Raw genomic sequence first — 57,671 nt, forward strand, 5'->3', positions numbered from 1 at the left:
TGCGGGGTTCGGGCGGCAGGTCGGGGCTGTCGTCGCAGACGGCGACGCGCAGGGTGGTGGGCCGCAGGAAGACGAGGACGGACGGCGCCGGGGAGCCGGCGTGCTGCCAGGCGTTGATGTACAGCTCGTGGAAGGCGAGTTCGGCGTCGGCGATGACGTCGGGCGGCCAGCCGGCCGAGCGGAGGTTGGCGCGCAGTTCGGCGCGGAAGGTGGAGCAGTCGGGCGGATTGAGGGCACGCACGGGAGACCTCCATGGGGAGAGGCAGGGAGGGAGGGGAGGAGAGAAGGACGACGGATGCGTCGCCGTGAACGAGGCCAGCCCGGACCTGGCTGCTCTGCGGTGCGAAATGGGCAGCATGCGCCTACTGCCCCAGGGAACAGGCGTTACTGACGATCCGTCTGATCGCTGTGGCATCGACCATAGCGCACGGAAGTATCTAATTTTTACGCTCGCGGGATATTCACCCTAGAGTGGTAACGGGGGCCGGAACGTCCCTCTCCGGTGGACCACCGCGTGGCCAGCGCGGCACACTTGGCCCGACCACGCCCTGGAAGGAAGCTATGCCTCCACGCCCGAACCCAACCATCCGCCAACGCAGGCTTGGAACGGAGCTGCGTCGGATGCGTGAGCAGGCAGGCCTTGGAGGATCCCAGCTCGGCCGTGCCGTCGGAATGAGTCCCGCCCAGGTGACTCAGATGGAGTCAGGGCGGATCGGTATCAGCGTCGAGCGCCTCCGCACCATCGCTGCGGCTTGCAACTGCGCCAATCGACCGTTGGTTGACGCGCTTGCCGATATCATCGGCGACCGGGGCAAGGGGTGGTGGGAGGCCTACCGGGAGGTCCTGACAACAGACTTCCTCGAAGTGGCCGAGGTTGAGTCACATGCGCAGGAAATCGCCATCTGCACCACGACGTACATCCCTGGGCTTCTGCAGACCGGTGCCTATGCGTCTGCGGTCTTCACTCGGCTCTACCCGCCACTGTCCCGAACCGAGATCGATGTCAGAACGGCCTTTCGTATCCAGCGGCAGCAGATCGTTCGCTCCGGCAGAACGTCTCTCCGCACGTACATCCATGAAGCGGCTCTTCGCATGCAGTTCGGAGGGCCGATAGTCCTCGCTCAGCAGCTTGAGGCGTTGATCGAGGACTCCACTCGGCCAGGAATCTCCGTAAGGGTGGTTCCGTTCGCGCTTGATACCTTCCCGGGCTCCGGCGAGAATCTAACCTTCGCCATGGGGATGGTTCCTGAGCTGGACACCGTGCAGATGGACGTCTCACAGGGCACCCTTTTCTTCGACTCTCCGGCAGATCTGGCCAAGCAACGGGTCATCTTCGATCGCCTGGACTCCACTGCGCTCTCCGAGGACGGATCGCGCGACTTCATCCGTTCCATCAAGAAGGAAATAGAGGCCAGTTATGCCTAAAGTCATATGGCAGAAGTCAAGCCACAGCGCGGCGAACAACGAGTGCGTCGAGGTGCGTGCAGGGGCCGGAGTGGTCGAAGTGCGTGAATCCGATGACCCCGCCACGATCCTCTGCACAACTCAGGCTGCCTTCGCCGACCTTCTCGTCAGCATCAAGGCCGGCGAACTCGACGATCGGGTCTGACCCGGGTGGCCCTCGCTCGACCGGAGCGAGGGCCACCCCGCACAGTGGCTGGTGGGGTGGCGGGGTTCGAGCAGGTTTCGAAGCCCGTCACCGGCAACGGAGCGGGAAGTCGGTTGACCCGACTTCCCGCTCCGTTGCGTGGGGGTCAGTTGTGGGCGTGGAGGTCGGCGTTGAGGCCGCCCCAGGAGCCGGTGCGGGCGATGACCTCGACGGCGCCGGTCTGGGAGTTGCGGCGGAAGAGGAGGTTGTCCTGGCCGGACAGCTCGACGGCCTTGGCCACGGTGCCGTCCGGGGTGGTGACCCGGGTGCCGGCGGTGACGTAGAGGCCGGCCTCGACGACGCAGTCGTTGCCGAGGGAGATGCCGATGCCCGCGTTGGCGCCGAGCAGGCAGCGCTCGCCGACGGAGACGACCTGCTTGCCGCCGCCCGACAGGGTGCCCATGATCGAGGCGCCGCCGCCGATGTCGCTGTGGTCGCCGACCAGGACGCCCGCGCTGATCCGGCCCTCGACCATCGAGGTGCCGAGGGTGCCGGCGTTGAAGTTGACGAAGCCCTCGTGCATCACGGTGGTGCCCACGGCGAGGTGCGCGCCCAGGCGGACGCGGTCCGCGTGGGCGATGCGCACGCCGGACGGCGCGACGTAGTCGGTCATCCGCGGGAACTTGTCGATCCCGTAGACGGCGAGCTGCCCGCCCTGGGCGCGCACGGCCAGCCGGGCCTGCTCGACCTTGTCCACCGGAACCGGGCCGATGCTGGTCCACGCCACGTTGGCCAGCAGGCCGAAGATGCCGTCGAGGTTCAGGCCGTGCGGCCGCACCAGGCGGTGGCTGAGCAGGTGCAGACGCAGGTAGGCGTCGTGCGCGTCGAGCGGCTTCTCGTCCAGCGAGGCGATGGTGGTGCGCACGGCGACCACCTCGACGCCGCGGCGGGCGTCGGCGCGCAGCGCCTCGGCGGCGCCCGCGCCCAGCTCGGCCTCGGCCTGCTCGGCGGTCAGGAGGACGGTCCCGGCCGGGCCGGCCCCGGCGGTCAGTGCGGGGGCCGGGTACCAGGTGTCGAGGACGGTGCCGTCCGCGGCGATGGTGGCCAGACCTGCGGCAACGGCGCCGCTCACGGGGGTGGTGGATTCTGCAGTCACATCGTGCACGTTAACGAATCCGGGCCGCCGTTGCCGAACACGCTCACCGTCCGGACCGGCCCCGTCGGCCGCGGGCGGCGACAAAATGCGGTGCCGGTGGAGCCGCTCCTCGGCAATACTCCGACGGGTGTTCATGTCGATCTCCACCACAGGTACCGCCGAGAGCCCGGCCACTGACCTGGGCTTTCTGCTGCACAAGCACCCCGCCAGGGTCCAGCGGTTCTCCACGGCGCACGGCGAGGCGCACGTCTTCTACCCGGAGGCGGGCGACGAGGCCTGCACGGCCGCGCTGCTGCTCGACGTCGACCCGATCGCGCTGGTCCGCAAGGGCCGGGGCAAGGGACGCGCCGGCTCGCCGGACTTCGCGCTCGCCCAGTACGTCAACGACCGCCCGTACGCGGCCTCCTCGCTGCTCGCGGTGGCGCTGCGGACGGTGTTCCGGACGGCGATGCAGGGTGTCTGCGAGGCCCGCCCCGGGCTGGCCGACCGGCCGCGCCCGCTGCGGATCGTGCTGCCGGCCGTGCCGGTCGGCGGTGCCGACAGCACGCGCGAGGGCTCCGCCGTGGCGATGGCGGTCCGCCTCTTCGAGCCGCTGGGCTGGCAGGTGGAGGCGTCGGCGATCCCGTTGGACGCGGCCTTCCCCGAGTGGGGCGACTCGCGCTACGTCCGGCTGGAGCTGTCGGCGGAGCGGGCCCGGCTGGCGGACGCGCTCCAGCAGCTGTACGTGCTGCTGCCGGCGATGGACGGTGCCAAGCACTACTGGGTCGCCCCGGACGAGGTCGACAAGCTGCTCGCGGCCGGGGAGGGCTGGCTGGCCGGTCACCCGGAGCGGGCCCTGATCACCCGACGCTACCTGTCGCGGCGCTGGTCGCTGACCCGGCAGGCGATGGAGCGCCTGGAGCTGGCCCGGCTGGCGGAGGCCGACGACCGCGAGGCCGAGGAGGTCGACAACGCGGTCGACGACGCTTCGGAGGAAGCCGAGCAGGAGCAGGAGCAGAACGAGCAGGAGCAGGAGCAGAACGAACCGCGCCCGCCCTCGCTGGCCGAGCAGCGCCGCACGGCGATCCTGGCCGCGCTGCGCGAGGTCGGCGCGGCCCGGGTGGCCGACCTCGGCTGCGGGCAGGGCGAGCTGATCGGCGCGCTGCTGAAGGACGCGAACTTCACCGAGGTGCTGGGCGTGGACGTGTCGGTGCGGGCGCTGTCCACGGCGGCCCGCCGGCTGCGGCTGGACCGGATGCCGGAGCGTCAGGCGAAGCGGGTGCGGCTGGTCCAGGGCGCGCTGACCTACACGGACGAGCGGCTCAAGGGCTTCGACGCGGCCGTGCTCTGCGAGGTGATCGAGCACCTGGACCTGCCGCGGCTGCCTGCTCTGGAGTACGCCGTGTTCGGCGCGGCCCGGCCGCCCGCGGTGGTCGTGACGACGCCGAACGCCGGGTACAACGTCCGGTGGGAGAGCCTGCCGGCCGGCCGTCTCCGGCACGCCGACCACCGCTTCGAGTGGGACCGCGCCGAGTTCCGCGCCTGGGCCGAACGGGTCGCCGCCGCGTACGGCTACACGGTCGACATCCGCCCGGTCGGCCCGCAGGACGACGAGGTGGGCGCCCCGACGCAGCTCGCCCTGTTCCGCCTCGGCGACACGACCGACCGCGGAGCGACGGCCACCCCGGCGACCACGAACAGCACGACGCCCGAAGGGGGCGAGACCCGATGACCGACGAGACCGACGCGACCCAGCCCGCCGACGCCGCAGCGGCCGCAGCGACCGAACCGGTCGCAGCGACCGAACCGACTGCACCGACCGAACCGACGGCACCGGCCACGCCGCCCGCCCCCCGCCGCCTGCCGGTGACGGACGTCTCCCTGGTCGTGCTGATCGGCACCAGCGGCGCCGGCAAGTCCAGCTTCGCCCGCAAGCACTTCCTGCCCACCCAGGTCGTCTCCTCGGACTTCTGCCGCGGCCTGGTGGCCGACGACGAGAACGACCAGTCCGCCTCCGCCGAGGCCTTCGACGTGCTCCACTACATCGTCGGCAAGCGCCTCGCCGCCGGCCGGCTGACCGTCGTGGACGCCACCAACGTCCAGCCGGAGGCCCGTCGGCAGCTGGTCCGGATCGCCCGCGAGCACGACGTGCTGCCGATCGCCATCGTGCTGGACGTCCCGCCGGGCGTCTGCGCCGAGCGCAACCGCTCCCGCCCGGACCGTCAGCTGCCCGCCCATGTGGTGCCGCGCCAGCACCGCGAGCTGCGCCGCTCGCTGCGCGGCCTGGAGCGCGAGGGCTTCCGCAAGGTGCACATCCTGCGCGGCGCGGCCGAGGTCGAGAGCGCCGAGATCGTGCCGGAGAAGCGCTTCAACGACCTGCGCCACCTCACCGGCCCGTTCGACATCGTCGGCGACATCCACGGCTGCCGCGCGGAGCTGGAGACCCTGCTCACCCGCCTCGGCTGGACGCTGGTGCGCGACGACGCCGGACGCCCGGTGGACGCGGTGCACCCGGACGGGCGGACGGCCGTCTTCGTCGGCGACCTGGTGGACCGCGGGCCGGACACGCCGGGCGTGCTGCGCCTGGTGATGGGCATGGTGGCGGCCGGGCACGCGATCTGCGTGCCGGGCAACCACGAGAACAAGCTCGGCCGCGCGATGAGCGGGCGCAAGGTCACCGTCTCGCACGGCCTCCAGGAGTCGCTGGACCAGCTGGCGGGCGAGTCCGAGGAGTTCCGGGCCGAGGTCCGGGCGTTCATCCGCGACCTGGTCAGCCACTACCTGCTGGACGGCGGCGCCCTCGTGGTCTGCCACGCCGGCCTGCCGGAGAAGTACCACGGCCGGGCCTCCGGCCGGGTGCGCTCGCACGCCCTGTACGGGGACACCACCGGCGAGACCGACGAGTACGGTCTGCCGGTGCGCTACCCGTGGGCGGAGGAGTACCGGGGCCGGGCGCTGGTGGTCTACGGCCACACGCCGGTTCCGGCGGCGAGCTTCCTCAACAACACCATCTGCCTGGACACCGGCTGCGTCTTCGGCGGCAGCCTGACCGCGCTGCGCTACCCGGAGCGGGAGCTGGTCGGCGTCGAGGCCGAGCGTGAGTGGTACGCGCCGGTGCGGCCGATGCACACCGACGCGCCGGGCGCCCGCGAGGGCCGTCCGCTCGACCTCGCCGACGTGGCGGGCCGCCGGGTGGTGGAGACCTCGCTGCACGGCCGGGTCGCGGTCCGCGAGGAGAACGCGGCGGCGGCCCTGGAGGTGATGAGCCGGTTCGCGATCGACCCCCGGCTGCTCGCCTACCTGCCGCCGACCATGGCGCCGAGCGCGACCTCGGGCCGGCCCGGCTACCTGGAGCACCCCGACGAGGCCTTCGCCGCCTACCGGGCGGACGGCGTCGAGCGGGTGGTCTGCGAGGAGAAGCACATGGGCTCCCGCGCGGTGGTGCTGGTGGCGCGGGACGGCGCGGCGCTGGAGAAGCGGTTCGGGTCGGCCGTCCCGGGCGCGATCTGGACCCGCACCGGCCGGGCCTTCCTCGGGGACGAGGCGCTCACCGCCGCGGTGCTGGACCGGCTGCGGGCGGCGGCCGAGCGGTCCGGGCTGTTCGAGGAGCTGCGCACCGACTGGCTGCTTCTGGACGCCGAGCTGATGCCGTGGTCGCTGAAGGCCGTCGAGCTGCTGCGCCGCCAGTACGCGGCGGTCGGCGCCGCGGCGGGCGCGGCGCTGCCGGAGGTGCTGGCCGCGCTGGAGCGGGCGGGCGGGCGTGGGCTGGACGTGGCCGAGCTGACCGGGCGCCAGCGGCGGCGCGCCGCCGACGCGCAGGCGTTCACCGAGGCGTACCGGCGGTACTGCTGGCCGACCGAGGGGCTGGCCGGGATCCGGCTGGCACCGTTCCAGGTGCTGGCCGCCGAGGGGGTGAACCTCGCGGTGCGTCCGCACGACGAGCACCTCGCGTGGATCGACCGGCTGGTCGAGGCGGACGAGGCGCACGTGGCCGATGCCGCGAACACGGCGGAGACCGCGGAGGCGGCCGACGCGGCGAACACGGCGGACCGCCCGACCACCCCGCTGCTGCACCGCACCGGCCGCCTGGTGGTGGACACCGCCGACGAGGCGTCGCTCGCCGCCGGTGTCGCCTGGTGGGAGCAGCTGACCGCGGCGGGCGGCGAGGGCATGGTGGTCAAGCCGCTGGCCTCGCTCGTGCGCGGCAAGGCGGGGGAGGGCCGGCCGGGCGGGCTGGTCCAGCCCGGGGTCAAGGTGCGCGGGCGCGAGTACCTGCGGATCATCTACGGTCCGGACTACACCGAGCACCTGGACCGGCTGCGCCAGCGCTTCCTCGGGCACAAGCGCTCGCTGGCGCTGCGCGAGTACGCGCTCGGGCTGGAGGCGCTGGACCGGCTGGCGGCGGGTGAGCCGCTCTGGCGGGTGCACGAGCCGGTCTTCGCCGTGCTCGCCCTGGAGTCGGAGCCGGTGGATCCGCGGCTGTAGCGGCGTCGGCGGGCAGGGCGGGCAGGGCGGGCAGGGCGGACAGGGCGGACAGGGCGGGCGGGCGGAAGGAAGCGGAAGTCGTTCGATCGGCAGTCTTGCATAGAAATTCTGAGCATCGTATAGACTTGCTACTTCTTTCCGCCCGCCCGCCCGAGACCGTCACCGTCACTGTCACCGTCACACCCAGGAGCCCGGCATGGCCTTCAACCTCCGGAACAGGCACTTCCTCAAGGAGCTCGACTTCACGGCCCAGGAGTTCCGCTTCCTGGTGGACCTCGCCGCCTCGCTCAAGGCGGCGAAGTACGCGGGCACCGAGCAGCCCCGGCTGCGCGGCAGGAACATCGCGCTGATCTTCGAGAAGACCTCCACCCGGACGCGCTGCGCCTTCGAGGTCGCCGCCCACGACCAGGGTGCCTCCACCACCTACCTGGACCCGGCCGGCTCGCAGATCGGCCACAAGGAGTCCATCAAGGACACCGCCCGGGTGCTCGGCCGGATGTTCGACGGCATCGAGTACCGCGGGCACGGCCAGTCGGTGGTCGAGGAACTGGCCGCCTACGCCGGGGTACCGGTCTGGAACGGCCTCACCGACGAGTGGCACCCGACCCAGATGCTCGCCGACGTGCTCACCATGATCGAGCACACCACCAAGCCGCTCACCGAGGTGGCGCTCGCCTACCTCGGGGACGCCCGCTCCAACATGGGCAACTCGCTGCTGGTCACCGGCGCGCTGCTCGGCCTGGACATCCGGATCGTCGCCCCGCGCGCGCTGTGGCCGGACGAGGAGGTGCGCAAGGCCGCGCAGGCGCTCGCCGAGGCCAGCGGCGCCCGGATCACCCTCACCGAGGACGTCGCCGAGGGCGTGGCCGGGGCCGACTTCCTCTACACCGACGTCTGGGTCTCGATGGGCGAGCCCAAGGAGGTCTGGGCCGAGCGGATCGCGCTGCTCAAGCCGTACCAGGTGTCGATGGAGACGGTGCGCGCCACCGGCAACCCGCAGGTGAAGTTCCTGCACTGCCTGCCGGCCTTCCACGACCTGGGCACGGTGGTCGGCCGGCAGCTGTTCGAGGAGACCGGCATGGCCGAGCTGGAGTGCACCGACGAGCTGTTCGAGTCGGCGCACTCCGTGGTCTTCGACCAGGCCGAGAACCGGCTGCACACCATCAAGGCCGTCCTGGTCGCCACCCTCGGCGACTGACGGCGACTGACGGCGACTGACGGCGACCGACGGCGACCGACGGCGGCGGCCGGCGCGCTACTGCTCCCCGCGCAGGTTCACGCAGGCGACCCGGTCGGCCGCGCCGTGCGCCCCGGCCGGGTCGCCCGCGTGCAGCACCAGCGAGCGCGCCCCACCCGGCCGGGGCCGCCAGGCCACCGCGGCGGCGGCGGTGCCCCCGCCCCGCGCGTCGGTGCGCAGGGTGAGCCGCAGCTCGTTGCGGTCGTTGGCGTACGCGGGGTCGGTGGACGGGCTGACCGGGTCCACCGCGTCCTGGTAGTGCGGGCCGGACGCGGCCGGGTCGGCCCCGCACGCGGCGGTGTGCAGGTGCACCGGGAACACGTGGTCGGCGGCGACCCCGGTCACGCTCACGGTCAGGACCGTCCGCCCGGGCAGCGAGCGGTCCGTCACCACCCGGACGTGCGAGCCGTAGGGCACCAGGTCCGGCGCGTGGCTGATCGCGGTCGGCGGGACGAACGCGGTGGCCGGGTCGAAGTCGGCCTCGGTGACCGTGGCCGGCAGCGCGACCGGCGCCAGCAGGGCGAACGGGAGCAGCGCGGCTGCGAACGGGGCGGCGGCGAGCGGAGCGGGCATCGGCGAACCTCTTCGAGTGGGGCGGGAGGTTGGACGCCCGTTCAACGCCGCGCGCCGCCCCCCGGACACGGCCCGGCTACCCGTCCGCCCGCCGGATCCCCCGGATCTCGCAGCGCGGCCCGCTGGCCCGCATCAGCCGCAGGTCGGCCGTGACCAGCGGCGCCCCGAACCGCTCCGCCACCGCCACGTACGCGGCGTCGTCCGGGGTGAGGTTGTCCTTCAGCTCCCAGATCCGCCCGAGCAGCGGCTCGACCGGGACCTTCCGGATCGCCAGCCCCGGCAGTGCGGCGGCGAGCTCGCCGACCCGTTCGGCGGTGAGCTCGCGCGCCAGGTAGAGGCCGCGCAGCGACTGCATCACCTCGATGACGACGTGCTCGGGTGCCACCCACTCGCCGCCCGCGGCCAGCTCGGCCCGGGCCGCCTCCCCGCGCTCGCCCTCGTCGGCCAGCGCCAGCACCAGCGCGGACGCGTCCACCACGATCATCGGTCGGCCCCCGTATCCGTTCCCGGCCTCTCACTTGCGGCTCACCGTACCGGTGTCGGCACGCCGGTCGGGGCGGAGGGTGCGCCGGCCGGGGCGGAGGGGGTCCCGGGTCCCGGGTCCTCGTTGTAGTACGGCTGGACGGCCTGTTCGGCCTGCTGCGCCGCCGCGGGGGTGATCCACTCCTGGAAGCGGCCGTCCATCGCGATGGCCTTGACCTGGTCGAGGGTGAGCGGCAGCCCGCTGCGGATCTGCTCGGGGGTGTCCGCGCCGGCCACCATCGCCGTGTTGTTGACGTTGACCAGGACCTGGGTGCCGTCCGGGCGCAGCAGGTCGGCGGTGCGGAAGAGCCGCTCGCCCTGGGCCAGCTCGGTGATCAGCAGACGGCTGCCGTCCGGGAGCGCGGCGTCGGAGCAGTACTGGTACTGGTTGGTCGCGTTGGCCTTGGCGCAGGAGTAGCGGTTGTCGAAGAAGGTGGTGAGCAGGTCCTGGTCGGAGCCCGGCTGTGAGGTGGCGAGGGCACCGATGCTGCCGTTGTCGGAGTCCGGTTGGGAGGGGAGGACGCTGATGCGGCTCTTGTCGGAGTCCGGTTGGGGGGTGAGGCGGACGTGGAGGCTGCCGTAGCCGCCGACCATGGTGACGGTGACGGTGGCCGGGCCGTTCCCGTCGTCGTAGAGGACGGAGCCGCTGCTGTTGACGCTGGGCAGGTCCGGTCCGCTCAGGAACGCGTGGTCGGCGTAGCGGATCGTCGACGTGATGACCGCGGAGCGGCCGGAGTAGCCGGAGGTGGTGGCGCCGGGCGGCAGGATCTGCAGCAGGGCGTGGACGGTGGCGCGGCCGGTCATGGCGACCTTGTCGGCGTTGGCCCCGGTGCCGGGACGCTGCTGCTCGGGGCCCGACGTGGGCTTCGGCAGCGGGGCCGGGAACGCGCCGCCCGCCGCGGGCGCGACGCCGGGCCTGTCGCCGGAGTGCAGGCCGAGCGTGCCGCCGACCGTCAGCACGGCGACGGTGGCGACCGCGCCGGCCATGGTGGCCCGGCGGCGGCGCCGGATGCGGCGGCCGTGCTCGGTGGCGCCGGCGATCAGCGGTCCGAGTTCGGCGCCGACGCCGCCCATCGCCCTCTCGAAGGTGTCGGAGAGCCCCTGGGTGTCCCGGGGGCCGTTCGGTGTGTCCATTGCTGGTTCCTCGGTTTCGTCGGGATGAGTCGGATGAGCCGGATGAGCTGGATGAGCCGGACAGACGGGATGGGCCGGATGAGCCGGACGGACGGAATGATTCGGATGAATCGGGTGCGGTGGACGGTGCGGGGGCCTCAGGAGACGGTGAGCTGCTCGGCGGCCTGCGGCCCGAGCACGCCGCGCAGCCGCCCAAGGGCGCGCAGCGCCTGGCTGCGCACCGCCCCGGCGCTGACGCCGAGTTCGGCGGCGGTCTCCTCGACGCTGCGGTCCTCCCAGTAGCGCAGCACCAGGACGGCCCGGTCCCGGCGTGACAGTTCGCCGAGCGCGGCGAGCAGGGTGACCCGCAGCGCCGGGTCGCCGGCCGCGGGCGCCAGGCCGCCGGGCGGCTCCGGCAGGTCGCCGATGGCGGGCCGTTCGCCGCTGCGCCGCAGCCGCCGGTGCGAGAGGTGGGTGCGGACGAGCACGCCGCGGGCGTAGGCCTCCGGGCTCTCGGCGCGGCGCACCTTGGGCCAGGCGGCGTAGAGCTTGGCGAGGGTGGTCTGGGTGAGGTCCTCGGCGAGGTGCCAGTCCCCGCAGAGCAGTAGCGCGGTGCGGAAGAGGTGCTGTCCGCGAGCCTGGGCGAAGGCCTCGAACTCGGCGTTCTCCCCGGTCCGTCGTGTCCTGCCGATCACGCTGTCCCCTGCCCCTCGCGCCTCGTGGACGGCGGCCGCGCGTCCCCTGTGCCCGGATAGACGCGTGAGCCCGGCGGGCGCGTTACGGGAGGGTTCGGCGGGGGTTCGGGGAGGATGCACCCGGTGGGGGCAGGCTGGAGGTGGTGCCGACGTGGCGGACGCCGCAGCATGCACTATGGTTTATCTCGACATCGAGATAACTCAGGCTTACGATATATCTCGACATCAAGATACTTGCCGAGAGGCGCTCACCGGCGGTGCGGGGAGGGTCCACCCAAGTAAGGGTGACCTTACCAGCGTGGCGGCCGGATACCGCACGAAGCACCTAGAAGGAGTCAGTCGTGTCCGCGAACAGCTTCGACGCCCGCAGCTCGCTGCAGGTGGGCGACGAGTCGTACGAGATCTTCAAGCTCTCCGCCGTCGAGGGGTCCGAGCGGCTGCCCTACAGCCTCAAGGTGCTGCTGGAGAACCTGCTCCGCACCGAGGACGGCGCCAACATCACCGCCGACCACATCCGTGCCCTCGGCAACTGGGACGCCGACGCCCAGCCGAGCCAGGAGATCCAGTTCACGCCGGCCCGCGTGATCATGCAGGACTTCACCGGTGTGCCGTGCGTGGTCGACCTCGCCACCATGCGTGAGGCCGTCAAGGAGCTGGGCGGCGACCCGGCCAAGATCAACCCGCTGGCCCCGGCCGAGCTGGTCATCGACCACTCCGTCATCGCGGACAAGTTCGGCACCCCGGACGCCTTCGTCCAGAACGTCGAGATCGAGTACGGCCGCAACAAGGAGCGCTACCAGTTCCTGCGCTGGGGCCAGACCGCGTTCGACGAGTTCAAGGTCGTCCCGCCGGGCACCGGCATCGTCCACCAGGTGAACATCGAGCACCTGGCCCGCACCGTCATGGTCCGCGGCGGCCAGGCGTACCCGGACACCTGCGTCGGCACCGACTCGCACACCACCATGGTCAACGGCCTGGGCGTGCTGGGCTGGGGCGTCGGCGGCATCGAGGCCGAGGCGGCCATGCTCGGCCAGCCGGTCTCCATGCTGATCCCGCGCGTCGTCGGCTTCAAGCTGACCGGCGAGCTGCCGGCCGGCACCACCGCCACCGACCTGGTGCTCACCATCACCGAGATGCTGCGCAAGCACGGTGTGGTCGGCAAGTTCGTCGAGTTCTACGGCGACGGCATCGGCGCCATCCCGCTGGCCAACCGCGCCACCATCGGCAACATGTCGCCGGAGTTCGGCTCGACCTGTGCGATCTTCCCGATCGACGCCGAGACCATCAACTACCTGAAGCTCACCGGCCGCGACGAGCAGCAGCTCGCCCTGGTCGAGGCGTACGCCAAGGAGCAGGGCCTCTGGCACAACCCGGCGCACGAGCCGGTCTACTCCGAGTACCTGGAGCTGGACGTCTCGACCGTCGTCCCGTCGATCTCCGGCCCGAAGCGCCCGCAGGACCGCGTGATCCTGGCCGAGGCCTCCGAGCGCTTCGCCGAGGCGCTGCCGACCTACTCGGCCGAGGCCTCCAAGCCGACCGCGGTCAACGTGCCCGACGGCTCGACCTACCAGATCGACAACGGCGCGGTCGTGATCGCCTCGATCACCTCCTGCACCAACACCTCCAACCCCTCCGTCATGCTGGGCGCCGCCCTGCTGGCGAAGAAGGCCGTGGAGAAGGGCCTGACGGTCAAGCCCTGGGTCAAGACCACCCTGGCGCCCGGCTCCAAGGTCGTCATGGACTACTACGAGAAGGCCGGCCTGCTCCCGTACATGGAGAAGCTGGGCTTCAACCTGGTCGGCTACGGCTGCGTCACCTGCATCGGCAACTCGGGCCCGCTGCCCGAGGAGGTCTCGGCCGCGGTCAACGAGGCCGACCTGGCCGTCGTCTCGGTGCTCTCCGGCAACCGCAACTTCGAGGGCCGGATCAACCCGGACGTCAAGATGAACTACCTGGCCTCCCCGCCGCTGGTGGTCGCCTACGCCCTCGCCGGCAACATGAACGTCGACCTCACCAAGGACGCCCTGGGCCAGGACGCCGACGGCAACGACGTCTTCCTCGCCGACATCTGGCCGTCCGAGCAGGAGGTCGCGGACACCGTCGCCGCCTCCATCGACCAGGACATGTTCGACAAGGGCTACCAGGACGTCTTCGCCGGCGACCACCGCTGGCAGTCGCTCCCGGTCCCGACCGGCAACACCTTCGAGTGGGACGCCGAGTCCACCTACGTCCGCAAGCCCCCGTACTTCGAGGGCATGGCCAAGACCCCGAGCCCGGTGACCGACATCGCCGGCGCCCGCGTCCTGGCCAAGCTGGGCGACTCGGTCACCACCGACCACATCTCCCCGGCCGGCAACATCAAGCCGGGCACCCCGGCGGCGCAGTACCTGACCGCCAACGGCGTCGAGAAGCGCGACTTCAACTCCTACGGCTCGCGCCGTGGCAACCACGAGGTCATGATCCGCGGCACCTTCGCCAACATCCGCCTGCGCAACCAGATCGCGCCGGGCACCGAGGGCGGCTACACCCGCGACTTCACCCAGGCCGACGGCCCGGTGTCGTTCATCTACGACGCCTCGCAGAACTACCAGGCCGCCGGCACCCCGCTGGTCGTCCTGGCCGGCAAGGAGTACGGCTCCGGCTCGTCCCGCGACTGGGCCGCCAAGGGCACCGCGCTGCTCGGCGTCAAGGCCGTCATCGCCGAGTCCTACGAGCGCATCCACCGCTCGAACCTGATCGGCATGGGCGTCCTGCCGCTGCAGTTCCCGGAGGGCCAGAACGCCGACTCCCTCGGCCTGACCGGCGAGGAGACCTTCTCCATCACCGGCGTGACCGAGCTCAACGAGGGCAGCACCCCGGCGACCGTCAAGGTCGTCGCGGTCGGCGCCGACGGGACCGGCAGGGAGTTCGACGCGGTCGTGCGCATCGACACCCCCGGTGAGGCGGACTACTACCGCAACGGCGGCATCCTGCAGTACGTGCTGCGCAGCCTGATCAACGGCTGAGCACCGCGCTGAGCGCCGAGGAGGCCGGACCGCACCCGCGGTCCGGCCTCCTTCGCTTTGCCCGGGCGCCTCCTCGGCTTTGCCGGCCTTTTGCATAGTGCGCCGACCGTGCCGCGCCTCTTGTGCGGTGTGCCCGCGATGGACTAAACCTCTGTTCCAGCTTGGTCCAGACCAATTGACGCTGCTTCAGAGAATAGGTCCGGTATGCCCATTCGCCGCCCCGCCCTGCTCGCCGCCACCACCGTCGCCGCGCTGCTCGCCTCCACCGTCGCCACCGCCACGGCCCATGCCGCCGCCGGCGCCCAGGGCCCCAAGCTCAAGGGCCAGCGGGTCGGCTACTTCACCTCCTGGGGCGCCGACAGCTCCGCCAAGCGCGTCCAGGAGTCCGGCCAGGCCGGCCGGCTCACCGTGATCAACTACGCCTTCGGCAACGCCTCCGCCGAGGGCACCTGCTTCCAGAGCAACGAGCCCGGCCAGGGCGACGCCTACAACGACTACCAGCGCGCCTTCTCCGCCGCCGACTCGGTGGACGGCGTCGCCGACGCCCCGGGCCAGGCGCTCAAGGGCCACTTCAACCAGCTGCGCAAGCTCAAGGCGCAGAACCCGCAGCTCAAGGTCGTCATCTCGCTGGGCGGCTGGTCCTGGTCCAAGTACTTCTCGGACGCCGCCGCCACCGACGAGGCCCGCAAGAAGTTCGTCTCCTCCTGCGTCGACCTCTACCTGAAGGGCGACGTGCCGCAGCTGGCCGGCTCCCCGGAGGGCGGCGCCGGCGCCGCCGCGGGCGTCTTCGACGGCATCGACGTCGACTGGGAGTACCCGGGCGGCGGCGGTGACGAGGGCAACGTGGTCCGCCCCGAGGACGGCCGCAACTTCACCCTGCTGATGGCCGAGTTCCGCAAGCAGCTGGACGGCCTGGCCGCCGAGCGCGCCGCGGGCGCCAAGGGCAAGGCCAAGAAGCCCGAGCACTACCTGCTGACCGCCGCCGTCGCGGCCAACGAGACCGTCGCCGACCGGCTGGAGCTGCCCGAGCTGGCGAACTCCGTCGACTGGCTCAACCTGATGACCTACGACCTGCACGGCCCGTGGGAGGGCAAGGGCCCGGCCAACCACCAGGCCCCGCTCTACTCCGACCCCACCGACCCGGACGCCCGCCAGCGCAGCGCCGACAAGGCCGTCGACCACTACGCCCAGCGCGGCCTGCCCTCCCAGCAGACCGTGCTCGGCGCGCCGTTCTACGGCCACGGCTGGACCGGTGTGCCGGCCGGCAACCGGGGCGGCCTGTACCAGAAGGCCACCGGCACCGTGGCGGACCGCTCCTACAAGGAGATCAACGCGCTGCCCGGCACCACCTACGTGGACCGCGACCACGGCGCGTCCTGGAAGTACGACGGCACCACCTTCTACAGCTTCGACTCGGCCGAGGTGCTCACCGAGAAGGGCCGCTACGCCCGCTGGAACGACCTGGCCGGTGTGATGGTCTGGTCGTTGGACGGCGACGACGCGCAGGGCAGCGGGATCGCCGCCCTGGACAAGGGCCTGCGCGGCAAGTGAGCCGGCCCTGACCCGGACATGAGCCCGACCCGGACATGAGAACGGGAGGGCCCGCCGCGACGAGCGTCGCGGCGGGCCCTCCCGTCCGTCCGCTCAGGCGCGGTCGCAGGCCTGCGCCCGCAGCGCCCGCGCCAGGTCGTCCCGGCGCTCCAGCACCAGCCGGCGCAGCGCGGGCGCCGCGTCCGGGTGCCCGGTCAGCCAGGCGTCCGCCTCGGCCAGCGTGGCCTCGTCCACCTGCGCCTGCGGGAAGAAGCCGCCGACGATGCGCATCGCGATCTCGATGGTCCGCTCGGCCCAGACCCGCTCCAGCAGCTTGAAGTAGGGCGCGGCGTAGAGCGCCGTCAGGTCGCGGTGCGCGGGCACCGCGAAGCCGGCGATGTTGGCCTCGACCAGCGCGTTGGGCAGCTCGTCGGAGTCGATCACGGCCGACCAGGCGGCGGCCTTGGCCTCCGGGGTGGGCCGGGCGGCCAGGCACTGGGTGTGCTGGCGGCGTCCGCTCGCGGTGTTGTCGGCGGCGAGCTCCCCGGCCAGCTCCTCCTCGGTGGCCTGGCCGGCCGCGGCCAGCGCCAGCCACAGTGCCCAGCGCAGCTCCTGGTCGACCTCCAGGCCGTCGATCCGGGCGGTGCCGGCCAGCAGGCCGCGGACCAGGCCGAGGTGCTCCGAGCCGTTGGCGGTCTGCGCCAGGAAACGGGCCCAGGCCAGCTGGTGGTCGCTGCCGGGGGCGGCGGCGCGCAGCTCGTGCAGCGCGCCGTCGGCGAGCAGCCGGCCGCCCTCGCCGCGCCAGGCCGGGTCGGCGTACAGGTCGACGGCGCCCTTGGCCTGGGTGTGCAGCGACTGCAGGACGCCGATGTTGGCCTCCCGGCCGGCGAACCGCAGCACCAGCGCGACGTAGTCGCGGGCCGGCATCAGGGCGTCCCGGGTGAGGTTCCAGACGGCGGACCAGGCCAGCGCGCGGGCCAGGTCGTCCTTGATGTCGCCGAGGCCGGTGCGCAGGGTCTCCAGCGACTCCTCGTCGAAGCGGATCTTGCAGTACGTCAGGTCGTCGTCGTTGAGCAGGACGAGCGCGGGGCGCGGGCGGCCCACCGCCTCGGCGACGGTGGTGCGGGCGCCGGTGACGTCCAGTTCGAAGCGGCCGGTGCGCACCAGCGCGCCGTCGTCGTCCCGGTCGTAGAGGCCGACCGCGATCCGGTGCGGGCGCAGCACGCCGCCGTCCTGGAGGACGGCGAGCTCGGTGATCCGGCCCTCGGCGTCGGAGGTCAGCTGCGGGGTGAGGGTGTTGACGCCGGCGGTCTGCAGCCAGGCGGCGGCCCAGGACTTGAGGTCGCGGCCGCTGGTCTCCTCCAGGATGTCCAGCAGGTCGGCGAGTTCGGTGTTGCCGAAGGCGTGCCGCTGGAAGTAGCGGCGGGCGCCCTCGAAGAAGGCCTCCGCCCCGACGTAGGCCACCAGCTGCTTGAGCACCGAGGCGCCCTTGGCGTAGGTGATGCCGTCGAAGTTGAGCTTGGCGTCCTCCAGGTCCCGGATGTCCGCGGTGATCGGGTGGGTGGTGGGGAACTGGTCCTGCCGGTAGGCCCAGGCCTTGCGCTGGTTGGCGAAGGTGACCCAGGCGGAGCGGTAGCGGGTGCCGGCGCCGACCAGGCCGTAGGAGCCCATGAAGTCGGCGAAGGACTCCTTCAGCCACAGGTCGTCCCACCAGCGCATGGTGACCAGGTCGCCGAACCACATGTGCGCCATCTCGTGCAGGACGACGTTGGCGCGGGCCTCGTAGGCGGCGTCGGTGACCTTCGAGCGGAAGATGAACTCCTCGCGGAAGGTGACGCAGCCGGGGTTCTCCATGGCGCCGATGTTGTACTCGGGGACGAACGCCTGGTCGTACTTGCCGAAGGGGTACGGGTAGCCGAACCGCTCGTGGAAGAAGTCGAGTCCGAGCTTGGTGACGCCGAGGATCTCGTCGGCGTCGAAGTACGGGGCGAGCGACCTGCGGCACAGCGCGGAGAGCGGGATGTCCAGCACGGTGCCGTCGTCGAGGGTGCGGCTGTAGTGGTCGCGGGCGACGTGGTACGGGCCGGCGACGACGGCGGTGAGGTACGTGGAGATCGGCCTGGTCGGCGCGAACTCCCAGGTGCGGGCGCCGTCCTCGGCGGTGACGTTCCCGTGCGGGGCGTTGGACCACACGTCCCAGGCGGCCGGCGCGGTGACGGTGACGGTGAACGGGGCCTTCAGGTCGGGCTGTTCGAAGGTGGCGAAGACCCGGCGGGCGTCGGCCGGCTCGTAGTGGGTGTAGAGGTAGGTCTCGCCGTCGACCGGGTCGGTGAAGCGGTGCAGGCCCTCGCCGGTGCGGCTGTAGGCGCAGTCGGCCTCGACGGTGAGCACGTTCTCGGCGGCGAGGCCGTCGACGTGCACCCGGGCGCCGTCGTAGGCGGCGGCCGGGTCCAGGGCGCGGCCGTTGAGGGTGACGGCGCGTACGGCCGGGGCGAGCAGGTCGACGAAGGTCGACGCGCCCGGTTCGGCGCAGCGGAAGGCGATGGTCGTGGTGGAGCGGAAGGTGGCGGCCGCGGGGTCGGGGGCCGAGGTCACGTCCAGCCGGACGTGGTAGCCGTCCACGGTGAGGATGCTGGCCCGCTGCTGGGCTTCGTCGCGGCTCAGGTTCTTGCCCGGCACGGCGGTACTCCTTTGTCCGGCTCGCACGGTGGTGCGGTCTTCGCTGGTGCGGTGGTGCGGCGCGCTGTGGTGCTGCGGGGGCATCCTTTCACGCCCCCCGCGCCGGTACCATTGCACAACTCGGGCAGGCGGGCCGGAATCAGTGGCGGGGGCCGGGCGTTGGCGCTCTGGGGGCGCGGTCCGCCACGGCCGCACGGCCTCCGCCGCGCACTTCTCCGCTCTTCTTCCGGACGACTCTCGAAGGACGACAGCCGTGACGAACTCCGCTGGTGCCGCCGGCGCCGCCGAGCGCAAGACCGCCGACTTCTGGTTCGACCCGGCCTGTCCGTGGGCCTGGATGACGTCCCGCTGGCTGATCGAGGTCCAGCAGCTGCGCCCGGTGGACGTGAACTGGCACGTGATGAGCCTGTCGGTGCTGAACGAGGGCCGGGACCTCCCGCCGCAGTACCGGGACCTGCTGGACAACGCCTGGGGCGCGGTGCGGGTGTGCATCGCGGCCGCGAAGCAGCACGGCGATCAGGTGCTGGGCCGGCTGTACACCGAGCTGGGCACCCGTTTCCACAACCAGGGCCTGCCGCAGAACCGGGAGACGATCGAGGCGGCGCTGGCCGCGGCCGGGCTGCCGGTGGAGCTGGCCGAGGCGGCCGGCACCGACGCGTACGACGACGCGCTGCGCCTGTCGCACAAGGAGGGCATCACCCTGGTCGGCGAGGACGTCGGCACCCCGGTGATCGCGGTCGAGGGCGCGGACGGCGAGCGGGTCGCGTTCTTCGGCCCGGTGGTGACGCCGATCCCGCGCGGCGAGGCCGCGGCGCGGCTGTGGGACGGCACCCTGCTGGTCGCCTCCACGCCGGGCTTCTACGAGATCAAGCGGACCCGTACCGCGAGCCCGTCCTTCGAGTAGGTCGTCGAGCGGCCGCTCGCGCGGGAGGGGCCCGGTACCACGCGGTACCGGGCCCCTCCCGCGCGTCGCGCGCCCCGCGTCAGCCGCGGACGGCGTCCCGGCGCTGCTTGAGCAGTCCGGCGGCGGTGAGCAGCACGACCAGCACGCCGGCCGCGTACAGCTGCTGCCGGTTGCCCTCGGTGGTGGTCATCAGGGCGAGGATGCCGGCGACGGCGGCCATCGCGACCCAGGTCAGGTAGGGGAAGCCCCACATCCGCACGGTCAGCAGCTCGGGCGCCTCGCGCTCCAGCCGGCGGCGCATCCGCAGCTGGACGACGCAGATGAACAGCCAGACGACCAGGATCGCGACGCCGGTGGTGTTCATCAGCCAGGTGAACACGGTGGCGGGCCAGAACTTGGCGGCCAGGACGGCGGCGAAGCCGAACAGGCAGGAGGCCAGCACCGCCCGCCGGGGCACCCCGCCGCCGACCTTGGCGAGGGCGCGCGGGCCCTGGCCGCGGCCGACCAGTGAGTAGGCCATCCGGGAGGCGCCGTAGATGTTGGCGTTCATCGCGGACAGCAGCGCGATCAGCACCACGAACTGCATGATCGTCCCGGCGCCGGGCACCCCGAGGTGGCGCAGCACGGTGACGTAGGGGCCGTCGGCGACGACCGCCGGGTCCTTCCAGGAGACCAGCGTGACGACCAGCGCCATCGAGCCGATGTAGAAGATCGCGATCCGCCAGACGGCGGTGCGCACGGCCCGGGCGACGTTGCGCCGGGGGTCCTCGGACTCGGCGGCGGCGATGGTGACGGTCTCCAGGCCGCCGTAGGCGAAGACGGAGGCGAGCAGGCCGACGATCAGTCCGCTGACGCCGGTGGGCAGGAAGCCGCCCTGGCCGGTGAGGTTGGCGGTGCCGGGGGCGCCGGGGCCGAGCACGCCGGCGATGCCGAGCCCGCCCAGCACCAGGAAGGCGATGATCGCGGCGACCTTGACGGCGGCGAACCAGAACTCGAACTCGCCGAAGTTCTTCACCGCGGTGAGGTTGCTGGCGCAGAAGAACACCATGAACAGGGCGACCCAGACCCAGGCGGAGACGCCGGGGATCCAGCCGTTGACGATCTTGCCGGCGGCGGTGGCCTCGGCGGCGACGCCGCAGCAGAGCATCACCCAGTACATCCAGCCGGCGGTGATCCCGGCCCAGGGGCCGATCTCCTTCTCGGCGTGCACCGAGAAGGAGCCGGAGGCCGGGCGGGCCGCCGACATCTCGCCGAGCATCCGCATGATCAGCATGACCAGCAGGCCGGAGAGCACGAAGGCCAGGATGATGGCGGGCCCGGCCGCCGCGATGCCCGCGCCGGAGCCGACGAACAGGCCGGCGCCGATGACGCCGCCGAGCGCGATCATCGAGAGGTGGCGCTGCTTGAGGCCGTGCGCGAGCTGCCGGCCGTCGGCCGGGGGATCGGACTCGGTTGTGGTGGTCCCGGGCGCGGGGGGCGCGGAGGTGGGGGCCATGGGAGGTGGATCCAGACTGTTCGACATGCGGTGCGAGCTGTCCAATATCCGGTGACACGACTGGGCATGCCAAGAATGTCCGGTTCGGGACCAGCATGCGGACCCCATCGTGACATTCGGACCCCGGATGCTCACGCTCCGTCGCCCCGGTGGGTCGGGACCCGACAAGGAGTCCGGCCGGGGGTTTGTCCGGATCCCTGACGGTGTTCGGCGTGATCGCCGCGTAGGTTCAGAGTGATCACTCACTTGATCCGCTGATCCTTCGATCGTCCGGATCCCCACCGTGCCGAGGAGAAGCCCGATGGCCACCGCCAGCACCCCCGTTCCGAGCCGCGCCGTCCTCGCCGACCTGCTGCCCGCCGCCGGCAGCCGCCTCGGCGGCCAGGCCCGTGACCTCGCCCTGGTCGCCGGCGGCACCGCGCTCACCGGCCTGGCCGCCCAGCTGTCGGTGAACGTCCCCGGCTCCCCGGTGCCGGTCACCGGCCAGACCTTCGCCGCCCTGCTGGTCGGCACCGCGCTCGGCAGCCGCCGGGGCGTCGCCTCGCTCGGCCTCTACCTGCTCGCCGGCATGGCGGGCGTGCCGTGGTTCGCCGAGGGCGCCTCCGGCTGGTCGATGCCCTCCCTCGGCTACGCGATCGGCTTCGTGCTGGCCGCCGGCCTGGTCGGCGCGCTGGCCCGGCGCGGTGCCGACCGCTCGCCGGTGCGCACCGCCGCCGCGATGGTCCTCGGCAGCCTCGCCATCTACGCGGTCGGCGTGCCCTACCTGGCCTTCGCCCTCGACGTCCCGATGGCCCGCGCCGCCGAGCTCGGCCTCTACCCGTACCTGGTCGGCGACGCCCTGAAGGCCGCCCTCGCCGCCGGCGCCCTCCCGCTCGCCTGGAAGCTCCTCGGCCGCCGCTGAGGAAATGGCGCACGGCGCCGACCTGCCGAAGGCGGCGCCCCCTGCGGAGCCCGGGTCCACGCGCATGCCACACTCATGGGCATGCGCGTGTACCTGGGCTCCGACCATGCCGGATACGAACTGAAGAACCACCTCGTGGAGTGGCTCAAGGAGGCCGGCCACGAGCCGGTCGACTGCGGGCCGCACATCTACGACGCCCTCGACGACTATCCGCCGTTCTGCCTGCGGGCCGCCGAGCGCACCGCCTCCGACCCGCAGTCGCTGGGCATCGTGATCGGCGGTTCGGGCAACGGCGAGGCGATCGCCGCCAACAAGGTCAAGGGCGTCCGCGCCGCGCTGGCCTGGAGCGAGCAGACCGCCGCGCTCGGCCGCGAGCACAACAACGCCAACGTGATCTCCATCGGCGGCCGGATGCACACCGAGGAGGAGGCCACGAAGTTCGTGGAGGTCTTCCTCAACACCCCGTACAGCGGCGACGAGCGGCACACCCGCCGGATCGACATGCTCAGCGTGTACGAGACCACCGGCGAGCTCCCGCCGATCCCGGCCCACCACCCGCAGCAGGAGGGCTGACCCTCCCGCCCGTCCCGGCTCCTTCCGGCGGCCGGCCACGCCCCCGACGGCGCGGCCGGCCGCCGCGTTCCCCGGCCCGCGCGCGGGGTCCGGAACCGGCTGGACGGCGGCTGGGAGGCGGCTGGACGGCGGCTGTGCGGCCGCTGTGTGATCGGCCACAGCGCGCACCCCGGCGCACGCCGCGCCCGACCGCCCGCGCGACGGGGCGTGCGCCGTCCGGTCGGTTCGTACGCCCCGCGCCCGCACGCCTCCTGACACCCCGGACGCCGCCCGCCGCAATCGGCCGAAACCCGCTGACGCGCCCGCGCCACCGCACCACCGCTCGCACCCTGGCCGTCGACGCCGACCGCGACCGCTGGATATGGTCGGTCCCCATGGCTGGCAGAGCGCCGGGCACACCGCCCCAGACGACTGCGACGAGGCCCGGCGCCGCTCCGGCGTCCGACCCCGTGACGGCCCGGTTGCGCAAGAGGCTCCGCCGGGTCCGCCGAAGGCTGCGCACCGCCGCGGTCGACTGGTTCCGCGGCGGCGCCGCCGACTGGCCGGTGCTCTGCGCGCTCGCCCTGCTGGTCCCGCTGCTGATCCTGCTCAACGTCTGGTGGCCCGCCTGGGCCCCGCCGACCGCGCTGGTCCTGCCGATCCTGGCGGCGGCCCTGCTGCTGCGCCCCGGCTCGCTGGTGGTGCTCTACGCGCTGGCCGCGCTCGGCCTGTCCGCCGAGTCGGTCATCCACACCGGCCAGCGGGTGGCCAGCGACCACCCGGAGGCCTACACCTACGGGGTCACCCCGGGCGCCGCCCTGGTGGTCGGCGCCGCCGGGGTCGGCGGCCTGCTGCTGGCCCAGTTCCGCAGCCGGGTCGGCGTGCCCTGGTGGGGCGGCTCGACGATGCTCTTCGACCTGCGCGAGCGGCTGCGGGTGCAGAGCCGGGTGCCCCGGCTGCCGGACGGCTGGCACGCCGACATGGCGCTGCGCCCGGCCGGCGGGCAGTCCTTCTCGGGCGACTTCGTGGTCGCCGACCGCACCGGCCCCGGCCGCCGGGTGCTGGAGGTGGTCCTCGCGGACGTCTCCGGCAAGGGCATGGACGCCGGCTCTCGGGCGCTGCTGCTCTCCGGCGCGTTCGGCGGGCTGCTGGGCTCGCTGCCCGCGCACGACTTCCTGCCGGCCGCCAACGGCTACCTGCTGCGGCAGTCCTGGGAGGAGGGCTTCGCGACCGCCGTGCACCTGGTGCTCGACCTGGACACCGGCGAGTACGAGCTGCTCTCGGCCGGGCACCTGCCCGGCATGCAGCGGCTGGCGGGCGCCGGCCGCTGGGAGGTCAAGGAGGCGCTGGAGGGCCCGGCGCTCGGCATCTACGACGGCGCCAAGTTCGAGGGCGTGCGGGGGCGGCTGAACCGCGGCGACGTCCTGCTGCTGTGCACCGACGGCATGGTCGAGGCACCCGGCCGGGACCTCTCGGAGGGCATGGACCGGCTGATGGGCGAGGCGGACCGGCTGGTGCCGGGCGCCGGAGCCGGCGGCGGCGCGGCCTCCCGGCTGATCGAGACGGTCGCCCGGGACATCAACGACGACCGCGCGGTCCTGCTGTTCTGGCGCGACTGAGCCGTGCGCAACGGGCCCGGCGCGGTGCGGAACCGGCTGGTGGAGCCCCGCACGACGGGCCTTCCGCGACCCCTCGGCGGCGGCACGTGCCAGCGGCAGCCGCTGTCAAGCCCCGGAGCTGATCTTCAGCCAATTCCGGTGCCCCGGAAGCAGAGCGGACCTGCCGGTTCCGGTCCGGCCCGCCGAACGTTTCCCGGCCGCTCAGCGGCGCCCCGCCGAGGATTCGTCAGGAGGTCTCGGCTATCGTCTCGGTCGGCGGAAACTCGTCTCGCATCGCAGGATATCGGCGTTCGACCGACTGTCAGACCTTTACGCAATCGGCACGGTCGACCACACTGAGTCCGGGCGGGACTGTTCAGGATTCGGGGGATGGGGGGCGTCACATGCGGCACGACGAACACCGTGCGGCCGTCACGGGCGGCCACCCCTCCGGCCTCGACGTGCCGGACGATCTGCCGTTCCGCCTCGGGACCGTCGGACAGGCCGGGGTCCGGCTTCACAGGGGTCGTCAGCCGGTGGCGCCCCGCTATGAAACGAGGAAGTGAGTCCGGGTGGCACTCTCCGTCTCCGCGCTGGTCCTGTTCGGCATCATCTGCTTCATCTTCATCCGCCAGAAGCAGCTCAAGGTCGGGCACTTCATCCTGGCCGCCCTGTTCGGCTTCATGCTCAACCAGAGCACGGCCGCCAAGCCGATCCAGGACTTCCTGAGCCAGATCGCCAAGTCCATCTCGAACATCGCCAGCTGACCCCCGGACCGCCGGCCCTTCGCGGCCGGCGCCCCGTCACCGGTCGGCGCGCCTCGCCTGCCGCCACCGGGCGAACAGGCCCCGCGGGCGCGCCGCCGCCACGGCCGCCGGCCGGGCCGCCACGACCCCGCCGGCGCCGGCCGGTGCGGTCACCGGCGCGGACGCCTCCTCGCGCGCCGTCAGCAGGACGAACAGCCGGGCCCAGCACAGCCGCTCGCCGCGCGGCCAGTCCAGCGCGCGCAGCGCCGCCGACGCGGCCTCGTTCACCTCGCCGTCGACCCTGACCTCGGCCACGTCGTCCCCCGACCGCCCGCCGAGGAACAGCTTCACCCCGTGCGGCCGCCGCTCGCCCGCCCCGGTCAGCGCCGGCAGCAGCGCGGGCGCCAGCGCCGGCACCACCCGGTTCCCGGCCAGCCAGGCCGCCAGATGCTCGTTGCCGAACCCGAAGACCGCCGCCGGCCCCTGGACGGCGTGCCAGCCGGGCAGTTCGGGGTGGTCGGCGTGGTCGGCGTGCGCACCGCGGCGCTCGGCCGTCTCGACCAGCGCGGCCGCCGTGGTGGTCGCCCACATCCGCACCGCGTTGTCGAGCTTCTCCTCCTCGGTCTTGCCGAGGCCGGCCGCGCAGTCCCACACCACCGGCGCGTCCGCCCGGCCGAGCTCCAGCGCCCAGCCGAGGTCCACGTGCCCGGCGCCCTCGCCGCCGGGGTGCTCCCGGACGGCCACCGCGACCGTCCCCGGACCGCGCACCACCTCGCCGTCGACGGTGAACTCCTGCCCGAACCGCGCCATCTCCCGGACCACGCAGCGCTGAATGACGGCCAGTCGGTCCTGCGGGCGCACGGGGACTCCTCCGCTCACGGCTTCGAATCGTCTCGACGCCATCGGCCATCGAACTGCTCTCGAACTGCTCTCGAACGCCGCCGAGGCTATCGGCCCGGAGGCCCCCCGGGAAACCGTTCGGGCCGGGTGGGGCGGGCGTGGCGCTCCGGTCGCCGAAATGACGGGAATGCACCATTTTGGGTAGCGAACACCACCGTCGCCGCCTGGAGAACCCGTATGCCCCGCACCGCCCCGCCGCCCGCTGCGCCGACCGTCCCGGTGCCCGCCCTGCTGCTCACCCCGGACGCCTCCGGGCTGGTCACCGAGATCGAGGCGTACCTGGCCTCGCTGCCCGCGCCCGCGCGCACCCCGGCGCCCCACCCCGTCTGCCGCTACGGCTCGGCTCCGCAGCCCTGGCACGCCGGCCACCCACTGCCCCGGGCCACCCTGCTCGACCGGGCGCTGCGCCGCCCCGCCCGGCCCGCCCCGGTCACCGCCGCCGAGCACCTCGGCCTGGCCTCCCGTTACATCGCCGCGCACGGCTGGCTGCAGGGGGCGATGTGGGACGCGGCCGGCCGGGTCTGCCTGCTCGGCGCCCAGGCGGCGGTGCTCGCCCACGGGTTCGGCACCCCGGCCACCGTGCGCACCGCCCGGGTCCAGCTGATGGAGGTGCTGCACGCCACCGGCCGCCCGGTGCGCTCCCCGGACGAGTTCAACGACCGGCCCGCCACCCGGCAGGCCGACGTCCACCGGCTGCTGGAGCGGGCCGCGGCCCGGGCCGCCCGGCTGGGCCTGTGACCCGGGGTCTGTCCGACCCGCCGTCGGGAAAGCGAACGGCCCCGGGGATGCGGTGCATCCTCCGGGGCCGTTCGTCCTGCGGAGCGGGCGACGAGAATCGAACTCGCGTGACTAGTTTGGAAGACTAGGGCTCTACCATTGAGCTACGCCCGCGCGATCCCCCGGCCGTCACCGGACGGAAGGTCGGGAACAGCGTACCTGGTCCGGTCGGCTGCGTGCACACCCGTTCCCGGTGAGGGCCGCGGAATATCTCGCCGATCCGGCGGGGCCCGGCGTGTACGCTTCCTCTCGGCACCACGGGGTGTGGCGCAGTTTGGTAGCGCGTCCGCTTTGGGAGCGGAAGGCCGTCGGTTCGAATCCGGTCACCCCGACCGTGCGCAGGGTCTCGCCCAGGGCGGGGCCCTGTTGTCGTTTCCGGGGCCCTTCCGGCATGGTAGGTGGTTGATTTTTCACCGAACCTGGAGCCCCGATGAGTGCGACGAGCCCGGCGCGAGCACCGCGCCGGCCGCGGATGAACCCCAAGGCCGCGGTCGGCGTCGTCTTCGTCGCCGCGCTGTTCATGTCGATCATGGACACCACGATCGTCAATGTGGCGCTGCCCGCGATCGGCCGCGACTTCGGCACCGACCCCGCCGGGGTCGGCGTGATCAACGTCGGCTACCTGGTCAGCCTGGCGGTCTTCGTCCCGCTCTCCGGCTGGCTCGGCGACCGCCTCGGCACCCGCCGGGTGTTCCTGGCCTCGCTCGCCCTGTTCACCCTCGCCTCGCTGCTGTGCGGGGTGGCCGGCTCGCTGACCGGCCTCACCCTCGCCCGGATCCTCCAGGGCGCGGCCGGCGGTCTGCTCACCCCGGTCGGGATGACCATGCTCTTCCACGCCTTCCCGCAGGAGGAGCGGATGCGGGCGACCCGGGTGCTGATGCTGCCCACCGCGGTCGCCCCGGCCGCCGGGCCGGTGCTCGGCGGCTGGCTGGTGGACGGCTGGTCCTGGCACTGGGTCTTCATCGTCAACCTGCCGGTCGGCCTCGCCGCGCTGGTCTTCGGCCTGCTCTTCCTGCCGGACTACCGCGCCGAGCGCGCCGGGCGCTTCGACGCGGCCGGCTTCCTGCTCTCCGCGGCGGGTTTCGGTGCGGCGATGTACGCGCTCTCCGAGGGCGCGTCCGAGGGGTGGGGGAGCGCGCGGATCCTCGCCGCGGCGCTCGGCGGCGCGCTCGCCCTCGCCGCACTGGTCGCCGTCGAGCTGCGCCGCCCCGAGCCGATGCTCGACCTGCGGCTCTTCCGGGACCGGATCTTCCGCACCACCAATCTGCTCTCGCTCTTCTCCGGCGCGGCCTTCCTCGGCATGCTCTACCTGTTCCCGCTGCTGATGCAGGACGCCCTCGGCATGGACGCCCTGCACAGCGGTCTGATGATCTTCCCCGAGGCGCTCGGTGTGATGCTCGCCTCGCAGATCGCGGGCCGGCTCTACCCGAGGTTCGGCCCGCGCCGGCTGCTCGTCACGGGCGCCACCGTGGTGGCCGCCGGGCTGGCGGTGATGGCCACGATCGGGCCGGACAGCAACCTGTGGGCGGTGCGCGCGCTGCTCTTCGTCTGCGGGTTCGCGATGGCCCACGTCTTCATGCCGAGCCAGACCGCGGCCTTCGCGACGATCCCGGTGGCCTCCACCGGCGCCGCCTCCACCCTGTACAACGCCCAGCGCCAGCTCGGCTCGGCGCTCGGCGTGGCCGTGCTGGGCACCGTGCTGACCGCCGTCGGACCGTTCACCGCGGACGCCTCGGGTACGCCCGTGGCGAACCTCGCCGCCTACCGCGCCGCCTTCCTGACCGCGGCCGGGCTGGCCCTGCTCGCGGCCGTGATCGCGCTGCGGGTGCGGGACTCCGACGCCGCCGCGACCATGCGCCCGGCCCCGGTTTCCGGCGGCACCGGGCCCGGGGGCGGCACCGGTTCCGCGGCCGGGACGGAGGCCGGGCCGGAGGGCGCGGTGCCCTCCGGAGCCGCCGCCGCGGGCGTGTCCGGACCGGCCCGGAAGGCCGCCGGGAGGGCCTGAACGGGCCCGGACGGCGGCGTCCTGGCGTCCGCCTTTCGTGGTACCGGTAGGATGGGGCGCTGGCGGTAGTCCCTGTGGCGTCCACCCAGGTCAACCGCACGAGGGCGAGGAGTCACGCTCACCGTCCACCCCCCACGGGAGATGCAGCTCCAACCGCCCATCGCCCGTCTCGCCCGACCCGCTGGAAACCGGCCCCGGCCGGCGTCCGGGGAGGGCGCAGGCAACCTGACCGCAAGCCCATAGGAGACCTAACCGTGAAGAGCGCCGTCGAGACTCTGAACCCGACCCGGGTTCGACTCACCGTCGAGGTGCCCTTCGAGGAGCTCAAGCCCAGCCTCGACGCGGCGTACAAGAAGATCAACCAGCAGGTCTCGGTCCCGGGCTTCCGCAAGGGCAAGATCCCGAACCGGGTCATCGACCAGCGCTTCGGCCGTGGCGCCGTGCTGGAGGAGGCCGTCAACGACGCCCTGCCGCGCTTCTACACGCAGGCCGTCGACGAGGGCAAGATCGAGGTCCTCGGCCAGCCCGACATCACCAACATCGAGGGTGTCGAGAAGATCGCCGACGGCGGTGACCTGAAGTTCACCGCCGAGGTCGACGTCCGCCCGGAGATCACCCTGCCGGACTTCTCGACCATCGAGGTCACCGTCGACCCGATCGCGGTCTCCGACGAGGACATCGCCAAGTCCCTGGAGCAGCTGCGCGAGCGCTTCTCCTCGGTCAAGGACGTCGAGCGCGCCGCCGCCGCCGGCGACATCGTGGTCGTCGACCTCGAGGCCAAGGTCGACGGCGAGGTGCCGGAGGACGGCACCGCCGCCGGCGTCAGCTACGAGATCGGCTCGGGCCGTCTGATCGACGGCATCGACGAGGCCGTCGTCGGCCTGGAGGCCGGTGGCACCGCCACCTTCACCACCGAGCTCAAGGGTGGCACCCAGGCCGGCAAGTCCTCCGAGGTCACCGTCAAGGTCACCGCCGTCCAGGAGAAGGAGCTGCCCGAGCTGGACGACGAGTTCGCCCAGCTGGCCAGCGAGTTCGACACCCTGGAGGACCTGAAGGCCGACTCCCGCAAGCGCCTGGAGCGCATGAAGGAGTACGACCAGGCCACCCAGGCCCAGGAGAAGGTGCTGGACGCGCTGCTCGGCCTGGTCGAGATCGAGTTCCCGGAGAAGCTCCTCAAGGACGAGATCGAGACCCGCAAGCACAACCTCGAGCACCACCAGCTGGAGCCGATGGGCCTCAACCTGGCGAGCTACCTGGAGACCCAGGGCAAGTCGGAGGAGGAGTACCTCGCGGAGACCGAGGAGCAGGCGAAGAAGGGCATCAAGACCCAGTTCGTCCTGGACCAGATCGTCGCCGACGAGGAGCTCAACGTCTCCCAGGAGGAGCTGACCGAGCACCTCATCCGCCGTGCCGCCGGTTCGGGCCTGACCCCGGACCAGTTCGCCCAGCAGGTCGTCCAGGGTGGCCAGGTGCCGCTGCTGGTCGGCGAGGTCGCCCGCGGCAAGGCGCTGGCCACCGTGGTCGAGGCCGCCAAGGTCGTCGACACCGAGGGCAACGAGATCAACTTCGACGACGACGAGGCCGACGAGTCGGCCGAGACCGTCGAGGCCCCGGCCGCCGAGGCCGAGGCCGAGGAGAAGACCGAGGCCTGACCGCCGCGGTCGCCTCGCTCGCCCGAGGCGTGAGCGCGGGCCCGGACGCCGTACGGTGTCCGGGCCCGCGCCGTTCCCGGGGCCGGGCCCGCCGGGGCCGCGAACCCTGCGCTCACAGCGAACAGTTCTGCGTGAGGGATTCAGCGGCCGGGCCTGCGCGTTAGGGTCCATGGACAGCAACAATCACGACGTGATACCCGGAAGCTGTGCGACATCGTGACGGCCGTGGAGCGACCGTCCAAATCGACTGAGCAGGTGGCTAAGTGACGTACCCGCAGATGCAGATGCCCGGCCCGATGGCGCCGCACGCCGCCGCTGGTGACGTGCTGGGCGGCCTCGGCGACCAGGTCTACAACCGGCTGCTCAACGAGCGGATCATCTTCCTCGGCCAGCAGGTCGACGACGACATCGCGAACAAGATCACCGCCCAGCTGCTGCTGCTGGCCGCGGACCCGGACAAGGACATCTTCCTCTACATCAACTCCCCGGGCGGCTCGATCTCGGCCGGCATGGCGATCTACGACACCATGCAGTACATCAAGAACGACGTCGTCACGATCGCGATGGGCATGGCGGCCTCGATGGGCCAGTTCCTGCTGACCGCCGGCGCCAAGGGCAAGCGCTTCTCGCTCCCGAACGCCAACATCCTCATGCACCAGCCCTCCGCCGGCCTCGGCGGCTCGGCCACCGACATCCGCATCCAGGCCGAGCAGCTGCTGCGCACCAAGAAGCGGATGTCCGAGCTGATCGCGTTCCACAGCGGCCAGTCCTTCGAGCAGATCACCCAGGACTCCGACCGCGACCGCTGGTTCACGCCGGAGGAGGCCCTGGACTACGGCCTGATCGACGCGATCATGCACAGCGCCGCGGACGTCCCCGGCGGCGGCGGCACCGGCGCCTGAGCCCCGGCCCGGGCCCACGAGACCACAGCCACAACGCTCCGGAGGACCAGAACACCCATGAACATCCCCAGCCTGTCGGCCGCCAAGGCCCGCGTCGAGGACATGCGGGCCGATGGCCGCTACATCGTCCCGCGCTTCGTCGAGCGCACCTCGCAGGGCATCCGTGAGTACGACCCGTACGCCAAGCTGTTCGAGGAGCGCATCATCTTCCTCGGCTCGCAGGTGGACGACGTCTCCGCGAACGACATCATGGCGCAGCTGCTGTGCCTGGAGTCGATGGACCCGGACCGCGAGATCCAGATGTACATCAACTCGCCCGGCGGCTCGTTCACGGCCCTGACGGCCATCTACGACACCATGCAGTACGTCAAGCCGGACATCACCACGGTCTGCATGGGCCAGGCGGCCTCGGCGGCGGCCGTGCTGCTGGCGGCCGGCACCCCCGGCAAGCGGATGGCGCTGCCGAACGCCCGCATCCTGATCCACCAGCCGTACACCGAGACCGGCCGCGGCCAGGTCTCCGACCTGGAGATCCAGGCGAAGGAGATCTTCCGGATGCGCGAGCAGCTGGAGGAGATGCTGTCCAAGCACTCCAACAAGTCGGTCGAGCAGGTCCGCGACGACATCGAGCGCGACAAGATCCTCACGGCCGAGGAGGCCGTCGAGTACGGTCTGGTCGACCTGGTGATCTCGACCCGCAAGGCCTCGCTGACCTCCTGAGGTCGGCACTCCCTCCCGGCCCGTCCTCGTGGGCGGGAGGGATCCGGGGGCTGCTCCGACGGCATCTGTTCGGTATCAATTCGCCCAGGGCGTAGGGCAGACCCGGCGAAGAGGGCGGAATCGGCGGCTCGGCAGAGTACCGTCGGATAGCGAGACCGATCGCCGTCGGCGTCGACGGTCCACAGCACCAGGCCCCGGAACTCCCGCGGGGCCCCTGGCGAAGGGGAAGCACCTCGTGGCACGCATCGGAGACGGTGGCGACCTGCTCAAGTGCTCGTTCTGCGGCAAGTCGCAGAAGCAGGTGAAGAAGCTGATCGCCGGCCCAGGCGTGTACATCTGCGACGAGTGCATCGACCTGTGCAACGAGATCATCGAGGAGGAGCTCGCCGAGACCTCCGAGGTGCGCTTCGAGGAGCTCCCGAAGCCCCGCGAGATCTACGAGTTCCTGGACCAGTACGTGGTCGGGCAGGACCTCGCCAAGAAGGCCCTGTCGGTGGCCGTCTACAACCACTACAAGCGGGTCCAGGCCGGTGAGGCCGGCCGCAGCGGCGGCAACGGCCGCGAGGACGCCATCGAGCTGGCGAAGTCCAACATCCTGCTGCTGGGCCCGACCGGCTCCGGCAAGACGCTGCTGGCGCAGACCCTGGCCCGGATGCTGAACGTGCCGTTCGCGATCGCCGACGCCACCGCGCTCACCGAGGCCGGCTACGTCGGCGAGGACGTCGAGAACATCCTGCTCAAGCTGATCCAGGCGGCCGACTACGACGTCAAGAAGGCCGAGACCGGGATCATCTACATCGACGAGATCGACAAGGTCGCGCGCAAGAGCGAGAACCCGTCGATCACCCGGGACGTCTCCGGCGAGGGCGTGCAGCAGGCGCTGCTGAAGATCCTGGAGGGCACCACCGCCTCGGTGCCGCCGCAGGGCGGGCGCAAGCACCCGCACCAGGAGTTCATCCAGATCGACACCACCAACGTGCTGTTCATCGTGGGCGGCGCGTTCGCCGGCCTGGAGCGGATCATCGAGGGTCGGGCGGGTGCCAAGGGCATCGGCTTCGGCGCGAACATCCGTTCCAAGCGGGAGCTGGATGCCAGCGACCACTTCCGTCAGGTGATGCCGGAGGACCTGGTCAAGTTCGGCATGATCCCGGAGTTCATCGGCCGCCTCCCGGTGATCACCAGCGTGCACAACCTGGACCGCGAGGCGCTGCTGCAGATCCTCACCGAGCCGAAGAACGCGCTGGTCAAGCAGTACCGCAAGCTCTTCGAACTGGACGGCGTGGAGCTGGAGTTCTCCCGGGACGCGCTGGAGGCGATCGCGGACCAGGCGATCCTGCGCGGCACCGGCGCGCGGGGCCTGCGGGCCATCATGGAGGAGGTGCTGATGTCCGTGATGTACGAGGTGCCCTCGCGCCAGGACGTCGCCCGCGTGGTGGTGACCGGGGACGTCGTCTCCAAGCACGCCATCCCGACCCTGGTGCCGCGCGACATGATCAAGCGGGAGCGGCGCGAGAAGAGCGCCTGACGCCCGACGGGTCCCGCCCGGAAACGACGAGGGCCCCGGTACCGCCTCCACGGGCGGCGCCGGGGCCCTCGGGCGTGTGGGGGCCTACTTCGGGACCTCGGCGGCGGCGCGCAGGGCGCGGGTGTCCGCGGCGAGCTTGTCGAGGTCGGGGCGCCCGCCGTCCTCCGACGGCGGGGCCATCGCCAGGACCAGGCTGCTGGAGTCGGCCCAGGCGCAGACGCCCAGGTCGGTGCCGTCCTGGGAGGCCACGCCGCAGTCCATGCTGCCGCCCTTGGGGCCCGGGTCGACGGCGTGCCGGTCGTTGACCGTGGTGCCGTCCGACTGGAGGCCCTTGAACATGGCGTTGAGCTCGGTCTTCGGGGCGAGCACCTTGCCGTAGGCGCCGAGCACCACGAGCTTGGGGTCCCCGGCGGAGTCCTGGTAGACGGCGCTGACGCCGGTCGGGTTCCAGGAGCCGTCGCCCTTGCCGAGCTCGGTGGTGATGCCCTCCTCCATCTGCCGGGCGACCTCGTTGTTCTCGTCCTTGGTGAGGCCGTTGAAGCCGGCCGGCAGGACGATCTTCTGGGTGCCGGCGTTGGAGGTGATGTCGAAGACGAAGTACGCGACCGCGCCGCCGATGAGGGCCAGCACGAGCACGAAGACGCCGATGAGGATGCCGAGGGTGCGGCGGGAGCGGCGCGGCGGCGCCGGTGCGGGGAACGCGCCGTACGGGGCGTAGCCGGGCGGCAGCGGCTGGCCCGGCGCACCGGGCGGGCCGGACTGTGGCGGGACGGCGCCGTAGGGCGGCGGGGTCTGCGGCGGCGCGGGCGGGCCGGGGTAGGGCTGCCCGCCATAGGGCTGCCCGCCGTACGGGGGCTGGCCGCCGGGCGGCGGCGGGGCGCCGTAGGGGTTCTGCTCGGTCACGGAGGCCCTTCCTGGGACGGTGGTGCCGGGCTTGTACGAAGGCTCGGACGAATGTCCGGCACGTTATCGCACCGGTCCGTCACCCGGTCGGGGAATACCCCGGGGCCGTGCCGGCCGGCTCCGGTGCCGGGCTCCGGTGCCGGGCTCCGGTGTCCGGGGGGTGAAAGCCGTTCGTGACCCGGTTCCCGGGTTACGTAAACTGTCCGTCGTGACCGACACCACGAACCAGCGCCCCGTGAGCACGCACGCCGGGGACGACGCAGCCACCCTCCCGACGACCTTCGCCCCGGCGGAGGTAGAGGGCGAGCTGTACGAGCGCTGGGTAGAGCGCGGTTACTTCACCGCCGACGCCAAGAGCGACAAGCCCCCGTACGCCATCGTCATCCCGCCGCCGAACGTCACTGGTGCGCTGCACCTGGGCCACGCCTTCCAGCACACGCTGATGGACGCGCTGACCCGCCGCAAGCGCATGCAGGGCTTCGAGGCGCTCTGGCTGCCCGGCATGGACCACGCCGGCATCGCCACCCAGAACAAGGTCGAGCAGCAGCTCGCCGAGTCCGGCCTGTCCCGCCACGACCTGGGCCGCGAGGCCTTCGTCGAGAAGGTCTGGGAGTGGAAGGCGAACTACGGCGGCAAGATCCTCGGCCAGATGCGCCGCCTCGGCGACGGCGTCGACTGGTCGCGCGAGCGCTTCACCATGGACGAGGGCCTGTCGCAGGCCGTCCAGACGATCTTCAAGCGGCTCTTCGACGACGGCCTGATCTACCGCGCCGAGCGCATCATCAACTGGTGTCCGCGCTGCCTCACCGCGCTGTCCGACATCGAGGTGGAGCACGAGGAGGTCCCCGGCGAGCTGGTCTCGATCCGCTACGGGGACGGCGAGGACTCGATCGTCGTCGCCACCACCCGCGCCGAGACGATGCTGGGCGACACCGCGGTGGCCGTCCACCCGGAGGACGAGCGCTACCGTCACCTGGTCGGCCGGACCATCAAGCTGCCGCTGACCGACCGCGAGATCCCGGTCGTCGCGGACGAGCACGTCGACCCGGAGTTCGGCACCGGCGCCGTCAAGGTGACCCCGGCGCACGACCCCAACGACTTCGCCATCGGCCAGCGCCACGACCTGCCGAACCTGAGCGTCATGGACGAGCGCGGCGCGATCACCGTGCACGGCCCGTTCCTGGGCCTGGACCGGCTGGAGGCCCGCTCGGCCGTCGTCGGCGCGCTGCGCGAGCAGGGCCGGATCGTCGCCGAGAAGCGCCCGTACATGCACGCCGTCGGCCACTGCTCGCGTTGCCACACGGTGGTCGAGCCGCGGCTGTCGCTGCAGTGGTGGGTCAAGGTCGAGCCGCTGGCCAAGGCAGCCGGCGACGCGGTCCGCGACGGCAAGGTGGAGATCCACCCGAAGGAGCTGGAGCGCCGCTACTTCGACTGGGTCGACAACATGTACGACTGGTGCATCTCGCGCCAGCTGTGGTGGGGCCACCGGATCCCGGTCTGGTACGGCCCGGACGGCGAGGTCGTCTGCGTCGGACCGGACGAGCAGCCGCCGACGGGCGAGGGCTGGCACCAGGACCCGGACGTCCTGGACACCTGGTTCTCCTCCGGCCTGTGGCCGTTCTCCACGCTGGGCTGGCCGGAGAAGACCCCCGACCTGGAGAAGTTCTACCCGACCGACGTCCTGGTCACCGGCCACGACATCATCTTCTTCTGGGTCGCCCGGATGATGATGTTCGGCCTGTACGCGATGGACGGCCAGGTGCCGTTCAAGACGGTCGCCCTGACCGGCCTGGTCCGTGACGAGTTCGGCAAGAAGATGTCGAAGTCCTCCGGCACCGCCGTCGACCCGCTGGACTGGATGGACGCCTACGGTGCCGACGCCGTCCGCTTCACCCTGGCCCGCGGCGCCAACCCGGGCGCCGACGTGCCGATCGGCGAGGACTGGGTCAAGGGCGCGCGGAATTTCTGCAACAAGATCTGGAACGCCACCCGGTTCGCGCTGATGAACGGCGCGACCGTGGACGGCCCGCTGCCCGCGCCGGAGCAGCTGACCGCGGTGGACCGCTGGATCCTGTCGCGGCTGAACGCGACCGTGGCCGAGGTCGACGCGCTGTACGACGACTACGAGTTCGCCAAGGCCTCGGACGCGCTCTACCACTTCGCGTGGGACGAGGTGTTCGACTGGTACGTCGAGCTCTCCAAGACCACCCTGGCCAAGGGCGGCGCGCCGGCCGAGGCCTCCCGCCGGGTGCTGGGCGAGGTCCTGGACGTCACCCTGCGCCTGCTCCACCCGGTCGTGCCGTTCGTCACCGAGGCGCTCTGGACGACGCTGACCGGTGCCGAGTCGGTGGTCGTCGCCGACTGGCCGAAGGACGCCGGCTACCGGGACGCCGAGGCCGAGGCCGAGGTCGCCACGCTGCAGCAGGTGGTCACCGAGGTCCGCCGGTTCCGTTCGGACCAGGGCCTGCAGCCGGCCCAGAAGGTCCCGGCGCGCCTGGAGCTCGCGGGCACCGTGCTCGCCGTCCACGAGGACGCGATCCGCTCGCTGCTGCGGCTGACCGTGCCCGAGGAGGGCTTCGCGGCCACCGCCTCGCTGCCGGTCGCCGGCGCCACCGTGGCGCTGGACCTGTCCGGCACCATCGACGTCGCGGCGGAGCGCAAGCGCCTCGCCAAGGACCTCGCGGCGGCCGAGAAGGAGAAGGCGCAGTGCGGCGGCAAGCTCGGCAACGAGGCCTTCCTGGCCAAGGCGCCGGACGACGTGGTCGCCAAGATCCGGACCCGTCAGGAGGCCGCCGAGGCCGACATCGCCCGGATCACCGCCCAGCTCGCGGCGCTGCCGCAGGGCTGACGCGCCGACGGTTCCCCGGAGCCGCATCCCGCCGACGCGGGGTGCGGCTCCGCCGTTTTTCCGGAAGGTCGGAAAATCGTGCGGCCCAATAGCCCAATCCGTTGCTCCCTTCCGGCGAATATTCATCCCGGACCGGGTGAGGACCTATTCCGCCCGAATTCATTCCGGTCTTGCCCGCGCGCGCTCGCGGAAGTTTCCAGGTCGACTGTGTACGGTGTGCATCGAGTTTCGGACGGCGAGGAGTGACGGGAGGGCATGGGCGTGATGGTGACCGAGGAGCTGGCCGACGAACTGCCTGCCGAGGTGGTCGAGGAGGCCAAGGGGCGGGCGGCGACACTGCTGCTCGCCTTCCGGCACGGCAACCAGCTCGCGTTCGACCACGCGTTGGACCGGTTGCTCGAGGAGCACGTCGAGCGCGAGGTGACCACGCTGCTCGCCTGGATCGCCGCCGAGGCGGTCCGCAAGGCCTACGCCCCCGAGGTCGGCGACCGCGTGCTGCGGGCGATGGCCCGGCGCGCCCCGCGCGACACCGGCGCCGTCCACGTCGACGAGGAGGGCGTGGACGCGGCCCGGCTGATCGAGGCGGTCGCGGCCGGCGAGGTGGCCGAGGTCCGCGGCCTGGTCGCCACCACCCCCGACACCACCTTCCTGCTCGGCGGCCTGCTGCAGGGCGTGGCGATGATGCTGCCGCTGCTGCCGGAGGGCGAGCTCGCGGAGATCACCGCCGAGCTGCGCCGCCGGCACGGCGGCGCGCCCGCGGCCGTGCCGGAGGCCCGGGCGGGGGTCTGACCCCGCCCGGGCCCACGGTCCCGCGTGTGCCGGTTACGGCATCGCGTGCAGGTGGGAGCCGACGGTGGAGGCGATGCCGCCGCCCGCCTTGGCGTCCCAGTTGGTCGACCAGGTCATCGCCCCGCCGATCCCGGGCCACTTGGTGTCGGGCTTGAAGCTGCCGCAGTTGGTGCCGGCGGCCAGGCAGTCCAGCGCGTTGTTGACCACGCTCGGGCTGACGTAGCCGCCGCCGGCCGCGCTGGTGGAGGCCGGGACGCCGAGGCCCACCTGGTCGGGCCGCAGCCCGCCCTTGAGCTGGATGCAGGCCAGCCCGGTGAGGAAGTTGACGGTGCCCTGGGAGTAGACCTGGCCGTCGCAGCCCAGCATGGCGCCGGAGTTGTAGTACTGCATGTTGACGATGGTGAGGATGTCCTTCACGTTCAGCGCCAGCTTGAAGTACTCCATGCCGGTGGACTGCATGTCGATGGTCTGCGGCGCCATGGTGAGCGTGAAGCCCGAGCCTGCCTTGGCCGCCAGGGTGTGCAGCGCCTGGCCCATGTAGGTGGAGTTGATGCCGTTCTCCAGGTCGATGTCGACGCCGTCGAAGCCGTAGGTCTGCATCAGGGACCAGGCGCTGTTGGCGAAGCTGGCGGCCGAGGTGGAGCTGTTGACCGAGACGGTGCCCTTCTCGCCGCCGACCGAGAGGATCACCTTCTTGCCGGCCGCCTTCTTGGCCGCGATGTCGGCCTTGAACTGGGCGTCGGTGTAGCCGCCGAGCCGGGAGGAGAGCGTCGGGTCCAGGGTGAAGCTCAGGCCCCCGGGCGTGGAGGTGGCGTCGGCGAAGGAGACCGCGATGATGTCGTACGCGGCCGGGACGTCGCTGATCCGCTGCACGGTGGCGCCGTTGTCGAAGTTCTGCCAGTAGCCGGTCAGCAGGTGCTTGGACGGCGGCCGGGGCGTGGTGGCGGTGGGGGAGGGCGTGGTGGTGTCGGTGGGCGACGGGCTGCCGGGGTCGGTCGGGGTCGGCGTGGTCGCGGTCGGGGAGGGCTTGGGGTCGCCCGGGCCGAGCAGCGAGACGTCGTCGGCCAGGAAGGCCGGCTGCCCGTACCAGCCGTGCAGGTAGACGGTGACGCTGGTGGTGCTCGCCCCGGTGGTGAAGGTGGTGCTGAGCTTGGACCAGGCGCTGCCGCCGGGCGTCCAGGTGCTCGGGTCGGTGCCGCCGGTGCCGCGGGCGCCGAGGTAGACGTACGAGCCCTGGACCCAGCTGCTCAGGGTGTAGGTCGAGGACGGCTTGACGGCGACCGTCTGGGTGCATTCGCCGGTGTCGCCGCCGGCCGGGGTGGAGCGCAGCGCGCCGGTGCCGGAGTGGACCGTGCCGGTCTCCGGCGTGCCGGCCGTACAGGTCCAGCCGTTGAGGCGGTTGGCGTCCTCGAAGCCGCCGTTGGTGATGAGTTCGACGTCGGTGGCGGCGTGGGCGCCGGTGCCGCCGGCGAGGACCAGGCCGCTCAGGCCGATCGCGACGGCACTGGCGCCGGCGAGCATCGAGTGGACGGCGCGCGGGCGCCGCTGTCGTGCAGGTGGCATGACTCCATCTCCTGTGGGGGAGGCCGGCGGCTCCCGTGGGGGAGAGCCGTCCGGGTGTCGATGGGTACGCGTGCGGGAGCTACCGACAACTCAAGTCCCTGTCGGGGTAGGAGACTTGCCCTCACAAAATGGAGTAGACCAATTCTGCTGTCAAGAGGGCCCTGTCCGGGCGGGCCGTTCAGGCGGCCGTCGGCAGCGCGCCGGCGGGCGCCCCGGCCTGCCCGGCGGCCGGGCCGGCGGTCAGATCGGCGGTCAGATCGGCGATCCGGGCGGAGGCCAGGCCGTCGCCGTAGGGGCTCGGGGTGGCCGCGAGCCGGGCGAGCCGCGCGGGGGTGTCGGCCAGCCAGGTCCGGGCGTGCTCGCCGAGTTCGGCGCCGGGTGCCACCAGCGCGGCGAAGCCGGCCTCGACGGCCTCGGGCCGCTCGGTGGAGCGGCGCACCACCAGCAGCGGGCGGCCGAGCACGGTGCACTCCTCCTGCACCCCGCCGGAGTCGGAGACCAGCAGCGCGGCGTGCCGGGCCAGGCCCAGGAAGTCGGCGTAGCCGACCGGCCCGGTCACCGCGAGCCGCTCCAGCAGGCCCTCCAGGCCGAAGCGCTCGACGGCGGCCCGGGTGCGCGGGTGCATCGGGAACAGCACCGGGGTGCCGGCCCGGGCGATCCGGTCGAGTTCGGCGAGGACGGCGCCGAGCGCCTCGGCCGTGTCGGTGTTCTCCGGCCGGTGCACGGTGGCCAGCACGTAGCCGTCCGCGGCGAGGCCGTGCCCGGCGAGCAGGGCGGCCCGGGCGGCGGTGTCCGGCAGCGAGCTGCGGACCACCTCGACGACGGTGTTGCCGGTGAGCGCGATCCGCTCCTCGGCGAGGGACTCGGCGCGCAGGTTGGCGGCGTTGTCCGGGGTGGCGGCGCACAGCAGGTCGGCGACGTGGTCGACCATCACCCGGTTGTGCTCCTCGGGCATCGCCCGGTCGAAGCTGCGCAGCCCCGCCTCGACGTGCACCAGCGGGATGTCCCGGGCGTTGGCGGCGAGCGCGCCGGCCAGGGTGGCGTTGGTGTCGCCCTGGACGACGACGGCGGCCGGGCGGTGCTCGGCGAAGGCGGCGTCGAGTTGGCCGAGCGACTGGGCGATCTGGCCGGCCCGGGGGCGGCCGCCGACGCCGGTGAGCAGTTCGGGGCTCGGCAGGCCGAGGTCGCGCAGGAAGCGGCCGGACATCGCCTCGTCCCAGTGCTGGCCGGTGTGGACCAGGCGGGTGGCCGGGCCGAGCTCGTGGATCAGCGGGGCGAGCTTGACCAGTTCGGGGCGGGTGCCGAGGACGACGGCGACACTGCCGGGGGCGAACGGGCGGCGGGCGGCGGGCTTCGGGGTCGGGCACGCGGTCATGGCGGAACGGCTCCGGGGGTCGGGGCGGTCGGGAGGCGAAGGAGGAGCGGGGGCTCAGGACTCGAGCGCGGTGGGGTCGCCGAGGGCGACCTTCTCGGCGTTGCGCCGGGTCTTGGCCCAGCCGTTGCGGCCGAGCAGCAGGCGTACGGCGGCCCGGGTGGCGACCACGAACAGGTGGTAGGCGTAGAGCCAGACCAGGACGCCCCAGAGCAGGCCGGTGAGCCGGCGGCGGTCGGGGTGGACGAGCCGGCGGTAGGCCGGGCCCCAGAAGACCATCGGCAGGGTGGCGAGCACGAAGGCGAGCACCATCCACGGGCCGTACCGCAGCTGGAAGTCGGCGGTCTCCTCGGGGAAGAGCGCCAGCCCCGCCCCGGTGATCGCCAGCGACAGCGGGGTGAGGACGACCAGCAGGACGCAGACCACCGGCTGGAGGAAGGTGTAGAGCACCTCGGCCTTGCCGGCGGGCCGGTAGTGCCGCGAGCGCAGCACCCGGCCGGTGTAGCGCAGGCACTGCATGTTGCCCTGGGCCCAGCGGGTGCGCTGGGTGAGGAAGCGCCGCCAGGAGACCAGGGCCTCCTGGGAGACGTTGGCCTCGGTGACATGGGTGAGCCGCCAGCCGGCCAGGCGCAGGTCGAGGCCGGACTCGTAGTCCTCCAGCAGGGCGCGCTCGGGCCAGGGGCGGCCGGCGCGGCCCTCCTCGGCGGTCAGCGAGTCCAGGGCGGTGAGCCGGACGAACTGGCCGTTGCCGCCGAGGCCGACGCTGCCTGTGCGGCGGCGCAGCAGCTGCATGCCGGCGTTGTTGGCCTGGAACTCGACGTCCTGCATCCGCACCAGGGCGCGGGCCACCGCGTTGGCGGTCCGGCCGCGGCCGGGCAGCGGCCGTTCGTCGTCGGCGTTGCGCATCCGCACGCCGATCTGCACGGCGCCGGTGTCGGGGCGGCCCATCGCGCGGTCGTTGCAGACCTGTTCGAGGGTGCCGGGGTCGAGCCGCCCGTCGGCGTCGACCACGCCGAGGACCACCCGGGAGCGGTCGGTGCCGGGCGGCAGCCAGGCGGAGATCTCCCGGTAGGCGGCGTTCAGCGCGGCGCCCTTGCCGATCCGGGCGTGCGGGCGGCGGCGCTGCACCAGGTGGACGCGCGGGTCGCGTTCGGCGGCGGCGAGCACCAGGGCGCGGGTGCCGTCGTCGCTGTCGTCGTCGATCACCCACAGGTGGGCGGCGGGGGCGACGGCCCGCAGGCCGGCGAGGGTCTGGGTGATCACCGCCTCCTCGTCCCGGCAGGGGATCATCAGGTGCCACCGGAAGGCGGCGGGGTCGCCGGGCCCGGCCGGGCTGCTGTGCCGGAAGGCGTGGCGGGAGCCGGCCCAGTAGACGAGGAAGCGGCCGAAGACGAGGACCATGTAGCAGAGCAGGGCCAGCGAGATCAGCCCGCCGAGCTGGAGGAACCCCTCGCGGCGCATCTCGACGAACTGGCGCAGGGCGTCGGGCATGGCGAGCTGCTCCTCATGATCGAAGGTGTTTTGTCTCCTTGGGATGCGAATCAATGCTTCATTGCGGTCTGATGTCGCTAAATCGATAGTAAACAGAGGAAACTGTTCAACTCGGGCAAAGTGGTGGTTCTCACCCCGTGAGGAGCGTCGGCCCCCGCTCCGTAGACTGTGGTCGTGAGCGACAAGGCCGACCCGAACCCGTACACCCTCCGCCCCGCCGACGGCGGTACCGGCGACGCCCTGCGCGACGTCGAGGTGGAACTCTCCGAGCGCTGGCCGGAGAACAAGCTGGAGCCCTCGCTCGACCGGATCGAGGCCCTGATGGACATCCTGGGCCAGCCCCAGCGGTCCTTCCCCTCCATCCACGTCACCGGTACCAACGGCAAGACCTCCACCGCCCGGATGATCGAGCAGCTGCTCGGCACCTTCGAGCTGCGCACCGGCCGCTACACCAGCCCGCACGTGGAGAGCGTCACCGAGCGGATCACCCTGGACGGCGCCCCGATCACCCCCGAGCGGTTCGTCGAGGTCTACCGCGACATCGAGCCCTACGTGCGGATGGTCGACGAGCGCGAGCCGGTCGCCATGTCCTTCTTCGAGGTGCTCACCGGCATGGCCTACGCGGCCTTCGCCGACGCGCCGGTGGACGTCGCCGTGGTCGAGGTCGGCATGGGCGGCTCCTGGGACGCCACCAACGTCATCGACGCGACCGTCGCGGTGATCACCCCGATCGGCCTGGACCACACCGACAAGCTGGGGGAGACCACCGGCGAGATCGCCGTCGAGAAGTCCGGGATCATCAAGCCCGGCTCCGTCGCCGTTGTCGCCCAGCAGCAGCTCGACGCCGCCCAGACCATCCTGCGGCGCGCCGTGGAGGTCGACGCCACGGTCGCCCGCGAGGGCCTGGAGTTCGGCGTCATCCGCCGCGAACTCGCGGTCGGCGGCCAGCTGGTGACCCTGCGCGGGCTCGGCGGCGAGGAGTACGAGGACGTCTTCCTGCCGCTGCACGGCGAGTACCAGGCGCACAACGCGGCCCTCGCCCTGGCCGCCGTCGAGGCGTTCTTCGGCGTCGGCGGCGCCCGCGGCGGCAAGCTCGACACCGACAAGGTCCGCCAGGCGTTCTCCGGCGTCAGCTCCCCGGGCCGCCTGGAGGTCGTCCGGCGCAGCCCCACCATCGTCCTGGACGCCGCCCACAACCCGCACGGCGCCCGGGCCACCGTCGCCGCGCTCACCGAGTCCTTCGGCTTCACCCGCCTGGTCGGCGTCATCGGCACCAGCGGCGACAAGGACGTGGCCGGCCTCCTGGAGGCCTTCGAGCCGCTGCTCGCCGAGGTCGTCGTCACCCGCAACTCCACCCACCGCGCGATGGACGTGGACGAGCTGGCCGCGCTCGCGGTCGAGGTCTTCGGCGAGGACCGCGTCCAGGTCGAGCCCCGGCTCGACGACGCCATCGCCGCCGCCGTCACCCTGGCCGAGGAGGAGGGCGACCTCGGCGGCGCCGGGGTGCTGGTCACCGGTTCGGTCATCACGGTGGGCGAGGCCCGCCTGCTGCTCGGGAGGAAGTGACGATGAGGACGCTCTGCTCCTCGACGCTGATCGGCGAGGCCCTCGTGGTGCTGTTCGCGGCGCTGGTCGCGATGCAGCTCTCCGACGTCTCCACCGGGGCGCTGTGGACCGTCAGCGGCATCGCCATGGCGCTGTGCCTGCTGCTCTGCGGCATGATCAACCGCCCCGGCGCGGTCGCCGTCGGCTGGGCCCTGCAGCTCGCGCTGATCGCCAGCGGCTTCGTCGTGCCGACCATGTTCGGGCTCGGCGTGGTCTTCGCCGGACTGTGGTGGTGCTCGGTGCACTACGGCCGCAAGATCGACGAGATCAAGGCCGCCCGGGCCGCCGCAGCGGCCGTCTGAGGCGGCCCCGGACCGGGTCCGGCGCGTTCGCTCACGCAAGGTAACCTCTGCGGTAGTCGCACGGCGCACGCGGATCGGCGCGTGCGCGTCGAACCGCGTGCGTGCCGAACCCCTTCCTCCAGGAGACGCCCCGTGTCCCAGCGCACTCTCGTCCTGCTCAAGCCCGACGCCGTCAAGCGCGGCCTGGCCGGCGAGATCATCAGCCGCATCGAGCGCAAGGCCGGCTGGCGGCTTGCCGCCGTCGAGCTGCGCACCTTCGACCGGGCGACGCTGGAGCACCACTACGCGGAGCACGTCGGCCGCCCGTTCTACGAGCCGCTGCTGGAGTTCATGACCTCCGGCCCGTCCATCGCCCTGATCGTCGAGGGCGAGGAGGTCGTCCCCGGCATCCGCATGCTGGCTGGCGCCACCAACCCGCTGGAGGCCGGCGCCGGCACCATCCGCGGCGACTACGCGACGATCACCCGCGAGAACCTCATCCACGCCTCCGACTCGGTCGAGTCCGCCGAGCGCGAGATCAAGATCTTCTTCCCCGCCCACGCCTGACCCGACCGGCGCGGCGATCATTCGGGACCTTCGGAAGGCCCCGGTCGGGACTATTGGCCCGGCCGGGGCATTCTTATCGGGAAATAGGGAACCAGGCCCTCCGACACGGCGTCCCAATGCCCGGAGAAGCGATCACGCCCCGGACAATGGACGGCATGCCCCACCTCGACGTCAGTGCCGACCGGCGTGACTACGATGGACGCGACTCAAGGGCCCGGTAAGGCAGCTCAGCTGGTCGCCGCCCACGCGTGGGCGCGCACACCGTCCACCCCACATGACTCCGAGCCCGGGAAAGGCACCCCACCCCATGGCGAGCAACCTGTCGTTCATCGGCCGCGACTTGGCGATCGACCTCGGAACTGCCAACACGCTGGTGTACGTCAGGGGCAAGGGCATCGTCCTCAACGAGCCGTCGGTGGTCGCGGTCAACACCAACACCGGGGGCATCCTCGCCGTCGGCTCCGAGGCCAAGAAGATGATCGGCCGCACCCCCGGCAACATCGTCGCCATCCGCCCGCTCAAGGACGGTGTCATCGCCGACTTCGAGATCACCGAGCGGATGCTGCGCTACTTCATCCTCAAGGTGCACCGCCGCCGCTTCCTCGCCCGCCCCCGGGTCGTCGTCTGCGTCCCCTCCGGCATCACCGGCGTCGAGCGCCGCGCCGTCATCGAGGCCTCCCTGCAGGCCGGCTGCCGCCAGGTGCACATCATCGAGGAACCGATGGCCGCCGCCATCGGCGCCGGGCTGCCCGTCCACGAGCCCACCGGCAACATGGTCGTCGACATCGGCGGCGGCACCACCGAGGTCGCCGTCATCTCGCTCGGCGGCATCGTCACCGCGCAGTCCATCCGGGTCGCCGGCGACGAGCTGGACAACGCCATCGTCCAGCACATCAAGAAGGAGTACTCGCTGCTCCTCGGCGAGCGCAGCGCCGAACAGATCAAGATGAGCATCGGCTCCGCCTTCGGCCTGGAGGGCGAGAAGGACGAGCACGCCGAGATCCGCGGCCGCGACCTGGTCAGCGGCCTGCCCAAGACCGTCGTCATCTCCGCCGCCGAGGTCCGCGAGGCCATCGACGAGCCGGTCAACTCGATCATCGACGCGGTCAAGACCACCCTCGACCAGTGCCCGCCCGAGCTGGCCGGCGACGTCATGGACCGGGGCATCGTGCTCACCGGCGGCGGCGCCCTGCTCCGCGGCATGGACGAGCGGCTGCGCCGGGAGACCGGCATGCCGATCCACATCGCGGAGAACCCGCTGGACTCCGTCGCACTCGGCTCCGGCAAGTGCGTCGAGGAGTTCGAGGCGCTCCAGCAGGTACTCGACGCCGCGCCGCGCCGCTAGCAGAACCGACACCACAGCCGAACTGACGGGCCCCCGCCCGGGTCCACAGCCCGGTCCGGCGGCCAGGGGTACGAAGGGGCAGTACCAGCACCGTGAGGGACACACGAGAGAGCCGGCTGCTGCTGATCCTGCTGGTGGCCGTCGCCTTCGCACTGATCACCGTCGACATCAAGGGCGGTGAGAGCTCCCCGCTCGGCGGCGCCCGGCGCGCGGCGGCCGCCGTCCTCGGCCCGGTCGAACGCGGCGCCGCCACCGCCGTCGACCCGGTCGCCGACACCGTCCGGGCCTTCCGCGACGCCGCCTCGCACAGCGGCCGCACCGACCAGCTCGCCCGCGAGAACACCGACCTGCGGCAGAAGCTCGCCTCCTCCGACATGGCCGGCGGGCGCACCAAGCAGCTCGACGACCTGCTGCGCACCGCGGGCGCCGGCGGATACACCGTCAAGGCCGCCCAGACCATCGCGATCGGCCCGGCGCAGGGCTTCTCCTGGACCATCACCATCGACGCCGGCAGCGACGACGGCCTCACCCGCGACATGACCGTCATCAACGGCCAGGGCCTGGTCGGCCGGATCACCACCGTCGCCCCGACCACCTCCACCGTGCTGCTCGCCTCCGACCCCGGCTTCACCGCCGGCACCCGGCTGGAGGGCAGCGGCGAGATCGGCTTCGCCGCCGGCGGCGGCACCAGCGCCATGAAGGTCTCGCTGCTCAACGGCAAGGCCCAGGTCAAGGAGGGCGACCGGCTGGTCACCTTCGGCTCGCAGAGCGGCCGCCCGTTCGTGCCCGGCGTCCCGGTCGGCAAGGTCGTCCAGGTCGAGGCCAACCCCGGACAGCTCACCAAGACCGTCCTGGTCGAGCCCTTCGTCCAGTTCACCCGGCTCGACCTGGTCGGCGTGGTCGTCGTCCCGCCGCGCACCGACCCGCGCGACGCCGTCCTGCCGCCCGCCCCCGCGCCGGCCGCCCAGGGCCAGGCCGCGCCGGCGGCGCCCGCCGGGCCGGCCGTGCCCCTGGTGCCCGCCGCCCCGGCCGCCCTCCCGCCCGCCAAGCCCACTGGGGGGAACTGAGCCATGCGCCTCGCCCGCATCCCCGTCTCCGCCGTCCTGATCCTGCTCGGCCTGCTGCTCCAGGTCAGCGTCTTCGGCCGGCTGCAACTGCCCGGGGCCACCCCCGACGTGCTGCTGCTCGTCGTGGTCGGCCTCGCCCTCGTCTACGGGCCGACCGGCGGCTGCCTGGTCGGCTTCGCGGCCGGCCTGCTCGCCGACCTCGCCCCGCCCTCCGACCACGCCATCGGCCGCTACGCGCTGGTGCTCTGCCTGATGGGCTACGCCGCCGGACTGCTGCGCCCCGAGCACGGGCGCCAGCGCTCGGTCCTCAGCGCGCTGCTGGTGGTGGGTGGCGCCGCGATCGCCTCCACCCTGCTGTACGCGATGGTCGGCGCGCTGGTCGGCGACACCGCCGCCCGGCACGTCGGGCTCGGCCAGCTGGTGGTCACCGCGCTGATCTACGACCTGTTGCTCGCCCCCTTCGTGGTGCCCGCCGTGATGCTGATCGCCCGCCGGTTCGGCAAGGACCCGCTGGCCGTCGCCGACGACGACGAGGGCGGCCCCGGCCTCGGCAGCCTGGCCCGCTACCGCACCACCCGTGACACCACGGGCGGCGCGTCATTCAAGAAGAAGCGCCTGCTGGGCGCGGGAAAGCGCCCGTAGCCCCGGTGCCGACCCGGCCCGACCAGCCCGCCCGCCCCCGTTCTGTTTTTGGAGCGCACGAGACGTGAGCAACATCCCCGAGACCGGCCGTACCCGGCGGGTGACGATCCGTCTGGTGGTGCTGCAGATCCTGGTGCTCTCGCTGCTCGCCACCCTCGGCGGACGGCTGTGGTACCTGCAGATCCGCAACGCCAGCGTCTACACCGCCAAGGCGACCGGCAACCACATCCGCGAGGTCGTCGAACCGGCCGTGCGCGGCGAGATCCTGGACGCCTCCGGGCGGATCCTCGCGGGCAACGAGACCAAGCTGGTCGTCTCGGTCAGCCGCACCTCGCTGCTCCAGCAGAAGGACGCCGGCAAGGCGGTGCTGACCCGGCTCGCCGAGGTGCTCGGGATGCCCGCCAAGGACGTCCAGGAGAAGGTCCGGCTCTGCGACGCCAAGACCCCGCAGCCCTGCTGGAACGGCTCGCCCTACCAGCCGATCCCGGTCACCAAGGAGGCGACCACCCAGCAGGCGATGCAGATAATGGAGCGCCGGGAGGACTTCCCCGGGGTCACCGCCCAGCCCACCGCCGTGCGCCACTACACCGGCGCCGAGGGCGCGAACCTCGCCCAGGTGCTCGGCTACCTCTCGCCGGTCACCGACGAGGAGGTCTCGAAGACCGCCGACCAGGCCGGCCTGGACCGCTACCTGCCGGCCGACCAGATCGGCCGCGCCGGGCTGGAGTCCGTCTACGACCGCGACCTGCGCGGCACCGCCGGCATCACCAAGCTGGAGGTGGACAACCTCGGCCGGGTGATCGGCACCGCCGACCAGGCCGCCCCGCAGACCGGCAACAACCTGGTGACCAGCATCGACGCCCGGGTGCAGAAGGTCGTCGAGGACAACCTGGCGCAGGCCATGGCCGACGCCCGCAAGACCTTCGACAAGGTCACCAACCGCAACTACGAGGCCGACTCCGGCGCCGCCGTCGTGATGGACGTGCACACCGGGCGGATCGTCGCGATGGCCAGCGCCCCCACCTACGACCCCAACCTGTGGCAGGGCGGCATCAGCGGCAAGGACTACCAGGCGCTGACCAGCAAGGAGTCCAACTTCCCGCTGCTCAACCGGGCCATACAGGGTCAGTCGGCCCCCGGCTCGACGTTCAAGGTCATCTCCACCACCGCCGCCGTCCAGGCCGGCTACTCGCTCGACGGCCGCTACGACTGCCCGAAGAGCCTGACCATCGGCGGGCGCGAGTTCAAGAACTTCGAGAGCGAGAACTTCGGCCCGATCTCCCTGGAGCGGGCCCTGGAGGTCTCCTGCGACACGGTCTTCTACGGCCTGGCGTACGACCAGTGGATGAAGGACGGCGGCATCAAGCCGAAGAAGGACCCGGGCGACTGGTTCTTCAAGACCGCCCACCAGTTCGGCCTCGGCGCCAAGACCGGTATCGACCTGCCGAGCGAGGTCACCGGCCGGGTGCCGGACCGGCAGTGGAAGCAGTCCTTCTACGACAACAACAAGGACGCCTGGTGCAAGCAGGCGGAGAAGGGCGGCAACAGCTTCTCCGACCAGATCGCCCGGGAGAACTGCGTCGACGGCTACCAGATGCGCGCGGGTGACGCCGTCAACTTCGCGATCGGCCAGGGCGACACCCTGGTCACCCCGATCCAGATGGCCCGGATCTACGCGGCGCTCGCCAACGGCGGCACCTTCTACCGGCCGACGGTCGCCAAGGCCGTGATAAGCCCGAGCGGGGAGCTCGTCCGCGAGATCGCCCCGCACGAGGACGGCCGGCTGCCCGGCGACCAGAAGCTGCTCGGCTACATCGACCAGGCCACCGCGGGCGTCATCACCAACGGCACCGCCGCCTGGAAGTTCACCGGCGCGGGCTGGCCGCAGGGCAAGATCGAGCTGCACGCCAAGACCGGCACCGCCGAGGTCGAGGGCAAGCAGACCACCTCCTGGCTGACCACCTACAGCCGCGACTACGCGGTCGTGATGACGATAAGCCAGGGCGGCACCGGCTCCGGTGGCTCCGGCGACGCGATCCGGCGGATCTACCAGTCGCTGTACGGCGTCGACGACAAGGGCAACGTCGACCAGGGCAAGGCGCTGCTGCCCACGCCGCAGGCCGAGCTGCCGAAGTTCAACCCGGACGGCACCGCGATCGTCAAGCCGGCCTCGTTCGGCGCGGACGGCGCCGGGCTCGGCGAACCCGGGGTGAGCGGCGACTCGCCGCGGGTCTTCCTGGACCCGGCGCAGTCCGGCGGCGCCGCCCCGGTGCTCGTCGCGGCCGAGGCCGCCGTCGAACCCACCCGCTCCACCGGAAGGGGCCGGGCATGACCTCCTACGGCTCGTACCGCCAGCTGCGGCTCGCCCCGCAGCGCGGCGGGGTGCCCAAGTCGCTGGCCAAGGACTCCCCGCTGTGGCGGATCGACTGGATACTGCTGCTGGCCGCGGTGGTCCTCTCGCTGGGCAGCTCGCTGCTGGTCTGGTCGGCGACCCGGGGGCGCGACTCGCTGACCCACGGCGACCCGCAGTACTTCCTGTTCCGGCACCTGACCAACGTCCTGATCGGGGCGGTGCTGTGCGCGGTGGTGATAGCGATAGGGAGCCGGCGGTTCCGCACCCTCGTGCCGTTCCTGTACGCCGGCGTGATCCTGCTGCTGCTGGCCACGCTCAGCCCGCTCGGCTCGACCATCAACGGCCAGCACTCCTGGATCCAGCTGGGCGGCGGCTTCTCGGTGCAGCCGGCCGAGTTCGCCAAGCTGGCGATCGTGCTGTCGATGGCGATCGTGATGTCCGACCAGGTGGACGCGGGGGAGCGGGAGTTCCCGGCCGACAAGGCGGTGTTCCGCGCGCTGGTCTGGGCGACGCTGCCGATGGCCATAGTGATGCTGATGCCGGACGCCGGCTCGGTGATGGTGATGGCCGTCATCGTGCTGGGCATCCTGCTGGCCTCCGGCGCGGCCAACCGCTGGGTGCTCGGGCTGATGCTGGCCGGTGTCGGCGGATGTGTGGCGATCTGGAAGCTCGGGGTGCTGAGCAAGTACCAGATCGACCGCTTCGCCGCCTTCGCCAACCCGGCGCTCGACCCGTCCGGCGTCGGCTACAACACCGCGCAGGCCCGGATCGCGATCGGCTCCGGCGGGCTGACCGGCAAGGGCCTGTTCCACGGGACGCAGACCACCGGGCAGTTCGTGCCGGAGCAGCAGACCGACTTCGTGTTCACGGTGGCCGGCGAGGAGCTGGGCTTCCTCGGCGCGATGGCGATCATCGTGCTGCTCGGCGTGGTGCTGTGGCGGGCCTGCCGGATCGCCCGACACGCCACCGACCTGTACGGCACCATCGTGGCGGCCGGGGTGGTCGCCTGGTTCGCCTTCCAGGGCTTCGAGAACATAGGGATGTGCCTGGGCATCATGCCGGTGGCCGGCATCCCGCTGCCGTTCGTCTCCTACGGAGGCTCGTCGATGTTCTCGACCTGGGTGGCGATCGGGTTGCTGCAGGCGGTGCAGAGCCAGCGGCCGATAGCGGCCTGAGAAGGCCGGTGCGGCGGGGCCGGTCCGGGGTGTTCCCCCGGGCCGGCCCTTTCTGTCGTCCGGGGGCTACCAGCTGTCCCAGTGGGTGGGGGCTACCAGCTGTCCCAGTGGGTGATCCGGGCGGTGTCCACCCGCGGGCCGGGGCGGAAGTCGGTGCCCAGGGTGTGGGCGAGCGGGACCAGCGCGGTCTGGGCGACCGTCTCGTAGGGGATGCCGAGCAGCTCGGCGGCCTCGCGCTCGTAGTGCAGGTGCGGGGTGGTCCAGGCGGTGCCGAGGCCGCGGGAGCGGGCGGCGAGCATGAACTGCCAGACGGCCGGGAGGATCGAGCCCCAGGCGTTGGCCTGGCCGATGTGGCCAGCCAGTTCGTGCCGGCCCTCGATCCGGACGCACGGCACCACCAGGACCGGGACCTCGTGCAGGTGGTCGAAGAGGTGCTGGGCGCTCACCGCCAGCCGCAGCCGGCGGGCGGTGTCCTCGGTGGTGCGGTCCAGGCCGGTGCGGGCGACGCGGTCGCGGGGGTGGGTCAGGCCGAGCCGGTAGAGGCCGGCCAGGGCGGCCCGCCGGGCCGGGTCGGTGACCACCACGAAGTCCCAGCGCTGGCGGTTGCGGCCGGTGGGGGCCTGGGTGGCGAGGGCCAGGCACTCCTCGACCAGGGCCCGGTCGACCGGGCGGGTGAGGTCGAGGCGGCGGCGCACCGCCCGGGTGGTGGTGAGGAGCTGGTCGGCGGTCAGATCGAGCTGTGGCACGGCCGGTGGCCTCCGGGATCGGTGGGCCGGCCGCGGGGCGGGGCCTCAGTCGGCCGGCGGGACGTCGAGGAGCTTGCGGGTGAGGCGGACCAGCGTCGCGCGCTCGTCCGGGGAGAGGGCGGCGAAGGCGTGGTCCAGGACGGGCGCCATGGCGCGGTCGGCCTCGGCCAGGGCGGCGCTGCCGTCCGGGGTGAGGGTGACGGCGTAGGCGCGGCGGTCGCGGGGGTGGCGCTCGCGGCGGACCAGGCCGGCGCCCTCCAGGGCGTCGACGCAGCCGACCATGACGCTGCGGTCGATCCGCAGCTGCTCGCTCAGCTCCTGCTGGGAGCAGCTGCCGACGGCGGCGAGCATCTTGAGCACCAGGTGCTGGGGGACCGTCAGGGGGCCCCCGGAGAGCCGCTCGTCGATGGAGCGGGCGACCGCGGTGGTGGCCCGGCAGAGCGCGACGTCCGGGCGGTCCAGGGTGAGCGCGGCGAAGTAGCGCCGCCGCTCGCCGCCGTCGTCCGCCCGGCTGGGCGAGGCGAGGCGGGCGGGCCGGGGGGCGGTGGCCATCAGGGCTCCTTCGGTGGTGGACGGCCAGCATAACGCTCCCCGGAGATTGTTTGACGGTAGATGATTTCTGCCGATACGTTTCGGTGAGCATACGTGATTGAAGGTCAGATTGTTGGCCGGCAGACGGATTTGCCGGTGGACGGATGCGCCGGCGGAGGGGTCCGCCGACGGACGGACGGGGGTGGGCGATGACCGGGACCGGAGCCGAGGGGGAGCCGCGGGTGCGATGGTTCGACCCGGCGGACGAACGGCTCGGCTGGGACGGCGTCTGCGGCTTCGAGCGGGCCGGCGGGACGGTGCTGCCGCTGCGGATGCCGCAGGAGCGGATCGCCACCACGCTCAGCGAGGACTTCGGCCGGCTCGCCGCGCTCCCGGCGGGCGCCCGCTTCGCCGTGCGCACCGACGCGGCCCGGCTGCTCCTGGACGTGGACGCGGAGGCGGGCGGGGCGCCGCTGGACGTGCTCGCCGACGGCGTGCTCGTCCACCGCCGCCGCCCCGGGCCCGGCCGGGAACGGATCGACATCGCCCTGCCCGGCGTCCCGGCCGAGGTCGAGGTGTGGCTGCCGCACCTGTCCCGCACCCGCCTCGCCGCCGTCGGCCTGTCCGGCCACCGGCTGCTGGCACCGGTCCGGCGCGCCGGACCGCGCTGGGCCGCCTACGGCAGCTCGCTGACGCACGCGATGTTCCCGCACGGGCCCTCCGAGAGCTGGACCGCGCTGCTCGCGCGCCGCCGCGGCTGGCGGCTGCGCAACCTCGGGTTCGCCGGGCAGGCCTATCTGGACCCGTTGGTCGCCCGGGTCCTGCGGGACACCCCTGCCGAGCTGATCACCCTGGAGATCGGCACCAACGCCTATCTCAAGTCAGCCTTCACCGCGCGTAGTTGGGGTCCAGCGGTGGGCGGATTCGTCGAGACCGTCCGGGACGGGCACCCGGACACCCCGATCGCCGTGATCGCGGCCCTGCCGTCGGCGCCGCGCGAACACGTCCGCAACGCCGCCGGGTTGACGCTGGCCGACGTGCGCGAGCTGACCGGCGCGGCCGTGCGGGTGCTGCAACGGCTCGGCGACCGGCGGCTGCACCTGGTGGACGGCCGCGACGTACTGCCGCTCGCCGAGGCGGACGGGTTGTACGCCGACGGCCTGCACCCGACGCCGGCCGGCGAGCACCGGCTGGCCGGACTGGTCGAACCGTTCCTGCTGCCACTGCTCGGCGACTGACCTGGGCGCGGCGGTCGGGGACGCCGCTCGCCGCCGTCAGCCGGGCGGCAGCAGGAGGTCGGCGGCGGCGAACACCGCCCGGGTCTGGTGGGCGACCTGGGTCTCCACCGGCACCCAGCGGGCGCCCAGCCGCTGCAGGCCCTCCAGGCTCGCCGAGACGACCCCCCGGGCGCGCGCCCGGGCCGCGTCCGCCGCCGGGCCGCCGCAGTCCGCGAGCAGCCGCAGCAGCATCGAGGCGATCCGCAGCGGCACCCGCTCGGCCGCGATCCGCGCCGCGGTCACCCGGGACACCGACAGCGGCGCCGACGACCAGTGGGTGATCCAGTCGTCCACCACCGGCCGGCAGACCGCCAGATTGAACTCCACGGCGCGCAGCAGCGGGCCGTACGCCACCCCGGCGTGCGGCGGCACCAGCGGCAGCAGGGCGGTCAGCTCCGCGACCCGGCCGGCCAGCCGGTCGGCGCAGGCTCCGACGGCGGCGCGCACGTCCGGCGCCGGGCGGGCGTCGCCGACCGCGTCGATCGCCCACATCGGTGCCTCCAGCACCGCCGTGATGCCGCCGTACCGGCCCGCGTACGACCAGGTGGACAGCTCCGGGCGGTCCGGCAGCGGCTGCCGGCGCCGGCCCGGCGCCGGCATCACATAGGTGCCGGGGGCCGGGCTGTCCCAGCCGACCGCGTCGTAGGAGTCGACGTCCAGCGGGATGCCGCCGCGCGCCACCGAGCGGGCGAAGCGGTCGGCCAGGGCCGGCAGCGGCCGGGTGAGCTGCACGAACGCGCCGCCGAAGTCCACGCCGTGCAGCGAGCACTGGAGCACCGGGCGCAGGTCGTCGATCAGCCCGGTCAGCACCCGGCTCTCCGGCATCGGCGCCAGCGGGCCGTCCGGGTGCGGCAGCAGCTCCGGCTGCTCGTGGAAGGCCGGGCGGAAGAAGTGCTCGTAGTGCCGGGCCGCGGTCAGCGGGCCGTGCAGCCAGCCCTCGTTGAGCGCGGCGCCGTCCGGGTCCAGGCAGAGCAGGACGTGCCAGCCGACCCCCGGGCGCGGCGGAAGCTCCAGCACCCGCTCGGCCAGCCCGACGGCGGCGGCCAGGCCCACCGGCTCGTTCGGGTGCGGCCCGCCGACGGCCAGCACCGTGTGCTCGCCGCCGTCCACCGAGAGCAGCACCAGCGGGCGCCCCGCCCGGGAGCGGCCCACCTCGCGGACCCGGCAGCGCCCCGGGTGGCGGCGGGCCAGCCGGCGGGCCGCGGCGATCGCGCGCGCCACCGTCGGATAGGTCCCGGTGTCGAGGTGCGGGGCTTGGATCCGGCGCGTCCGCCGGCCCGTGTCGGTCATGGCTCTCCTGTCCTCGGGGGCGGGCGGGGCGGCACGGTCGGGCGCCCGGCGCGGGGTCGGGGGCCTCGGCCGGGAGCGCGGCGCGAGGTCGCACCGGGCCCTCCCGGCGCGGCCGGTGCGCGCGCGGCCAACTCCCTCGTCCCGGGGGCGCACAGGACCTTCCGGTGGAGCCTTGCCAGTACCGCACGTGCCCGCGGAACGTGTCAACAGTCGTCGGGCACCCGCGGTGGGGCCGCGGTGGGCCCGCGGTCGGACGCCGGTGGGGCCGCGTTCACGTGCCGGGATCCCCGGCCGGACCGGGCCCCGGGGCCGGACCACCGCCCTCGGCCGGGCCGGGGGCCACGGCGGTTCGGCTACTCTTGAGGGTCACCCCTCCCAGCCGTCGCCCCCGCGGAGTGCGCGGCGGTCCCGAACGTCGTAAGGGTTCCTAGTACTCATGACTGTCGAATCGGTCTTCCCACGCCTGGAGGCCCTCCTCCCGCACGTCCAGAAGCCGATCCAGTACGTCGGCGGCGAGCTGAACTCGACCGTCAAGGACTGGGACGCCTGCGACGTCCGCTGGGCGCTGATGTACCCCGACGCCTACGAGGTGGGCCTGCCCAACCAGGGCGTCATGATCCTCTACGAGGTGCTCAACGAGCAGGAGGGCGTCCTCGCCGAGCGCACCTACAGCGTCTGGCCGGACCTCGAGGCGCTGATGCGCGAGCACGGCGTCCCCCAGTTCACCGTGGACGCCCACCGGCCGGTGCGCGCCTTCGACGTGTTCGGGCTCTCCTTCTCCACCGAGCTCGGCTACACCAACATGCTGGCCGCGCTCGAACTGGCCGGCATCCCGCTGGCCGCCGCCGACCGGACCGACGAGGACCCGGTCGTGCTGGCCGGCGGCCACGCCGCGTTCAACCCCGAGCCGATCGCGGACTTCATCGACTGCGCGGTGATCGGTGACGGCGAGCAGGCCGTGCTCGACATCACCAAGATCGTCCGGCAGTGGAAGGCCGAGGGACGCCCGGGCGGGCGCGACGAGCTGCTGCTGCGGCTGGCCCGCACCGGCGGCGTGTACGTCCCGAAGTTCTACGACGTCGAGTACCTGGCCGACGGCCGGATCGGGCGCGTCGTGCCGAACGCCCCCGGCGTGCCGTGGCGGGTCTCCAAGCACACCGTGATGGACCTCGACGAGTGGCCCTACCCGAAGCAGCCGCTCGTCCCGCTCGCCGAGACCGTCCACGAGCGGATGTCCGTGGAGATCTTCCGCGGCTGCACCCGCGGCTGCCGCTTCTGCCAGGCCGGCATGATCACGCGCCCCGTGCGGGAGCGAAGCATCACCGGCATCGGCGACATGGTCGAGCGCGGGCTCAAGGCGACCGGCTTCGAGGAGGTCGGCCTGCTGTCGCTGTCCTCCGCGGACCACACCGAGATCGCCGATGTCGCCAAGGGCCTGGCCGACCGCTACGCCGAGGACAAGATCGGCCTGTCGCTGCCGTCCACCCGCGTCGACGCCTTCAACATCGACCTCGCCAACGAGCTCAGCCGCAACGGCCGCCGCTCCGGCCTCACCTTCGCCCCCGAGGGCGGCAGTGAGCGCATGCGCAAGGTGATCAACAAGATGGTGTCGGAGGAGGACCTCATCCGCACCGTCGCCACCGCCTACGGCAACGGCTGGCGCCAGGTGAAGCTGTACTTCATGTGCGGCCTGCCCACCGAGACCGACGAGGACGTGCTCCAGATCGGCGAGATGGCGAAGAACGTCATCCAGAAGGGCCGCGAGGTCACCGGCCAGAACGACATCCGCTGCACCGTCTCCATCGGCGGGTTCGTGCCCAAGCCGCACACCCCGTTCCAGTGGGCCCCGCAGCTGTCCGCCGAGGCCACCGACGCCCGGCTGGCCAAGCTGCGCGACTCGATCCGCGGCGACCGCAAGTACGGCAAGAACATCGGCTACCGCTACCACGACGGCAAGCCCGGCATCGTGGAGGGCCTGCTGTCCCGCGGCGACCGCCGGGTCGGCGCGATCATCCGCGCGGTCTACGAGGACGGCGGCCGCTTCGACGGCTGGCGCGAGCACTTCTCCTACGACCGCTGGATGGCGAGCGCGGAGAAGGGCCTGGCCGGCACCGGCGTCGACGTCGACTGGTACACCACCCGCGAGCGCGGTTACGAGGAGGTCCTGCCCTGGGACCACCTGGACAGCGGACTCGACAAGGACTGGCTCTGGGAGGACTGGCAGGACGCCCTGGAGGAGGTCGAGGTCGACGACTGCCGCTGGACCCCGTGCTTCGACTGCGGCGTCTGCCCGCAGATGGACACCCACATCCAGATCGGCCCCACCGGCAAGAAGCTGCTCCCGCTCACCGTGGTGAACAAGTGATCGACTTGTGACCGGTGCGTGATCACGAACGGGTGGGCGCGCCCCGCGAGTGCCCCGGCGGACCCGTCCGCCGGGGCACTCGCGCGTCCCGCGCCGCCTGCCCGGAGGGCCGCCGCGAGCAGGGGCGGGGCGAGGGGTGGGTCGGGGCGCGTACCCTTTGAGGTGACAGCGTCCGGACAGTGGCGGGAAAACGCCGCCGCTGTGGACGGGGACAACTGACGA

At 72.5% G+C, this 57,671-nt stretch carries 46 protein-coding genes and 2 tRNA genes; 31 read left to right on the plus strand and 17 right to left on the minus strand.

All coding sequences use genetic code 11. The annotated features are described in order from the left end of the window. Positions 1–241: ATP-binding protein (locus tag ACFU9E_RS31715; RefSeq protein ID WP_380690257.1), on the minus strand; the 241-nt coding region annotated here is incomplete at its 3' end. Positions 242–561: 320 nt separating this feature from the next. On the opposite strand from ACFU9E_RS31715, the gene ACFU9E_RS31720 reads away from it, so the two are divergent. Together ACFU9E_RS31720 and ACFU9E_RS31725 are read left to right on the plus strand one after the other, a co-directional pair. Beyond that, a complete protein-coding gene (locus ACFU9E_RS31720; RefSeq protein ID WP_380690259.1) occupies positions 562–1,425 on the plus strand; it encodes a helix-turn-helix domain-containing protein in 864 nt (287 codons plus the stop codon). Then, complete coding sequence (locus ACFU9E_RS31725) at positions 1,418–1,609, plus strand: DUF397 domain-containing protein (RefSeq protein WP_380690261.1); 192 nt, start codon at positions 1,418–1,420, stop codon at positions 1,607–1,609. The genes ACFU9E_RS31720 and ACFU9E_RS31725 overlap by 8 nt, the downstream gene beginning before the upstream one ends. 145 nt (positions 1,610–1,754) lie before the next feature. Here the strand turns inward: ACFU9E_RS31725 and dapD are convergent, their stop codons facing one another. Beyond that, positions 1,755–2,744 (minus strand): 2,3,4,5-tetrahydropyridine-2,6-dicarboxylate N-succinyltransferase, encoded by a 990-nt coding sequence (dapD, locus tag ACFU9E_RS31730; RefSeq protein WP_380684184.1) that lies wholly within the window; start codon positions 2,742–2,744, stop codon positions 1,755–1,757. Positions 2,745–2,871: 127 nt separating this feature from the next. Here dapD and ACFU9E_RS31735 point away from each other — a divergent pair, with 127 nt between their 5' ends. The 3 genes from ACFU9E_RS31735 (at position 2,872) to argF (ending at position 8,406) form a co-directional block, all read left to right on the plus strand. Next, positions 2,872–4,455: a 3' terminal RNA ribose 2'-O-methyltransferase Hen1 gene (locus ACFU9E_RS31735; protein ID WP_380684185.1), complete on the plus strand. Its 1,584-nt coding sequence runs from the start codon at positions 2,872–2,874 to the stop codon at positions 4,453–4,455. Next, positions 4,452–7,208, plus strand: a complete 2,757-nt coding sequence (locus tag ACFU9E_RS31740) for a polynucleotide kinase-phosphatase (RefSeq protein WP_380684186.1) — start codon at positions 4,452–4,454, stop codon at positions 7,206–7,208. The genes ACFU9E_RS31735 and ACFU9E_RS31740 overlap by 4 nt, the downstream gene beginning before the upstream one ends. 196 nt (positions 7,209–7,404) lie before the next feature. Then, positions 7,405–8,406: an ornithine carbamoyltransferase gene (gene argF / locus ACFU9E_RS31745; protein WP_380684188.1), complete on the plus strand. Its 1,002-nt coding sequence runs from the start codon at positions 7,405–7,407 to the stop codon at positions 8,404–8,406. 57 nt (positions 8,407–8,463) lie between these two features. On the opposite strand, the gene ACFU9E_RS31750 is transcribed toward argF, so the two are convergent. From ACFU9E_RS31750 to ACFU9E_RS31765, 4 genes are all read right to left on the minus strand, one after another. After that, positions 8,464–9,018, minus strand: coding sequence for a superoxide dismutase family protein (locus ACFU9E_RS31750; RefSeq protein ID WP_380684189.1), 555 nt, complete (start codon positions 9,016–9,018; stop codon positions 8,464–8,466). A gap of 76 nt (positions 9,019–9,094) precedes the next feature. After that, positions 9,095–9,502, minus strand: coding sequence for a type II toxin-antitoxin system VapC family toxin (locus tag ACFU9E_RS31755; protein WP_380684191.1), 408 nt, complete (start codon positions 9,500–9,502; stop codon positions 9,095–9,097). 41 nt (positions 9,503–9,543) lie between these two features. Then, a complete protein-coding gene (locus ACFU9E_RS31760) occupies positions 9,544–10,674 on the minus strand; it encodes a hypothetical protein (RefSeq protein ID WP_380684192.1) in 1,131 nt (376 codons plus the stop codon). A gap of 137 nt (positions 10,675–10,811) precedes the next feature. Further along, on the minus strand, positions 10,812–11,348 hold the full coding sequence (locus ACFU9E_RS31765; RefSeq protein WP_380684193.1) for a SigE family RNA polymerase sigma factor: 537 nt from the start codon (positions 11,346–11,348) through the stop codon (positions 10,812–10,814). Positions 11,349–11,689: 341 nt separating this feature from the next. Between ACFU9E_RS31765 and acnA the strand changes: the two genes are divergently transcribed. Continuing rightward, positions 11,690–14,353, plus strand: a complete 2,664-nt coding sequence (gene acnA, locus ACFU9E_RS31770) for an aconitate hydratase AcnA (protein ID WP_380684194.1) — start codon at positions 11,690–11,692, stop codon at positions 14,351–14,353. A gap of 204 nt (positions 14,354–14,557) precedes the next feature. Next, on the plus strand, positions 14,558–15,904 hold the full coding sequence (locus ACFU9E_RS31775) for a glycoside hydrolase family 18 protein (RefSeq protein ID WP_380684195.1): 1,347 nt from the start codon (positions 14,558–14,560) through the stop codon (positions 15,902–15,904). 93 nt (positions 15,905–15,997) lie between these two features. On the opposite strand, the gene pepN is transcribed toward ACFU9E_RS31775, so the two are convergent. After that, the gene (gene pepN / locus ACFU9E_RS31780; RefSeq protein ID WP_380687687.1) at positions 15,998–18,562 is read right to left on the minus strand and encodes an aminopeptidase N; all 2,565 of its coding nucleotides are present in this window, start codon (positions 18,560–18,562) and stop codon (positions 15,998–16,000) included. 253 nt (positions 18,563–18,815) lie between these two features. On the opposite strand from pepN, the gene ACFU9E_RS31785 reads away from it, so the two are divergent. Next, complete coding sequence (locus ACFU9E_RS31785) at positions 18,816–19,466, plus strand: DsbA family protein (protein WP_380687689.1); 651 nt, start codon at positions 18,816–18,818, stop codon at positions 19,464–19,466. A gap of 79 nt (positions 19,467–19,545) precedes the next feature. On the opposite strand, the gene ACFU9E_RS31790 is transcribed toward ACFU9E_RS31785, so the two are convergent. Continuing rightward, positions 19,546–20,961 (minus strand): amino acid permease, encoded by a 1,416-nt coding sequence (locus ACFU9E_RS31790; RefSeq protein WP_380687691.1) that lies wholly within the window; start codon positions 20,959–20,961, stop codon positions 19,546–19,548. A 301-nt stretch (positions 20,962–21,262) separates the two neighbouring features. On the opposite strand from ACFU9E_RS31790, the gene ACFU9E_RS31795 reads away from it, so the two are divergent. The 4 genes from ACFU9E_RS31795 to ACFU9E_RS31810 all read left to right on the plus strand — a co-directional run bounded on the left by ACFU9E_RS31795 (position 21,263) and on the right by ACFU9E_RS31810 (position 24,779). Then, the gene (locus tag ACFU9E_RS31795) at positions 21,263–21,862 is read left to right on the plus strand and encodes a biotin transporter BioY (protein WP_380687693.1); all 600 of its coding nucleotides are present in this window, start codon (positions 21,263–21,265) and stop codon (positions 21,860–21,862) included. A gap of 81 nt (positions 21,863–21,943) precedes the next feature. Further along, complete coding sequence (locus ACFU9E_RS31800) at positions 21,944–22,435, plus strand: ribose-5-phosphate isomerase (RefSeq protein WP_355375987.1); 492 nt, start codon at positions 21,944–21,946, stop codon at positions 22,433–22,435. Positions 22,436–22,896: 461 nt separating this feature from the next. Next, on the plus strand, positions 22,897–24,033 hold the full coding sequence (locus ACFU9E_RS31805) for a PP2C family protein-serine/threonine phosphatase (RefSeq protein WP_380689232.1): 1,137 nt from the start codon (positions 22,897–22,899) through the stop codon (positions 24,031–24,033). Positions 24,034–24,584: 551 nt separating this feature from the next. Next, positions 24,585–24,779 carry a hypothetical protein gene (locus ACFU9E_RS31810; protein WP_355372342.1) on the plus strand — a complete coding sequence of 65 codons (195 nt, stop codon included), beginning with the start codon at positions 24,585–24,587 and terminating at the stop codon, positions 24,777–24,779. Between the two features lie 36 nt (positions 24,780–24,815). On the opposite strand, the gene ACFU9E_RS31815 is transcribed toward ACFU9E_RS31810, so the two are convergent. Continuing rightward, the gene (locus tag ACFU9E_RS31815; protein ID WP_380689235.1) at positions 24,816–25,619 is read right to left on the minus strand and encodes a DUF6348 family protein; all 804 of its coding nucleotides are present in this window, start codon (positions 25,617–25,619) and stop codon (positions 24,816–24,818) included. Between the two features lie 216 nt (positions 25,620–25,835). Here ACFU9E_RS31815 and ACFU9E_RS31820 point away from each other — a divergent pair, with 216 nt between their 5' ends. Next, positions 25,836–26,396 carry a hypothetical protein gene (locus tag ACFU9E_RS31820; RefSeq protein WP_380689237.1) on the plus strand — a complete coding sequence of 187 codons (561 nt, stop codon included), beginning with the start codon at positions 25,836–25,838 and terminating at the stop codon, positions 26,394–26,396. Between the two features lie 82 nt (positions 26,397–26,478). Here ACFU9E_RS31820 and ACFU9E_RS31825 read toward each other — a convergent pair. Further along, a tRNA-Gly gene (locus tag ACFU9E_RS31825) sits at positions 26,479–26,549 on the minus strand. Between the two features lie 144 nt (positions 26,550–26,693). Here ACFU9E_RS31825 and ACFU9E_RS31830 point away from each other — a divergent pair. The 6 genes from ACFU9E_RS31830 (at position 26,694) to clpX (ending at position 33,239) form a co-directional block, all read left to right on the plus strand. Beyond that, a tRNA-Pro gene (locus ACFU9E_RS31830) sits at positions 26,694–26,767 on the plus strand. Between the two features lie 98 nt (positions 26,768–26,865). Continuing rightward, complete coding sequence (locus tag ACFU9E_RS31835; protein ID WP_380689406.1) at positions 26,866–28,440, plus strand: MDR family MFS transporter; 1,575 nt, start codon at positions 26,866–26,868, stop codon at positions 28,438–28,440. Between the two features lie 254 nt (positions 28,441–28,694). After that, entirely contained in the window at positions 28,695–30,092 is a 1,398-nt protein-coding gene (gene tig / locus ACFU9E_RS31840) for a trigger factor (RefSeq protein ID WP_355372330.1), read from the plus strand. A gap of 284 nt (positions 30,093–30,376) precedes the next feature. Further along, a complete protein-coding gene (locus ACFU9E_RS31845) occupies positions 30,377–30,994 on the plus strand; it encodes an ATP-dependent Clp protease proteolytic subunit (RefSeq protein WP_045941987.1) in 618 nt (205 codons plus the stop codon). Between the two features lie 57 nt (positions 30,995–31,051). Next, entirely contained in the window at positions 31,052–31,714 is a 663-nt protein-coding gene (locus ACFU9E_RS31850; RefSeq protein ID WP_380690255.1) for an ATP-dependent Clp protease proteolytic subunit, read from the plus strand. Positions 31,715–31,949: 235 nt separating this feature from the next. Beyond that, complete coding sequence (gene clpX, locus ACFU9E_RS31855) at positions 31,950–33,239, plus strand: ATP-dependent Clp protease ATP-binding subunit ClpX (protein ID WP_030309676.1); 1,290 nt, start codon at positions 31,950–31,952, stop codon at positions 33,237–33,239. 84 nt (positions 33,240–33,323) lie between these two features. On the opposite strand, the gene ACFU9E_RS31860 is transcribed toward clpX, so the two are convergent. Next, positions 33,324–34,142, minus strand: a complete 819-nt coding sequence (locus ACFU9E_RS31860; protein ID WP_380687954.1) for a hypothetical protein — start codon at positions 34,140–34,142, stop codon at positions 33,324–33,326. Positions 34,143–34,350: 208 nt separating this feature from the next. Here ACFU9E_RS31860 and ACFU9E_RS31865 point away from each other — a divergent pair, with 208 nt between their 5' ends. Together ACFU9E_RS31865 and ACFU9E_RS31870 are read left to right on the plus strand one after the other, a co-directional pair. Continuing rightward, positions 34,351–36,990, plus strand: coding sequence for a valine--tRNA ligase (locus ACFU9E_RS31865; RefSeq protein WP_380687956.1), 2,640 nt, complete (start codon positions 34,351–34,353; stop codon positions 36,988–36,990). 255 nt (positions 36,991–37,245) lie between these two features. After that, entirely contained in the window at positions 37,246–37,779 is a 534-nt protein-coding gene (locus ACFU9E_RS31870) for a hypothetical protein (protein WP_380715543.1), read from the plus strand. 33 nt (positions 37,780–37,812) lie between these two features. Here the strand turns inward: ACFU9E_RS31870 and ACFU9E_RS31875 are convergent, their stop codons facing one another. The 3 genes from ACFU9E_RS31875 to ACFU9E_RS31885 all read right to left on the minus strand — a co-directional run bounded on the left by ACFU9E_RS31875 (position 37,813) and on the right by ACFU9E_RS31885 (position 42,205). Beyond that, entirely contained in the window at positions 37,813–39,342 is a 1,530-nt protein-coding gene (locus ACFU9E_RS31875; RefSeq protein ID WP_380682910.1) for a chitinase, read from the minus strand. A 178-nt stretch (positions 39,343–39,520) separates the two neighbouring features. Next, positions 39,521–40,717, minus strand: coding sequence for a non-hydrolyzing UDP-N-acetylglucosamine 2-epimerase (wecB, locus tag ACFU9E_RS31880; protein WP_380682909.1), 1,197 nt, complete (start codon positions 40,715–40,717; stop codon positions 39,521–39,523). Between the two features lie 54 nt (positions 40,718–40,771). Then, positions 40,772–42,205, minus strand: coding sequence for a glycosyltransferase (locus tag ACFU9E_RS31885; protein ID WP_380682908.1), 1,434 nt, complete (start codon positions 42,203–42,205; stop codon positions 40,772–40,774). A 174-nt stretch (positions 42,206–42,379) separates the two neighbouring features. Between ACFU9E_RS31885 and ACFU9E_RS31890 the strand changes: the two genes are divergently transcribed. From ACFU9E_RS31890 to rodA, 8 genes are all read left to right on the plus strand, one after another. Next, positions 42,380–43,771, plus strand: a complete 1,392-nt coding sequence (locus ACFU9E_RS31890) for a bifunctional folylpolyglutamate synthase/dihydrofolate synthase (protein WP_380682907.1) — start codon at positions 42,380–42,382, stop codon at positions 43,769–43,771. 2 nt (positions 43,772–43,773) lie between these two features. Continuing rightward, positions 43,774–44,112, plus strand: coding sequence for a DUF4233 domain-containing protein (locus ACFU9E_RS31895; protein WP_355372308.1), 339 nt, complete (start codon positions 43,774–43,776; stop codon positions 44,110–44,112). A gap of 132 nt (positions 44,113–44,244) precedes the next feature. Next, entirely contained in the window at positions 44,245–44,658 is a 414-nt protein-coding gene (gene ndk / locus ACFU9E_RS31900) for a nucleoside-diphosphate kinase (RefSeq protein WP_380682906.1), read from the plus strand. 319 nt (positions 44,659–44,977) lie between these two features. After that, entirely contained in the window at positions 44,978–46,003 is a 1,026-nt protein-coding gene (locus ACFU9E_RS31905) for a rod shape-determining protein (protein ID WP_355372351.1), read from the plus strand. Between the two features lie 92 nt (positions 46,004–46,095). Next, positions 46,096–47,070, plus strand: a complete 975-nt coding sequence (gene mreC / locus ACFU9E_RS31910; protein WP_380682905.1) for a rod shape-determining protein MreC — start codon at positions 46,096–46,098, stop codon at positions 47,068–47,070. 3 nt (positions 47,071–47,073) lie between these two features. Next, entirely contained in the window at positions 47,074–47,712 is a 639-nt protein-coding gene (gene mreD / locus ACFU9E_RS31915; protein WP_380682904.1) for a rod shape-determining protein MreD, read from the plus strand. A 64-nt stretch (positions 47,713–47,776) separates the two neighbouring features. Further along, positions 47,777–50,044, plus strand: coding sequence for a penicillin-binding protein 2 (gene mrdA / locus ACFU9E_RS31920; protein ID WP_380682903.1), 2,268 nt, complete (start codon positions 47,777–47,779; stop codon positions 50,042–50,044). Next, complete coding sequence (gene rodA, locus ACFU9E_RS31925) at positions 50,041–51,240, plus strand: rod shape-determining protein RodA (RefSeq protein ID WP_380682902.1); 1,200 nt, start codon at positions 50,041–50,043, stop codon at positions 51,238–51,240. Before mrdA ends, rodA begins: the two co-directional genes overlap by 4 nt. 92 nt (positions 51,241–51,332) lie before the next feature. Here rodA and ACFU9E_RS31930 read toward each other — a convergent pair whose 3' ends face one another. Beyond that, positions 51,333–51,986, minus strand: coding sequence for a nitroreductase family protein (locus ACFU9E_RS31930; RefSeq protein WP_380682901.1), 654 nt, complete (start codon positions 51,984–51,986; stop codon positions 51,333–51,335). Between the two features lie 45 nt (positions 51,987–52,031). Further along, the gene (locus ACFU9E_RS31935; protein ID WP_380682900.1) at positions 52,032–52,538 is read right to left on the minus strand and encodes a MarR family winged helix-turn-helix transcriptional regulator; all 507 of its coding nucleotides are present in this window, start codon (positions 52,536–52,538) and stop codon (positions 52,032–52,034) included. A gap of 188 nt (positions 52,539–52,726) precedes the next feature. Here ACFU9E_RS31935 and ACFU9E_RS31940 point away from each other — a divergent pair, with 188 nt between their 5' ends. Beyond that, entirely contained in the window at positions 52,727–53,755 is a 1,029-nt protein-coding gene (locus ACFU9E_RS31940; RefSeq protein ID WP_380682899.1) for a GDSL-type esterase/lipase family protein, read from the plus strand. A 36-nt stretch (positions 53,756–53,791) separates the two neighbouring features. Here ACFU9E_RS31940 and ACFU9E_RS31945 read toward each other — a convergent pair whose 3' ends face one another. Continuing rightward, complete coding sequence (locus tag ACFU9E_RS31945) at positions 53,792–55,084, minus strand: M14 family zinc carboxypeptidase (RefSeq protein ID WP_380682898.1); 1,293 nt, start codon at positions 55,082–55,084, stop codon at positions 53,792–53,794. A gap of 436 nt (positions 55,085–55,520) precedes the next feature. On the opposite strand from ACFU9E_RS31945, the gene ACFU9E_RS31950 reads away from it, so the two are divergent. Continuing rightward, complete coding sequence (locus ACFU9E_RS31950; RefSeq protein WP_380682897.1) at positions 55,521–57,449, plus strand: TIGR03960 family B12-binding radical SAM protein; 1,929 nt, start codon at positions 55,521–55,523, stop codon at positions 57,447–57,449. Positions 57,450–57,671: the final 222 nt, after the last annotated feature.

Origin of the sequence: Kitasatospora sp. NPDC057595, from assembly GCF_042800875.1 — a bacterium.
Classification (GTDB): Bacteria; Actinomycetota; Actinomycetes; order Streptomycetales; family Streptomycetaceae; genus Kitasatospora.

What these genes read in the sequence shown, in the direction of transcription:
- rodA (WP_380682902.1), top strand. Translation starts at nt 50,041, where the DNA reads ATGACCTCCTACGGCTCGTACCGCCAGCTGCGGCTCGCCCCGCAGCGC.
- ACFU9E_RS31940 (WP_380682899.1), top strand. Translation starts at nt 52,727, where the DNA reads ATGACCGGGACCGGAGCCGAGGGGGAGCCGCGGGTGCGATGGTTCGAC.
- ACFU9E_RS31740 (WP_380684186.1), top strand. Translation starts at nt 4,452, where the DNA reads ATGACCGACGAGACCGACGCGACCCAGCCCGCCGACGCCGCAGCGGCC.
- ACFU9E_RS31895 (WP_355372308.1), top strand. Translation starts at nt 43,774, where the DNA reads ATGAGGACGCTCTGCTCCTCGACGCTGATCGGCGAGGCCCTCGTGGTG.
- ACFU9E_RS31945 (WP_380682898.1), bottom strand. Translation starts at nt 55,084, where the DNA reads ATGACCGACACGGGCCGGCGGACGCGCCGGATCCAAGCCCCGCACCTC.
- mreD (WP_380682904.1), top strand. Translation starts at nt 47,074, where the DNA reads ATGCGCCTCGCCCGCATCCCCGTCTCCGCCGTCCTGATCCTGCTCGGC.
- ACFU9E_RS31790 (WP_380687691.1), bottom strand. Translation starts at nt 20,961, where the DNA reads ATGGCCCCCACCTCCGCGCCCCCCGCGCCCGGGACCACCACAACCGAG.
- ACFU9E_RS31835 (WP_380689406.1), top strand. Translation starts at nt 26,866, where the DNA reads ATGAGTGCGACGAGCCCGGCGCGAGCACCGCGCCGGCCGCGGATGAAC.
- ACFU9E_RS31885 (WP_380682908.1), bottom strand. Translation starts at nt 42,205, where the DNA reads ATGCCCGACGCCCTGCGCCAGTTCGTCGAGATGCGCCGCGAGGGGTTC.
- ACFU9E_RS31850 (WP_380690255.1), top strand. Translation starts at nt 31,052, where the DNA reads ATGAACATCCCCAGCCTGTCGGCCGCCAAGGCCCGCGTCGAGGACATG.
- ACFU9E_RS31725 (WP_380690261.1), top strand. Translation starts at nt 1,418, where the DNA reads ATGCCTAAAGTCATATGGCAGAAGTCAAGCCACAGCGCGGCGAACAAC.
- ACFU9E_RS31870 (WP_380715543.1), top strand. Translation starts at nt 37,246, where the DNA reads ATGGGCGTGATGGTGACCGAGGAGCTGGCCGACGAACTGCCTGCCGAG.
- ACFU9E_RS31845 (WP_045941987.1), top strand. Translation starts at nt 30,377, where the DNA reads ATGCCCGGCCCGATGGCGCCGCACGCCGCCGCTGGTGACGTGCTGGGC.
- ACFU9E_RS31800 (WP_355375987.1), top strand. Translation starts at nt 21,944, where the DNA reads ATGCGCGTGTACCTGGGCTCCGACCATGCCGGATACGAACTGAAGAAC.
- ACFU9E_RS31795 (WP_380687693.1), top strand. Translation starts at nt 21,263, where the DNA reads ATGGCCACCGCCAGCACCCCCGTTCCGAGCCGCGCCGTCCTCGCCGAC.
- argF (WP_380684188.1), top strand. Translation starts at nt 7,405, where the DNA reads ATGGCCTTCAACCTCCGGAACAGGCACTTCCTCAAGGAGCTCGACTTC.
- wecB (WP_380682909.1), bottom strand. Translation starts at nt 40,717, where the DNA reads ATGACCGCGTGCCCGACCCCGAAGCCCGCCGCCCGCCGCCCGTTCGCC.
- ACFU9E_RS31720 (WP_380690259.1), top strand. Translation starts at nt 562, where the DNA reads ATGCCTCCACGCCCGAACCCAACCATCCGCCAACGCAGGCTTGGAACG.
- ACFU9E_RS31820 (WP_380689237.1), top strand. Translation starts at nt 25,836, where the DNA reads ATGCCCCGCACCGCCCCGCCGCCCGCTGCGCCGACCGTCCCGGTGCCC.
- ACFU9E_RS31755 (WP_380684191.1), bottom strand. Translation starts at nt 9,502, where the DNA reads ATGATCGTGGTGGACGCGTCCGCGCTGGTGCTGGCGCTGGCCGACGAG.
- ACFU9E_RS31935 (WP_380682900.1), bottom strand. Translation starts at nt 52,538, where the DNA reads ATGGCCACCGCCCCCCGGCCCGCCCGCCTCGCCTCGCCCAGCCGGGCG.
- ACFU9E_RS31875 (WP_380682910.1), bottom strand. Translation starts at nt 39,342, where the DNA reads ATGCCACCTGCACGACAGCGGCGCCCGCGCGCCGTCCACTCGATGCTC.
- ACFU9E_RS31775 (WP_380684195.1), top strand. Translation starts at nt 14,558, where the DNA reads ATGCCCATTCGCCGCCCCGCCCTGCTCGCCGCCACCACCGTCGCCGCG.
- ACFU9E_RS31760 (WP_380684192.1), bottom strand. Translation starts at nt 10,674, where the DNA reads ATGGACACACCGAACGGCCCCCGGGACACCCAGGGGCTCTCCGACACC.
- ACFU9E_RS31750 (WP_380684189.1), bottom strand. Translation starts at nt 9,018, where the DNA reads ATGCCCGCTCCGCTCGCCGCCGCCCCGTTCGCAGCCGCGCTGCTCCCG.
- ACFU9E_RS31950 (WP_380682897.1), top strand. Translation starts at nt 55,521, where the DNA reads ATGACTGTCGAATCGGTCTTCCCACGCCTGGAGGCCCTCCTCCCGCAC.